This window comes from Streptomyces natalensis ATCC 27448 (assembly GCF_000935125.1).
Lineage (GTDB): Bacteria > Actinomycetota > Actinomycetes > Streptomycetales > Streptomycetaceae > Streptomyces > Streptomyces natalensis.
In genome coordinates, this window is the sequence record NZ_JRKI01000036.1 from 1 (window position 1) to 47672 (window position 47672).

Here is a 47672-nt window from a genome sequence, read left to right on the forward strand (position 1 = left end):
ACCAGGATCTCCGGGCGCTTCCCTTCGGTGTTTCACACTCTATCAGGGCTTTCCGGGGCCTTCGAACCATCGTTTTTCCGCAGGCATGCGGAAGCTCGCGATTCGAGAATCTCGATCAAGACTCTGAGGGAGTGCCGCCCACGGCCTACCGGGCCGCAGTTGATTGCGACCTGGCTGTCTGGGGCAGGTCTCTGACAGTACAGGCCTGCTGTGGGCGAGGCAAATCGATTCAGCGGGGCTCCGGGGCCGTTCAGCGGGTGTCGCTCATGCGGAATCGTCCGTTCTGATGACTTACGCTTCTCAGCGGTGCGCCGTCCAGGACAGGTAGCGATGGCGGCCTGATGAATCTTCACCCCTGGGAGGCCTCCCATGACCACCGTGACGTCCCCTCTCGCAGGACGCGCCATCGGACTCGCGGCTGTGCCCGATCCGGTGTTTTCCGGAGCGATGGTGGGTCCGGGTACCGCCATCGACCCCGTGCGTGAGCCGTCCGAGGCTGTTTCGCCCGTGGACGGTGTGGTTGTTTCGCTGCACCCGCACGCGTTCGTCGTCGTCGACACCGAAGGGCACGGGGTGCTGACGCACCTCGGTATCGACACCGTTCAGCTCAATGGCGAGGGCTTCGAGCTGCTCGTCAACAAGGGCGACACCGTTTCCCGCGGCCAGGCGGTCGTGCGCTGGAACCCGGCAGCGGTCGAAGAGGCCGGCAAGTCGGCGGTGTGCCCCGTTGTCGCGCTGGAGGCGACCCCCGACTCGCTCGGTGATGTGCGCGAGGACGGTGACGTCAAGGCGGGCGACACGCTCTTCTCCTGGCAGTAACAGCGCAATGCCGTCCCGGACGGCAGGTACGACATCCACGCGGCGGGAGCGATCCGCCGCATCAAGGGAGACGGGTGACATGGAGACAACGCTGCGGGGCGTCGGTGTGAGCCACGGGGTGGCCATAGGCGAGGTGCGGCACATGGGTACGGCGGTGCTGGAGCCGCCGGCCAAGCAGATCCCGGCGGAGGACGCGGAGCGCGAGCAGGGGCGGGCCCGCCAGGCCGTCGAGGCCGTTGCCGCCGATCTGGTCGCGCGGGGGAACCTGGCGGGCGGCGAAGCGCAGCATGTGCTCGAGGCGCAGGCCATGATGGCGCAGGACCCCGAGCTGATGGCGGATGTGGAGCGGCGGATCGCCGTGGGCAGCACTGCCGAGCGGGCCGTGTATGACGCGTTCGCGGCGTACCGGGCGCTGCTGGCGGGGGCCGGGGAGTATCTCGCTGGGCGGGTCGCCGATCTTGATGATGTCCGCAACCGGATCGTCGCGCGGCTGCTGGGTGTGCCGATGCCGGGTGTGCCGGACAGCGATGAGCCGTATGTGCTGATCGCCCGGGATCTGGCGCCGGCCGATACAGCGTTGCTGGACCCGACGCTGGTGCTCGGGTTCGTCACCGAGGAGGGCGGGCCCACCAGTCACAGCGCGATTCTTGCGCGGGCGCTGGGGGTGCCGGCCGTGGTGGCGCTGCCGGGTGCCGGGGAGATCGCCGAGGGCACCGTGATCGCGGTGGACGGCAGCACCGGTGAGGTGTTCATCGAGCCGGATGCGGACAAGCGGGCGTCGCTGGAGCAGGCCGCGGCGGAGCGGAAGGCCGCGCTGGCGGCGTCGTCCGGTCCGGGTGCCACGTCCGACGGGCACAAGGTGCCGTTGCTGGCGAATGTCGGCGGGCCCGGGGATGTGGCCGCTGCGGTGGAGGCCGGGGCGGAGGGTGTCGGTCTCTTCCGTACCGAGTTCCTGTTCCTGGACGACAGCAAGAAGGCGCCGTCGGAGGACAAGCAGGTAGAGGCGTACCGCAAGGTGCTGGAGGCCTTCCCCGAGGGGCGGGTGGTCGTGCGGGTGCTGGATGCCGGCGCGGACAAGCCGCTGGACTTTCTGACGCCGGCCGATGAGCCGAACCCGGCGCTGGGCGTGCGGGGGCTGCGGACGCTGCTGGACCACCCGGACGTGCTGCGCACCCAGCTGGCCGCGCTGGCCAGGGCGGCCGAGGGGCTGCCGGTGTATCTCGAGGTCATGGCCCCGATGGTGGCGGACCGGATCGACGCCAGGGCGTTCGCGGATGCGTGCCGGGAGGCCGGGCTTCAGGCGAAGTTCGGCGCGATGGTGGAGATTCCGTCCGCGGCTCTTCGGGCGCGGTCGATTCTGCAAGAGGTGGAGTTCCTTTCGCTGGGGACCAATGACCTGGCGCAGTACACCTTTGCCGCCGACCGTCAGGTGGGTGCGGTCTCGCGGCTTCAGGATCCGTGGCAGCCGGCGCTGCTGGATCTGGTGGCGGCTTCGGCCGAGGCCGCGAAGGCCGAGGGCAAGAGCTGCGGTGTCTGTGGTGAGGCGGCCTCCGATCCGCTGTTGGCGTGTGTGCTGACGGGGCTCGGTGTCACCAGCCTTTCGATGGGTGCGGCGTCGATTCCGTATGTGCGGGCGACGCTGGCGAAGCACACGTTGGCGCAGTGTGAGCGTGCGGCGGCCGCGGCGCGGGCCGCGGACACCGCCGATGATGCGCGGGCCGCTGCGCAGGCGGTGCTGTCCGGGGAGTAGCCCGGAAGCACTCCCGGAGTGACGCGATGGCCGTCCCGCCCCTGTGGCGGGGCGGCCATCTGTCGTCGGCCGGGTGCTGTGGGCCGTCAGCGGTGGCGGTGTTCGTCCGGTGGGGGTGTGAGGGTGAGGCCGGGGGCGTAGTCGACGCCGTGTTCGGGGGCGATGGGCTCGCCGGTGTCGGCATCGGTGCAGTAGGCGGTGAAGACCTCGGCTTCGGTGAGCGGGCTGGGCCAGCCGTCGCGCAGGGTCCAGCCGCGGACGGTGGAGCGGGTGGTGGGCTCGCTGCCGGTGGTGTGGGTCGTGTCGCCGGTGTGGGTGCGGGCGACGATGCCTCCGGGGGTGCGCAGGGCGATTCCCGCGGCGAGGACCGTACAGAAGATGAGGGTTTCGGTTTCGGCGAGCCGGGGGCGTTCCGTTGCGTCGGCGGTGGTGTGCAGGACCGCCAGGAGGGGTGGGTCCCCGGCGGGGATGCTGCAGACGAGGTGGTGGGAGCCGTTGCCGAGGGCTTCGAGGAGTTGCCGGACGGCATCGGTGGCGCGGGCGAAGGCGGTGTGGCCGAGGTCGGCGCCGCAGTCCTCGCAGTGGCCGGCGCGGGCCAGCAGGGTGGACGCCTGGTTCCAGGTCGCCCGGCGGTCGGCTTCCTCGATGAGCAGCGGGAGGAGCTGGGTGAGGGGCTCTCCCTCGTAGGGCAAGGTCGGTCCGGTGCAGGCGAGTTCGGCGGTGTAGCGGGTGCGGCTGTCGGAGCGGTCCGGGTCCAGGGCGTGGTCGGCGCAGTATTGCTCGTAGGCGACCGGGTCGAAGAGGCTCAGGGTCGTGAGCACTCCCTGGGCGGCCAGGGTGCGCAGCACGGTCTCCATCTGCCGGAGGTAGCTGCGGTGGTCGTCGAACGGGAAGGTGCGGTAGCGGCGCATGGCCGCGAAGTCCCGTTCGTCGGCCAGGACGGCGGCGGTGGTGGGGAGTTCGCGGCGCAGTGTGCGGCGGGCGGCGGCCTGGTCGGAGTAGCGGGTCGTGGATGTCATGGTTCCCCCTCAGTGAGGTGCGTTGGTCGAACGTCACTTGTCACTGAGAGTAAGCGGGGGGTCTGACAATGGCCGTCCGGCGCCCCGCGGCCGGGCGCCGGACACGGCCGGCCGGGCTACTTCGCGCGGTCGCGGGCCACCTTCTCGTAGAAGCGGAGGAGTTCGAGGTTGTCGACGGAGCCGGGGTTGACGGCCTTGTCGAGCGGGGTGCCCTGGAGGAGGCGTTTGACGGGGACCTCGATGCGCTTTCCGGTGAGGGTGTGGGGGACGCCGGGGGCCTCGATGATGTCGTCGGGCACGTGGCGCGGGGAGAGCTGTTCACGGATGGTGCGCTTGATGCGGTCGCGCAGGGCGTCGTCGAGGGTGGCGCCGGGGGCGAGGTGGACGAACAGGGGCATCCAGTACCCGCCGTCGGGGAGTTCGAGGCCGATGACGAGGGATTCGCGGATCTCGGGGAGGCGTTCGACGGCCTCGTAGATGTCGGCGGAGCCCATCCGGACGCCCTGGCGGTTGAGGGTGGAGTCGGAGCGGCCGTGGATGATGACGCTGCCGCGGGAGGTGACGGTGATCCAGTCGCCGTGGCGCCAGACGCCGGGGTACATGTCGAAGTAGCTGTCGTGGTAGCGGCTGCCGTCGGGGTCGTTCCAGAAGCGGATCGGCATGGACGGCATGGGCCTGGTGACGACGAGTTCGCCGACCTCTTCGGTGACGGGCCTGCCCTGGGGGTCCCATGCCTGGAGGTCGGTGCCCAGGCAGGGGGCCTGGAGTTCGCCGATGTGGACGGGGAGGGTGGGCACGGCGCCGGCGAAGCAGCTGCACACGTCGGTGCCGCCGCTGACGGAGGCGGTCCACAGGTCGGCGCCGCTCTCCGCGAAGGCGTCGTGCAGCCAGCGGAATCCGTCGGGCGGGAGCGGGGAGCCGGTGGTGGCGACGCAGGTGACGGCGGAGAGGTCGAGATCGCGGGCGGGGTGGATGCCGGCCTTGCGGCAGGCCATGACGTAGGCGGCGGAGGTGCCGAAGACGGTGGCGCGGGTGGTCTCGGCGACCCGCCACTGGGCGGCGATGTCGGGGTGGCCGGGGCTGCCGTCGTAGAGCACGATCGTGGAGCCCACGAGGAGGCCGGCGACGAGGAAGTTCCACATCATCCAGCCGGTGGAGGTGTACCAGAAGAAGCGGTCGTCGGGGCCGAGGTCGCAGTGCAGGCCGGTCTGCTTGAGGTGTTCGAGGAGGATGCCGCCCTGGGACTGGACGAGGGCCTTGGGCAGGCCGGTGGTGCCGGAGGAGTACAGGACCCAGAGGGGATGGTCGAAGGGGAGCTGTTCGTAGACGGGCGGTTCGGTGCTTCCGGTGGTCAGGTCCGACCAGTTCAGGGCGCCTTCGGGGGCGGCGGTGCCGAGCAGCGGGATGTGGACGACGGCGCGCAGGGTGGGCAGTTCGGCGCGGAGTTCGGCGACGGTGTCGCGGCGGTCGTGTTCCTTGCCGCCGTAGCGGTAGCCGTCGACGGTGAACAGGACGACCGGTTCGATCTGCTGGAAGCGGTCCAGGACGCTGCGGGCGCCGAAGTCGGGGGCGCAGGAGGTCCATACGGCGCCGACCGCGGCGCTGGCCAGGAAGGCGACGACGGCCTGGGGGATGTTGGGGACGTAGCCGCTGACGCGGTCGCCGGGGCGGACGCCGAGGCGGCGCAGTGCGGCGGCCAGCGCGGCGACCTGGGCGCGCAGATCGGCCCAGGTGACGGGGGTGGGTTCGTGGGTCTCGTCGACGTACAGGAGCGCCGGGGTGTCGGCACGGGCCGGGTCCTCGGCGGCGCGCAGGGCGTGTTCGGCGTAGTTGAGGGTGGCGCCGGGGAACCATCGGGCGCCGGGCATCGTTCGGTCGGCGAGGACGGTGTCGTAGGGGGTGGTGAAGCGGACGTCGAACCATTCGGCGGTGGCCCGCCAGAAGGCGGTGAGGTCGTCGACGGACCAGCGGTGCAGGTCGGCGTAGCTCGCGGCGGGGTCGCCGGGGGTGGGCGGGGGCGCGCCGTGGTGCCGGGCGGCCCAGGTGTGGAAGCGGGTGATCTGCGCGCCGGCGATGCGGTCCGGGCCGGGCTGCCAGAGGGGCTGTGGCTGCGGTTCCGGCTGGTCGTCGGACTGCGGTGCGGTGGTCATGATGCGGCTCCCGGGCGATACGCGTCGTGTGCGTCGGTCGCGCACGGCCCCGGCGGCCGGTGGGTGGGGCGTGCGGGACGCGGCTTGCCTGGACCTTGCCATGTGATCGACTTGTGCACCAGGGCGGGCCCCACATTCGGGAGTGGCGCCCGCTGCCGGGGCCGGTGAACGCCGTGGCAGCCGGTGGTATCAGGCCATCGGCGTCCGGTCCGTGGGCCTGAAGGTGGCCGAGCGTGACCCCGCGCAGGTGAACGGCAGTTGAACGGGGCCCGCACGGCGGGGCGTCGATGGCAGGCTGGCCAGCATGGACGGGCGGGAGCTGGTGCGGTCGGTACGGGTGGTCAGGGCGGTCGGGCCGGTACAGGGGCTGCGGTCGGTGCGAGCGGCGTGGCGGCGGCGCAGAGCGGATGCGCGGGCGTTCGGGCGGCAGGGGGCGGAGCGGGCCCGGGTGCCGGGGACGGCGACGGGCGCGGAGCCGCGGCCCGGCGGCGGGCTGATCCGCTTCGCGCGGTCGTCGCTGCGGGTGCGGGTGGCGGCCGGCGGCGCGGTGTTCTGCGGCTGGGACGGCGCCGGGCCGGAGCCGTCGTATGCGCTGGCTGGGGCGTGTCCGGAGGTGGATCCGAGGGCGGTGCTGGAGCCGGACACGGAAGGTGGCTGGCGGGTCGTCTCGGAGCGGGTGCAGGTGGCGGTGTCCCGGCACGGTGCGGTCGAGGTGCGGACGCCGGGGGGTGTGACGCTGCGGAGGGAGCTGCCGCCGCGCTGGTGGGACCGTACGGGCCCGGAGGACGCACCGCCGGAGGGCGGTGGCGCCTCCAGGTGGGTGCAGCGCTCGGAGGTCGCGGCCGATGCGCGGGTCTTCGGGCTGGGCGGCCGGGCGGGCGGGCCGCGGCTGCGGGACGGTACCTACCGGCTGTGGAACACCGATCCGGGCGGCGCCTTCGGGCCCGGTGACGATCCGCTGTCGCTGACCATGCCGGTGCAGCTGGTGGTGGCGGATGCGGGGACGCATCTGGTGTTCCACGACAACTCGTGGGACGGCCGGGTGACGCTGCGCGAGGGTGCGGAGGGGGCGGGCTCCGGGCACGACCGGCCGGGCACCTGTGAGGTGCGGATGGACGGCGGGCCGCTGCGCTACTGGGTGCTGCTCGGCGCACCGTCGCGGGTGGTGCAGGGGTGGTCGGCGCTGACCGGCGCGCCCGCGCTGCCGCCCCGGTGGGCGCTGAGGTATCAGCACGCCCGGTGGGGCTTCGGCAGCCAGGAGGAGGTGCGCCGGGTGGTGGCCGGCTACCGGGAACGCGAACTCCCGCTGTCTGCCGTCCACTTGGACATCGACCATTTCGACGGCCACCGGGTCTTCACCGTCGACCGGGAGCGGTTCCCGGATCTGCCGGGGCTGGCGCGGGAGCTGCGCGCGGACGGGGTGCGCCTGGTGTCGATCGTCGATCCGGCGGTCAAGGCGCAGCCGGGGGATGCGGTGTACGAAGGCGGGGCGGCGGCCGATGCCTTCGTACGGGACGCCTCGGGCCATACGGTGCGCGGGGTGGTGTGGCCGGGCGAGTCGGTGTATCCGGACTTCACCGATGCGCGGGTGCGCAAGTGGTGGGGCGGGCTGTACACGGAGCGTCTGGCGCAGGGCTTTTCCGGGTTCTGGCATGACATGAACGAGCCGGTGTCCTTCGCGGTGTTCGGGGATCCGACGCTGCCCCGTTCGGCGCGGCACGCCGTGGAGGGGCGCGGTGGCGACCACCGGGAGGCGCACAACGTCTACGCGCTGGCGATGGCGCGGGCCGGGTACGAGGGGCTGTGCGAACTGCGTCCCGAGGAGCGGCCGTTCCTGTTCTCCCGGTCGGGCTGGGCGGGGCTGCAACGCTACGGCGGCACCTGGTCGGGCGATGTGGCGACGGGCTGGCCAGGGCTGCGGGCCTCGCTGTCGCTGGTGCTGGGGCTTGGGCTGTGCGGGGTGCCCTACAGCGGCCCCGATATCGGCGGGTTCTCCGGGGAGCCGTCCCCGGAGCTGTATCTGCGGTGGTTCCAACTGGGCGCGTATCTGCCGCTGTTCCGTACCCATTCGGCGGTCTCGGCCGGGCGGCGGGAGCCGTGGGAGTTCGGGAACGAGGTGCTGGAGCACGCCCGGACGGCGCTGGGCGAGCGGGAGCGGCTGCTGCCGTACTTCCACACGCTGGGGCAGCTGGCGCGGCTGACGGGGGCGCCCTATGTCCGGCCGGTGTGGTGGAACGCGCCGCGGGACCGGGAACTGCGGGACTGTGAGGATGCGTTCCTCCTGGGGGACGGGCTGCTGGTGGCGCCGGTGCTGGAGGAGGGTGTGACGCGGCGGGCGGTGCGGCTGCCGCGCGGCCGGTGGTACGACACCGCCACCGGGCGCGCGTACTGCGGTCCCGGCGAGGTGGTGGTGGAGGCGCCGCTGTCGCGGATCCCGGTCCTGGCACGGGGCGGTGCGGTGCTCCCGGTGACGGGTGCGGACGGGGCGACGGAGCTGGAGGTGTGGGCACCGGCGGCCGGGCGGCGGGGCGGCGGCGTGGTGGTGCCGGATGCCGGGGACGGCTGGCGGCGCCCGGAGGTGGAGCGGTTCACCTCGGTTCTGGAGGACGGCGCGGTGGTCGTGGCGCGGCAGAACGGGGGTGCGGTGGGGTATCCGGTGCGGGTGCGCGGACTGGACGCCTGAATCCACAGGGCTTTTGCCGGGGGCTGCGCGGCTGGTAGATCAGGGGCATGTGGAGACTTCCTGCCGCGCTGCGCGGCCTCGCCGTCGCTGCCGCCGCCCTGCTGCCCCTGACCGTCTTACCGTCGAGCGCCTCGGCGGCGACCGCCCCGTCCCCGCCTCGGCACGTGTCCCCATCCCCACCCCCGCCCGCAAGACCCAAGGAGTTCGTCGCGCTTCGGGAGGTGGACCCCACCGTCCTCCAGGAGATGCGGTACTTCACCCCGCACAACTTCACGGGCGTGCCGGTGGACGGCTACCGCAGGCCGACGTGCCTGCTGACGCGGGACGCCGCGCGGGCGCTGCACCGTGCCCAGCGGTCCTTCCTGAAGCGCGGTTTCTCCCTCAAGGTCTACGACTGCTACCGGCCGCAGCGCGCCGTGGACCAGTTCGTCCGGTGGGCCAAGGACCTCGGCGACCAGCGGATGAAGGCGGAGTTCTATCCGCGGGTGGACAAGACGCGGCTGTTCGACGACGGCTATATCGCCGCCAAGTCCGGTCACAGCAGGGGTAGCACCCTCGATGTGACGCTGGTGCGGCTGCCGGCCGTGCCCACCCGCCCGTATGTGCCCGGTGAGCCTCTGACGCCGTGTTACGGGCCGAAGGCCGACCGCTTCCCGGACAATTCCCTTGATATGGGGACCGGTTTCGACTGCTTCGACACCCTGGCGCACACGCTCGATCCGCGGATACACGGGAAGCAGCGCACGAACCGGCTGCTGCTCAAGAAGGGGCTGGAGCGGGCCGGATTCGTCAATCTCCCGGAGGAGTGGTGGCACTTCACCTTCCAGCCGGAGACGTTTCCGGACACCTATTTCGACTTCCCGGTGGAGTGACCTCGTGGGCCGCGGAGGCTCCGCCGGTCCCGCCGGCCCCGTGGCCCCCGTGGCCCCCGTAGACCTTGTCCGCCGCCGTCGGCCCGTACGACTCCATGAGCACCGGGGCGGACAGGGCCTCGGCGAGGGCCTCGGTCCAGGCGTGCGGGTCGCGGCCCGGCGACTGCGGGAGGTCCGGACGGGACGTCAACAGGCGCTCGGCGAGACGCTGTTGGCGGTCGAGGTCACCGGGTGCCGCGGCGCCGGCCGGTATGCGGGACATCAGGCCGCCGTCGGGGGTGCGGTAGCCACGGACGATGCCCAGGCCACGTTGGCGGGCCGGGGCGTCGAGGTGGGTGACGGCCAGTCCGTCCACTCCCCCGCAGACCTCCACCGCGTACCGGTGCGCGGGCGCGTCGAAGTGCCCTGCCCGGAAGGCGCCCTGCCAGCGCCCGTGCCCGTTGTGCGGTTCGGGGAGGGCGGCGGTGAGGGCGGGGTCCTCGGTGACGAGGGGGCCGGGGCCGTGCCGGGTGGTGTAGGTCCGTACGACGCCGAGGCGGAGCGCGGCACCCCGCGGCCGGTCCGCTTCGACCAGAAGGGTCTCCGCGCCCTCGAAGGTGGTGGTCGACCAGGTGGTGTACGGGTGGAAGCCGTACCACTCGTCGAGCAGGACGCCCTGGGCGCCTTCGAAGACGACGGGGCCGCGGCGCAGCAGCCGGGGCAGATACCGCTCGTCCACCAGCGTGACCTGTCCGGCGAAGGCGGCGAAGGCGTCCAGGCAGGCGTCGACGGGCGGGGCACCGAGCGGGCCGAGCTCATCGGTCAGCCGGTCGCGGAGCAGGGTGAGTTTGCGGCGCAGTTCCGTACGGGAGGCGGCGTCGCCCGCCGTCGGGGCGTCGGCGGGGTGGGCCAGGGCGTAGCCGGCGGTTTCGCCGATGCCCATGCCACAGGAGCCGTGCCGGGCGGTGCCGCGGGCGCGTTCGCGGGCCTGGTTGGCGGCGGCGTGGTACGGGGTGGTGAGCAGGGCGCGGCGGTCGACGGTGAGCAGGGCGAGCGGGGCCGGGACACCGAGCCCGGCCAGATGGCGGGCCTCGGTGGCGAGCGCCAGCGGGTCGACCAGCATCAGCCGGGAGAGATGGGTAGGGACCCCGCTGAAGGTGCCGGAGCCGAACTGGGCGAACGTGTGATGACGGCCGTCGGTGGTGACGACGTTGTGCGCGGCCTGGGCACCGCCGTTGAAGCGGACCACCGCCGTGACCGGCTCTGCGCCCGGCGGGCGGGCGCAGAGCCGGTCGACGACGGTGCCCTTGCCGGCGTCGCCGTAGCCGAGATCGACCACGATGGTGTGCATGAACGGTCCCTACGGGCGGTTACGGTCCTGACAGGCTTTCGGTCCCTACCAACGATTACGGTCCGGACAGGCGCGTACGGTCCCTACAGGCGCGTACGGTCCTTACAGGCGGGTGGTGCCGCTCGCCCCGGGGGCGTCGTCGAGCAGGGGCGCGGAGGACCGGGCCACCGTGCCGTTCCCCTGGCCCAGGGTTGCCAGCGCCTTGCCGACGGCGGCGCCCGCGTCGGAGCCGATGTCGGCGAGGTCGTCCAGGCCGGAGGCGAGGTCGATGGCCTCCTCGCCGAGGCCGACGGTCAGTGCGATGGTCTCGCAGACGGCGCCGAGGTCGTCCAGTTCGATGACGTTCTGGCCGAGGAGCTTGCGCCAGGTGCCCAGGACGTCGGCGTTGCCGACGTGGGCGGCACCGGCCGGGACGATGAAGTAGACGTCGAACTTCCGTTGGACCTCGGCCAGGATGGCGGCGGTCGGAATGTCCTCGCCGATTTCGTCGCCGAAGACGTCGCGTACCTCACGGGCCTTGACCTTGCCGTAGGGCATCTCGTCGCCGATCAGGAAGAGATAGCCGCGGCGGCCGCGCCGTTCGTGGCAGTCGATGCTGGTGTGGCGGGCCATGGCGTAGAGCGCGAGTTCGTAGGACTCGGTGAGCTGACCGCCTCCGCCGCCCTCCAGGAGGATGTTGCCGAGGTCGTCGTCCATGCGGTTGTCGGATTCGAACTGGCCGAGCTGGAGCGGGACCCGGTCGCAGGTGGCGTCGCCGACCGCGCCGAAGAGGATCTGCGGATGCTCGGTGTATCCCTTGCGCAGCAGCAGGCCGAACAGCTCGGGCAGTTTGGTCTGGAGGACGCGCGGGACGGTGCGCATGGATCCGGTCACGTCGAAGAGGACGGAGAGGGCCAGGGAGGTGGGGTGTTCGTCGGAGTCGCGGCTCTCGCGGACGGTGAGGCCCTTGGGGTCGAGCGAGGGGTGCGCGGCCCAGGTGTGGCGCGGTGCCGAGGCGGTGAGGCGGTCGCTGTAGTCGAAGGCGCTGCTGCCGGAGGCGGCGCGGTAGCTTTCCGCGGCGCCGTAGACGGTGGTGGACCAGATTCCGCTGCCCATGGTGATTCCCCCGGGGTTGTCGTGGTGATGGCGCGTGGCAGGTAGGTGTGCTGAATGCCGGTGGGTTACGGCCTCGGGGCCGGTGCCGGCATGGTGAACGGGCGAAAGGTGCGCGGCCCATAGAGGCGGTCGAGGAGTTCGTCGAGCTCGGCCAGCAGCCGCCAGGCGTCGTGCGGGCGGCGGGCCTCGGCGGGGAGGGTGCAGCCGCGCAGGAAGGCGCGCATCGGCGGCGGGGTGTGCTCGCCCATCAGGGCGGCCAGGGTGCGGGACGCCAGATGGATGTCGGTGGCCTCGGTCGCCGGGCGGCGGCCGGTGACCTCGGGCGGATAGCTGTCGCGGTGGCGTTCGACGAGCGCGGGGACGGTTTCGCCGAGGGCGGTGCTGTAGCACCAGTCGACGAGGACCAGGCCGTGCCGTTCGGGGTGGATGAGGACGTGGTCGGGCAGGACGGCACCGTGCACCAGGCCGGTGCGGTGCGCCCAGCCGAGGGCGGCCAGCAGGCGGCGCCACATCCAGGCGGCGTCGCGCGGGTCGAGCCCGTCGGGGTGGGCGGCCCGTACCTCCGCGAGGCTGTGCCAACCCTCCAGTTCCGCAAGGGAGTTGACGCGGCGCTCGACGCCGGTGTCCGGGTCGCGGTGGCGGAAGGATTCGATGAGGCGGGGCGCATAGGCGCGATGGCGTGCCGCACCGCGCCGGGCCAGTCGGGTCAGGGCCCGCGCCTCACGTTCCATCAGGTCGTTGTCGGTGACCGCCCGCGGGATCTTCAGCAGGGCGCGGTGCCGGGTGCCGTCGTGCTCGTACGACGCCGCGCGGAGGACGGCGAGGTCTCCGGAGGCCACGGCCGGTCCGAGGGTGTAGGTGCGGTGGCGGGTGGTGAGGGTGGGGCGGGCGGCTGCGGTGCGGCGCCGCCAGAGGGCCTCAAGGCGGGCGAACTCCGCCTCGGCACCGGCGCGTTCGGACTCCGGGACGGTGTCCGGGTGCAGCAGGCGGGCGAGTCGGCGGTGGAGGCGGACGGCCGCGGCGTCGTCGACGGGAAAGAGGTCGGCGGGCGTACGGGCGGCGGCGAGGGCGGTACGGGCGGCGGGGCGGGTGACAGGAGTGGCACGCGTGGCGGCGCCCCGCGGCTCCCCGGCCCGCCGGTCCCCACCCCTCGGCATCCCGCCCCTCGGTATCCCACTCATCGGACGCTGTCCTCGCGGTCGGGCCGCAGCAGCGCCGGGTGCAGAAGCCGGGCGTCGCCCGCGCGGTAGAGGCGGGCACGGGGGCCGCCGCGGGCTCCCCCGCGGGCGGCGGTCGACCCGGTGGACTCCACGAACCCGGGGACCGAGAGCACCTTGCGGTGGAAGTTCCCGGCGTGCAGCGGGCTGCCCCAGATCGCCTCGTAGACGCCGCGCAGTTCGACGATGGTGAATTCCTCGCCGAGGAACGCCGTTGCCAGCGGGGTGTATTCGAGCTTGGCGCGGGCCCGGTCGAGGCCGTCGGCAACGATTCGCGCATGGTCGAAGGCGAGCGGGAGGGCCCCGCTGCCGGGCACCGCGTGTGCGTCGTCGGGCCGGGGCACGGAATCACCCCCGTCGATCCCGTGCCCCGGACCCTGTTCTGGGGGACGCGGGCCGGCCGCGTCCGGTTCGACGGAAGCGGGAGTATCGCCCACAGCGAAGCCCCGTGCGAAATCCTGTGCGACGCCCCTCGCGGGGTCCCCGTCGCGCCCCCCGCCCCCGAGCCGCAGCCCGTCGACCGGGATCCAGGCCGCCGCCGAGGCGTCGCTGCCGCCCCGCGCCTCGGGGAGGTCGGGCGCGAAGGCCAGGTAGGCGACGGTGACGACGGGCATCCGCGGATCGCGACCGGGATCGCCGTACGAGCCCAGCTGCTCCAGGTGCACCCGTTCGAGCTGGGTGGCGTCCAGCCCGGTCTCCTCGGCCAGTTCGCGGGCCGCCGCCTCGTCGAGCGACTCCTGACCGGCCCGGACGAAGCCGCCGGGCAGCGCCCAGGCGCCCTGGAACGGCCGGCCGCCGCGCTCCACGAGCAGGATGCGCAGCCGTCCCTGACGCAGCGTCAGCACGACGACGTCCACGGTTACGGCGATGGCCGGGAAGTCACGCGGGTCGTACGCCGCCAGGAACGCACCGTCGTCGTCGCCCTCCGCCCCACCTCTCCCCCGTTGCGCGTCCATGACCGCCTCGCCCTCCCGCGTTGTTCTCACTTCGAGTCTTTCTCGAAGTGAGAACAACATAGCACCGATTCGCTGCGCTTTGCCATGGCCCCACGTTTTTGTCTTTCCCGCCGTGGGGGTTTGTCGCCGTTGCTCCCCCAGCTAACGCTGGGAGGTACCCCCAGCGGCGGGCGTGGGTTGTACGGGTGCGGTGCCACGCCTCCGGACTTCGTCCTGCGGCGCGGCCCCTCCCGTGAGTGGGGGGGGGAAGAAGGCCGGTGGTCCACCCCCACCGTCTTTTTCCACCCCCAACGGGGAGGTGCCGGTCCGTAGCGGCGGAGCCGTGTAGGTCCGGTGCCGCTGCCGGACAGCCCCGCGCCAGCGGCAACGCCCGCCGCAGGCGTCACGGTGGGAAAGCCCGAACGTCGGCTCAGGCAAAGCGCAGCGAACGGGCCGCAGGAGCAACGGCGAGAAACCCCCACGGCGGGGAAGCCAAAAACGTGGGGCCCATGAACAGTCGGTGAACCAGGCGCCGTTGGGCCCCAGGGACGGCATGCTGGCGCCGTGCCTGCCTGGACGGACCAGCTTCGTTTCGCCTTTCAACCCGTCGTGAATCTCGCGACCGGCTCGGTCGCCGCGCTGGAGATACTCGCCCGCCCCGAGGACGGCGGGATGGATGTCCTGGGCGCCGCGCACCGCTGTCCGGATCTGGACGCCGAGCTGGCGGCGCTGGCCGTACGGGCCGCGGCGCGCCAGGAGACGATGCTGCCCTTGCATGTGAACGTCTTCGCCGCGACGGTCGCCGAACTGCCGTCGCTGACGTCGCTGGGCAAGGCCGTACGGGACGTGGGGCGTCGGCCCTGGGAGATCACGCTGGACGTCGGCGGGCCGTTCACCCATGTCCCGCACCGCTCGCTCCTGGAGGCGGTGCGGGGCCTGCGCGACGAGGGCTACCGGATCTGCGCGGACGGGGTCGGGGACGGCGATCTGCCGCTGCGGCTGCTCGGCGAGCTCGCGCCGGACCTCGTCAAACTCGACCGGTCGCTGTGCGCGGGGCTCGCCGCCGACCGGGGGCGGCGGGCCGCGGTGGCCGCGATGCGGCAGCTGTGCGAGCAGACGGGCGGGCTGCTGGCGATCGAGGGCGTGGAGACCGAGCGGCAGTATGCGGCGGCGCGGGAGGCGGGGGTGCAGCTGGCGCAGGGCCATCTCTTCGCGCCGCCCGCCCGGCGCACGTCCGCCGAGGTGTATCTGCCGCCCGAGCACCCGCCGGCGGCGCGCGGACCGGTGCCCGGCGGCCTGCCGTCCGGGCCGCCCGTCACCCAGTTCCTCCAGCCCGCCGCGCTGCTGCCGATATCCGCGTCCGCGGACGCGGTGCGCAGCCATCTCACCGGGTTTCCGGCGGTGTCGGGGGTGCTGCTGGTGGACACCGACGGGGTACCGGTGCGGGCGATCGACCGCGACCGGTTTCTGCTGTCGCTCTCCGGGCGCTACGGGCACGCGCTGTACGCCGACCGCCCGGCGCTGCGGCTGGCGGACCGGCCGCGGACGGTGGGTGCGGGCGCCACCGCCTGGGAGGTGCTGGATGTGATCGCCGACGGGGAGCGCGACCGGACCGGCGACGATGTGGCGGTGGTCGACGAGCGGGGCCGGTGCATGGGGGTGGTGCATCTCGCCGACATTCTGCGGGCGCTGGCCGAGAGCCGGGTGGAGGAGGCGGCGCGGCTCAATCCGCTGACCCGGCTGCCCGGTTCGGATGCGGTCAACGGCGAGGTGGACCGGCGGATCGCCGAGGGCCGGGCGTTCGCGCTGAGCTGGCTGGACGTGGACGGTTTCAAGCAGGTCAACGACGGTGCCGGGTTCGCCGCGGGCGATGAGCTGATCCGGTCGGTGGGGCGGGTGCTGGCGGAGGTGGCGGCGCGCGAGCCGACCGCCCGGGTGGGGCACATCGGCGGTGACGACTTCCTGGTGCTGGCCGGTTCCGAGGGTCCGGGGCCGTTCGCCGAGGCGGTGCTGGACGTGCCGTGGTCGGCGGGCGGGCGGGCGGTGACGCTGTCGCTGGCGACGGTGGACTGCCCGCCGGGCAGCGTCCGTGACCACGGCGAGGCGGCCGCCGCGCTCGCACCGTTGAAGAAGGCCGCCAAGGCGCTGCCCGGGGCGAGCTGGGTGGCCGGCAGGCCCGGCTCGGGGCGTACGGAGGTCCGGCGCGGGACCGTGGCACGGGTGCCGGCACCGGTCGCCCCCTCCGGCCCGACCAGCGCGGGCACGGCCGGGGCGGAGGGCGTACGCAGCCGCCTGTAACGCCGGTACAGTGCGCCGCCCGGCCCGTCCCCGCACCGCGCCGCACACCCGGTTCGTCCGCACAATTCCCGCTGCTGTAGGCGACCTTGACGCCCCCTCACCCCGGGTGAACACTTCCCGTGCCTGCACGGAGGACCGGACCGGGGGCCGCCCCGGGCGAGGGCCAAGGAGCCGCCATGTATTCCAATGGGGACATCTTCGTCGGTGAAGTGATCGGCACGGCGATCCTGATCCTGTTCGGTGCGGGGGTGTGTGCCGCCGTCACCCTGCACTATTCGAAGGCGAGATCCGCCGGCTGGGTGGTGATCGCATTCGGCTGGGGCCTGGGTGTACTGGCGGGGGCCTATACCGCCGCTCCGCTGTCCGGCGGACATCTCAACCCCGCGGTCACGGTCGGCTCGGCGGTGGCCGGCGGCACCGCGTGGTCGAAGGTGCCGCTGTACATCCTGGCGCAGCTGGTCGGCGCGCTGCTCGGTGCCGTACTGGCCTGGGCGCTGTACTACGCGCAGTTCGCCGCCAACTCCGAGCGGGACAAGGCCCAGCCGACGGTGGGGATCTTCGCCACCGGCCCGGAGATCCGCAGTCCGGCCGCCAACCTGGTGTCCGAGATCATCGCCACCGTCGGTCTGGTGCTGCCGCTGCTGTTCTTCGGACAGAACAAGGGCATCGGCGTCGGCCAGATACCCGGCGCCCGGGCGGGCGTCTATGGCTCCGGGATCAATGTGCTGCTGGTCGCGCTGCTGGTCGTCGGCATCGGGCTCTCGCTCGGCGGTCCCACCGGCTATGCCGTCAACCCCGCCCGCGACCTGGGCCCGCGGATCGCGCACGCGCTGCTGCCGATCCCCAACAAGGGCTCGTCCGACTGGAGTTACGCCTGGATTCCGGTGGCCGGTCCGCTGATCGGCGCGGTGCTCTCGGGCCTTGCGTACCAGGCCGCGTTCTGACCCCGACGGCCCCGACGGCCCGCCCACACCCAGACCAGTACCCCAGGAGGCGTGACGGCATGACGGCGCACAGCGAGAAGAGCGAGAAGTACGTCGCCGCGATCGACCAGGGCACCACATCGAGCCGCTGCATCATCTTCAACCACGACGGGGCGATCGTCGCCGTCGACCAGCGCGAACACCGGCAGATCTTTCCGCAGCCGGGCTGGGTGGAGCACGATGCCACCGAGATCTGGAACAAGGTGCAGGCCGTGGTGGCGGGCGCGCTGACCAAGGCGGGGCTGCGCGCGGACCAGCTGAGCGCGCTGGGCATCACCAACCAGCGCGAGACCACGGTCCTGTGGGACCGGACCACCGGCCGGCCGGTGCACCACGCCCTCGTCTGGCAGGACACCCGGACCGCCGCCCTGTGCACCGAACTGGGCGGCACGGACGGCCAGGACCGCTTCCGGGAGGCCACCGGACTGCCGCTGGCCAGCTACTTCTCCGGGCCCAAGGCGGCCTGGCTGCTGGACGGGATACCGGGGCTGCGCCGGCGCGCCGAACGCGGCGAGATCGCGTTCGGCACCATCGACTCCTGGCTGATCTGGAATCTGACCGGCGGCGTCGACGGCGGGGTGCACGTCACGGATGTCACCAACGCCGGCCGCACCCTGCTGATGAATCTGAGCACCCTCCAGTGGGACCCGGCGATCCTGTCGGCCATGGGGATCCCGGAGGCGATGCTGCCGCAGATCCGGTCGTCGGCCGAGGTGTACGGCACGGCCGTGGGACAGCTGCACGGCGTGCCGGTGGCGTCCGCACTGGGCGATCAGCAGGCGGCGGTCTTCGGGCAGACCTGTTACGGCGTCGGCGAGGCCAAGAACACCTATGGCACCGGCTCGTTCCTGCTGCTCAACACCGGTGACCGCCCGGTGGCGTCGAAGAACGGGCTGCTGACGACCATGGGCTATCAGCTCGGCGGCGAGCCGCCGGTCTACTGCCTGGAGGGCTCCATCGCGATCACCGGCGCGCTGGTGCAGTGGCTGCGCGACCAGCTCGGCATCATCGCGTCGGCGGCCGAGATCGAACCGCTGGCGGCGAGCGTCCCGGACAACGGCGGCGCCTATGTCGTCCCGGCGTTCTCGGGCCTGTTCGCGCCGTACTGGCGCTCCGACGCCCGCGGGGTGATCACCGGGCTCACCGGTTTCGTCACCAAGGCGCATCTGGCCCGCGCCGTTCTGGAGGCGACCAGCTGGCAGACCCGCGAGGTCGTGGACGCCATGTACCAGGACTCGGGCGTACGGATCACCCGGCTCAAGGTGGACGGCGGAATGACCGCCAACGGTCTGCTGATGCAGCATCAGGCGGACGTGCTGGGCGTGCCGGTGATCCGCCCGGTGGTCTCGGAGACCACGTGTCTGGGCGCGGCGTACGCGGCGGGGCTGGCGACCGGCGTATGGCAGGACCTGGACGAGCTGACGGCCCATTGGAAGCAGGACGCCGAGTGGTCCCCGCGGATGGACGGGCAGACCCGGGAGCGGGAGTACGGCAACTGGCGCAAGGCCGTGGAGCGCAGCTTCGGGTGGCTGCCCGACGGTACGCAGTCGTAGCCGGCTCGGGGCAGACGTGCGGCCCGTACCCCGGACGGCGGGGTACGGGCCGCACTTCCGCGCCCTGTCACGGAAGCGCGGGCTCCCGGCTCCGGGGGCCGAGCCGCATGGCGTGCTCGACGACGGAGATCAGTACATCCCGCGCCGATCCCTTCTGCCGTGCGTCGCACAGCACCACCGGGATCTCGGGGTCCAGGTCCAGGGCGTCGCGGACGGCCTCGGCGGGGTAGCACTCGGCGCCGTCGAAGCAGTTGACCGCGACCGTGAAGGGCAGCGAGCGCCGCTCGAAGTAGTCGATGGCGGCGAAGCAGTCCGTCAGCCGGCGGGTGTCGGCGAGCACCACCGCGCCCAGGGCGCCGCGTGCCAGCTCGTCCCACAGGAACCAGAACCGGTTCTGGCCGGGGGTGCCGAAGAGATAGAGGACCAGTTCCTCGTTGAGGGTGATCCGGCCGAAGTCCATGGCGACCGTGGTGGTGGTCTTGCCCTCCACCCCCGCCAGGTCGTCGATCGGCCGGCCCGCCTCGGTCAGCCGCTCCTCGGTGCGCAGCGGTTTGATCTCGCTGACGGCGCCCACCAGGGTGGTCTTGCCGACGCCGAAGCCGCCCGCGACCAGGATCTTGAGCGTCATCGGGTCGACGGCCGCGGACCGGCGGTGGCGCTCAGCACGCCCGAAGGCCATGGAATTCGTCTCCTGAATTGCCGTGTATGCGGGCCGGAATCGGTGCATGTCCGGCCTGCCCGGAAGCGGTACGGCACACCGGTGGCGGCCGCAGGGGAACGGTACAACGTAGGCCGCGCGGCGCCCACTTGAGATGCGTCACCTTCCGGACAGGGTGTCACCGGGAGGTCGTCGGCCGGGGTCAGCGCGGGGCGAGCGCCGCGGGCCGGTCGAGCATGTCCAGGAAACGGACGAAGCTGGATTCCACGAAGGCGCACAGCTCGTCACGGCTGTCGTGCGCGGCCTTGCCGCCGGCGCCCGCCTCCCCCGTCGGCCAGCTGAGGACGGCCTCCTCGACGAAGGCCATCCAGGCGCGGGTGGCCGGTTCCAGCCGGGGCGCGGGTGGCATGCCCAGCCGCCGACGGCCCTCGCACACCCGGCGGGCGAGCGTCTCGCGGGTCTCGTCCAGGATGTCGGTGACCGCGGGATGGCTGCCCGCGGCGCCCCGGACCAGGGCCAGATAGACCTGACGGTGCGTCATGACGTAGCTGACGAAGCCGGCGATGAACTCCCGCATCCAGGGGACGGGGTCCAGCGCGGGGTCCGGTGCGGTGGCGGCCGTGAAGCGGTCGCACGCGGCGCGGACGACGGCGCGGAAGAAGTCGCGTTTGGAGTCGAAGTAGTGGAAGAGCAGTCCGCGGGAGATACCGGCCCGGCGGGCGACCTCGTCGGTGGACAGCTCGTCCAGGGAGCGCTCGGCGAGCATCTCCAGACCGATGCCGACCAGCTGTTCCTTGCGCTGCTCGGGGGTGAGACGGGTGACCCGCTTGCCGGACATGCCCGCAGTGTACGGGGACCGGCCGGGCCTGGTGGGGCCTGGTGCGGCCCGGCCCGGCCGCCCGTCAGGCGTACGTCTTCAGGTGGTCGAGGATCTTCGGCGTGACCAGACCGGGGACCTCTTCGGGCAGCCAGTGGCTGGCGCCCGCCAGCTCCTCGAAGGTGTACGGGCCGTCCACCCACTCGCCGGTCGATTCGGCCGCGACGCGCCCCAGGGCGACGTCCTCGCTGCCCCAGAGGAAGAGAGTGGGGACGGTGATCCGGCCCGCGGGGACGGAGATCACCGAGGCGGGCGCCCGGTACCAGTTGAGGGTGGCGGTCAGCGCGCCCGGCTCGGCGAGCCGGCGGACGTTGCCCTCGACGAGGTGCGCCGGGACCTTGCCCCCGTACGCGGCACGCAGCCGGGCGGCGTCGTCGGCCAGCAGGGCCGCCTCCGCGGAGTGGTCGTCGCTGCGGAAGAAGCGGACGTAGTCGAGGCGGTGGTGCTGTTCGGAATCGCCGGCGGCGGCACGGTTGAGGGCCTCGGGGTGGGGGGTGGCCAGCACGGACAGCGACTTGAGCCGCTCGGGGTGGGCGCCGGCCAGCGCCCAGGCGACCATGCCGCCCCAGTCGTGCGAGACGAGGTGGAAGCGGTCCGCGCCCTGGGAGTCGGCGAAGGCGAGGGCGTCGGCGACGAGTTCGGGCACGGCGTAGTCGGCGATCTGCGCGGGGCGGGCGCCCGGGGAGTAGCCGCGCTGGTCGACGGCGACGGCGCGGTAGCCGGCCGCGCCCAGGGCGGGCAGCACCGCGCTCCAGGAGTCGGCGAACTCGGGCCAGCCGTGCAGCAGCAGGACGAGGTCACCGTCGGCCGGTCCGGCCGCCAGGGCGTCGTGGGTGTGCGGGCCGACCCGGAGCTCCAGGCGCTCGAAGGGGGCCGGTGTCGTTTCCGTGTCCATGGCGGCGCTCTCCTCGTGCTGCGGTCGGCGCTCATGGCGTGATCGGCGCAGCGCTCGTACTGACAGTTGCTCAACAGGTACCGTAGACCCGCGTTGAGCATTGCTCAACAAGCGCGCCCCGTGACCGCCGCCTCACAGCGCCCGCAGCCCGTCGATCACCTCGCGCAGCACCCGCTCGTCCGGCAGCTCGGCGGGCGGGACGGGGCGGCTGACGTACACCAGCTCCGCGTCCAGCAGATCGCCGATGAGGACCCGCACCACGCCCACCGGAAGATCGAGTCCGGCCGCCAGCTCGGCGACCGAGAGCGGCGCCCGGCGGCACAGCTCCACGATCTCGACATGCTCGGGGGACAGCAGCTGGTCGGCCACGGCCTGCTCGGCGCGGCTCTCGGCGATCACCTGCGCGATCAGGTCCAGCCGCCCGTCGGCGGTCGTCCGGGTGCGCCCACGGGTCATCGCGTACGGGCGGACGACCGGACCCGCTTCGTCGTCGAACCAACGGGCCGCGCCCCGCTCCGGTACGGCACGGCCGTCCTGATCACTCATGCCGAGACTCCCCCAGTCTCCGGCCGGGGGTACCCCCACGCTGCGCTCGCCCCGCATTCGCGTGGCGCACCCCTGCCTCTGATGAGCTCGCTGCGCTCGCTCATGGCGTCACCGTCGTTGTTCCGTCGTGTTTCCGTTGCCTTCCGTCGTCGCTTTGGCCGCTCAGCCGGCCGGACCCGACCGGCGCGCGGTGCCCAGATGCGTACCGACCCGCTTGACCAGCAGCGTCATCTCGTAGGCGATCAGCCCCACGTCGGAGTCGGCATCGGCCAGGACGGCCAGGCAGCTGCCGTCGCCGGCCGCGCTGACGAACAGGAACGCATCGTCCAGCTCGACCAGCGTCTGGCGCACCCGGCCCGCGTCGAAATGCCGGCCCACGCCCTTGGCCAGGCTGTGGAAGCCGGAGGCGACCGCGGCCAGATGCTCGCCGTCCTCGCGGGTGAGGTCCTTGGAAGCCCCCGTGGCCAGCCCGTCGCTGGAGAGGATCAATGCCTTGCGGATCGAGCCGACCCGCTCGACCAACTCGTCCAGGAGCCAGTTCAGTTCGCCGGCGCCGTTCCCCGCACCCCCCAACACCGACGCGATGGACGCTGCTGCCTTCGATACGGTCATGGACCGTCCCCTCCCGTTGTGTCTCCTGCTGCTGTGCCGCCACCGTCGTCGCCGTCCCGCGCCGCGGTGTCGCGGCCGGTCCGGGTGCGGTGGGCGTTCTCGTCGCCGGCCGGGGCACCGGCGCCCGGCCGGTCCGCGGGTGCGGCGCCGGCCGCGAGGTCCTCGGCGTCGCGGCGGCCGCGCTGCCAGCCGCGCTGGAGCGAGGCCATCCGGGCCCGTACGGCCTCGGCGTCGCGGTCGTCGTCGGGCTCCTCGGCCGGGTGCGGCGCGTCCTGCGGCTCGGGGGCCTGCTTGAGCTGGGGGGCGAGGCTGGCCTGGCGTACCCGGCGGGGCAGCCCGCCCGGCGCCGCCCTGGTGGGGGCGTCGGGCGCGCCGGGGGTGTCCCCTGCGGACGCCTCCCCGTCGGGGCCGGGACGAGCCTCGCTTGCCCGGGTCCGGCTCTCGTGGGCCTCGGCCCCGCGCGTGTCGCCGCTGTGGGCCGCGCCTGCGCGTGTGTCGTCCCCGCGCGTGTCGTCCCCGTGCGCCGACACGCCGTCCACCGTCCGGCCGTGGTCGGAGACCAGTACCGGCGGCTTGCGGCGGCGGGGCAGCGGGGCGAGGCCGCCGGGAGCCTGGTCGCGGGCCTGCTGGTGCTGCTCGCCGTCCGGGACCGCCGCGATACCTGGCGGTGCGGCCGGGGAGGCGGTGGGGCCGGACGGCCGGGCGGCCGGACCGCGGCGGTCCCGGTCGCGGTCGTGCTCGCGGTCCCTTCCCCCGTCGCGCTCCCGCCTGCGTTCCCGCCCCCGGAAGACGCTGTCCGGGTCGTCGTCCAGCGGGCCCAGCTCGTCCAGGCCGAGCGGCGCCTCCAGTTCGACCGGGCCGTCGATGACCCGCGGGGTACGGCCCTTCGGGAGCGCCTTCGCGCCCTGGGAGAGCGCGGCCAGCTTGCCCGCGGCGTGGTCCAGTTCGTTGCCGCCGCCGTCCGCCGGGCCCAGGGCTCCGGTGTCCTCGCGGCTGCCCTCGGAGGTCTCGGTCAGGATCGCGCCGGGGATGAAGACGACCGCGGTGGTGCCGCCGTACGGCGAGGTCTGGAGGCCGACGCGCACGCCGTGGCGCCGGGCGAGCCTGCTGACCACGAAGAGCCCGAGGCGGTCGGTGTCGGACAGCTCGAACTCGGCGGTCTCGGCGAGCCGCAGATTGCAGTCCAGCAGGATGTCGGGGGCCATGCCCAGGCCGCGGTCGTGGATTTCGAGGGTGAAGCCGTTGGAGACCCGTTCACCCAGGACCTGGACGGCGGTGTGCGGAGGGGAGAAGACGGTGGCGTTCTCCAGGAGTTCGGCGATCAGGTGGGTGAGGTCGGAGACGGCGGGGCCGTCGACCGCGAGCCGCGGCAGGCGGCGCACCTCGATCCGCTCGTAGTCCTCGACCTCGGCGACCGCCGCGCGGACCACGTCCATCAGCTGGATGGGTTTGCGCCACTGCCGGGAGGGGGCGGCTCCGGAGAGGATGACCAGGCCCTCGGCGTGCCGTCGCATGCGGGTGGTGAGGTGGTCGAGGCGGAAGAGGTCGGCGAGTTCGTCGGTGTCCTCGGTGCGCCGCTCCATCGCGTCCAGCAGGGTCAGCTGGCGGTGCAGCAGGACCTGGCTGCGGCGGGCGAGATTGACGAACACCTCGGAGACGCCGCGGCGCATATCGGCCTGTTTGACGGCCGCTTCGACGGCGGCCCGCTGGAGGGTGTTGAGCGCCTGGCCGACCTGGCCCGTCTCGTCCGGGCCGAATTCCAGCCGAGGTGCCTCGGTCTCCACATCGACCTGTTCCCCGGCCGCCAGCCGGCGCATCACGCTCGGCAGCCGCACCCCGGAGACCTCGTGGGCGGCCTTGCGCAGCCGGGTGAGGTCCTTGACGTGCCGGCTGCCGATGCGCAGCGAGACGATGACGGAGACCAGCAGCGCGACAAAGCCCAGGACCCCGGCGACGGCGGCCCTGAGGACGACCCGGGTCGCATACGGCTCGACCCGCCGCTGGTAACGGTCGCCGGCGTCCTTGCCCATCCGGTTGAGGTCGTCGAGCACCTTGCCCGCGGCGGCGTTCCAGCGCTCGGCGTTGACGGCCTGCGGAGCCCGCCGGGCGGCGGCCGCGAGGGCCGCGTCCTCGTACGAGGTCACCTCGCGGGCCCGGGCCGAGCGCCAGTAGTCCTCGTAGATACCGCGGTCCCTGGCGGGCAGGAGGGTGAGGTTGGTGGCGTAGAGGATGCGGCGCTCGGCGATGCGGTCGGCGAACATCCGCAGATCGTGGCGGGTCATGCTGCCGGAGGAGAGCGCCGCGGCCATCAGCGCGTCCTCCCGGGAGAACGCCTCGCGGGCGCGGGTGATCTGCACCAGCGCGCGGGCCTGTTCGTCCAGCTCCACGCTGTCCAGGGAGTTGAGGGAGGCGAGGAAGTCATAGGTGGGGTCGGCCATGGAGTCGTACGCCTCCAGGGCCTCGTCACTGCTGACGGTGTTGTCCTCGACCTGTTTGCGCAGGTCGGACAGGCCCGCCAGGCTTTTGACGACGGACCGCGCCCGGCCGGCGACCTCGCCGTGGAGTTCGTCGAGGATCTCGGGGTCGTGGGCGTTGCCCTTGAGGCGCACGACGGCCCGGTCGGTGGCCCGCTCCTCCTGCCGCAGGTGGGGCAGGGCGTCGGCGCCGCGCCGGTCCGCCAGATACAGCAGGCTCTGGCGGCGCTCGCGCTGGAGGGCCTGGACGACGCCCTCGGCCGGATAGCCGACCTGCTGCATGACGTTGGCGACATCGAGCAGCTGGTTGGCCTCGCGTCCGGTGAGATACGTGGCGAACGTCCACATGGCCGTCAGGGACACCAGCGGTACGAGCAGCAACGCCACGATCTTCCGGCGGATGGACTTCCCGCGAAAGCGCATGGCCTCCCCTACGTCAACCCCGGCGCGCGGGGGCGGTGTTCCGTCAACAAACGGCGTGAGCCTACTACTGACGAGTGACCAATCCGAAGGCCCGTCCGGGCGTTGGGGCGGCGGGGCACGGCCGGGTCCTTGCGAGCGGTCCGCCGAAACGCCGTCAACCGGCCCGTGACCAGGGGTCTTCGTCACCGTACGGGCAGTGACCGGCAGCGCGGGCGGATGGCCGGATTTCCCCTACCCCGGGGAACGGCTCGCCGGAACGGTGCGTGACGATAAGGAGGGACGGGGTGCGACCCTGGCGGCATGTACCCGGCGAAACCCGGGCAGCCACCGAAGAGTCGGACAGGCGGGGAGAGTACGGGGAGTGTGACGCTTTCGTGGACACCGGCAGACACCCCTTGTGGGAGCAGGAGCCCCGGCCCCGGCGCCGGATGCCCGATCCGGTGCGCACGGCCGCGGTGCGCTCCGTCATCATCGTCGCGATCACGCTGATTCAGGCCATGGTGGCGTTCCTGTGCACACTGGCGGGTTCCTGGCTTGCGTTTCCTGCGGTGCTCAGCACTGTCGCCAGCACCGTGGTAGCGACCTGGGGGGTGCTGGATGTGTGGGTGACCCGCCAGGTGTGGGTGCAGCGCCACGGGGTGCAGTCACAGCCGAGCAGTACGGCACGGGAGCTGCGCCGCGAGCGGCGGCGGGCGCGCCGGGCGGCGGCGCGGGAGCCGCGGGAGGACCCCGCACGGATCGACCGCGCCGCCGCCTGAGCGCGGGTCCTCAGGCCGGCGCCTCCTCCCGTACGGCGGGCCGCAGCTGGATCATTCCGTCCACGACGCCGACCTCGTGGGTGCGCACGGGCCGGCGGGCGGGCGGACAGGTCGGCGCTCCGGTGCGCAGGTCGAACAGCGCCGCATGCAGCGGGCATTCGACGAAGCAGCCCTCGGCCCAGCCCTCGGAGAGCGAGGCGTCCTGGTGGCTACAGGTGTCGTCGACGGCGTAGAGGCCGCTCTCGGTGTGGAAGACGGCGATGGCCGGTGTGGTGTCGTCGATCTCGATCCGTACGGACTCGCCCTCGGGCAGGTCCTCGATGCGGCAGACGGGAATCATCTGGCCCCCCTCGCGCTGATCGGTATCATGGCGTTGTGAATGACGCATCGCTGAGCGCGATGCGCAACAGAATCCAAGGCGGGGAGCGGGCCGTCAAGGGCCTTTCGGACATCTGGACGGCAGCCCTGGGAGGCGCCCCGCGCTGACCGGCGGGCGGAGACGCGCAGACCCATGGCGAACAGGGCACGGACGAACGGGACGGCGGGCGAGAACCCCGAGGAGCGGCGCGGCGGGGCGGGGTCGGTCCAGTCCGTGGACCGGGCGGTGAGCGTGCTGGAGACGCTGGCCCGGCTGGGCGAGGCCGGGGTGACGGAGATGTCCGAGGAGCTGGGCGTCCACAAGTCGACCGCGTTCCGGATCCTGGGGGTGCTGGAGAGCCGCGGGCTGGTGGGGCAGGAGAAGGAACGCGGGAAGTACTTCCTGGGCGCCGGAGTGCTGCGGCTGGCGGGCGCGGCGGCGATCCGGCTGGACATCTCGCAGGAGGGGCAGCCGGTGTGCCGGGCGCTGGCCCATGACACCGGCGAGACCGCCAATATCGCGGTGCTGGACGGCGATGCCGCGGTCAACATCATGCAGGCGCGGGGCGCCGCCGCGGTGACCGCCTACAACTGGCTGGGCCGCCGCACCCCGTTGCACGCCACCGCCAGCGGCAAGGTGCTGCTGGCCCATCTGCCGCGGGACCGCCGCGAGGCGCTGGCCGGCCGCAAGCCGGCCCGGTTCACCGAGCACACCCTGACCACCGCGGCCGGGCTGCGGGCGCAGCTGACGGCCGCGTTCGAGGACGGATTCGCCTGCTCCACCGAGGAGTTGGAGGTCGGGCTGAACGCGGTGGCGGCGCCGGTCCGGGCGTACGACGGCGGGGTGATCGGGGCGATCGGCGTCTCGGGGCCGGCGTACCGCATGGAGCGCGCCCGGCTGCCGGAGCTGGCGGAGCGGTGCGTGCAGGCGGCGGCCGAACTCTCCCGCCGGATGGGGTACGCACAGTGAGCGGCGGGCCCGGCCGGGCCGCGTCCCAAGGCCCGTGCGGGCAGCGGCGAACCGCCTCTTGACGGATCCCTGACGGACTTCCAGCATGTCTCTCATGGCGCAACCCAGCGCGCCATGGGCAACTTTGGAGCGACGCCGTGCCGACGCCGTGCCGCGCCGACGCCGTGCCGTCCGGCGCCGCGTGAGGAGTACGCCATGCCGCAGGAAGTCCGCGCCGCCGTCGCCGTCACCAAGGGCGCGCCCACCGAGATCCGCACGATCCTGGTGCCGGATCCGGGCCCGGGGGAAGCGCTGGTCGCCGTCCAGGCCTGCGGCGTGTGCCATACCGATCTGCACTACCGCGAGGGCGCGGTCGGCGCCGACTTCCCCTATCTGCTCGGGCATGAGGCCGCGGGCGTGGTGGAGGCCGTCGGCCCCGGCGTGACCGATCCCGCCCCCGGTGACTATGTCGTGCTCGCCTGGCGGGCGCCCTGCGGCCGGTGCCGGTCCTGCCGCCGCGGCCGGCCCTGGTACTGCTTCGACTCCCGCCATGCCGCCCAGGCGATGACCCTCCCGGACGGCACCGCACTCACCGCGGCCCTGGGCATCGGCGCCTTCGCCGAGAAGACGCTGGTCGCGGCCGGGCAGGCGGTGAGGGTGGACCCCGCGGCGCGGCCCGAGGCGGCCGGGCTCATCGGCTGCGGGGTGATGGCCGGCTACGGCGCCGCCGTGCACACCGGGGCCGTCGGCAGCGGGGACACCGTCGCCGTCATCGGCTGCGGCGGCGTCGGCAACGCCGCCATCGCGGGGGCCTCGCGGGCGGGCGCCCGCCGGATCATCGCCATCGATGTCGACGACGGCAAACTGGACGCCGCCGAGCGGTTCGGCGCCACCGACACCGTCAACTCCCGTGGTACGGACCCCATCGAGGCGGTCCGCACGCTGACCGGCGGCCATGGCGCCGATGTCGTCATCGATGCCGTGGGCCGCCCCGAGACCTACCGGCAGGGCTTCTACCTGCGCGATCTCGCCGGAACCCTCGTCCAGGTCGGCGTGCCCGACCCCGCGATGACGATCGAGCTGCCGCTGATCGACCTCTTCTCGCGCGGCGGCGCCCTGAAGTCCTCCTGGTACGGCGACTGCCTGCCCAGCCGGGACTTCCCGGTCCTGATCGACCTCTATCTGAGCGGCAAACTCGACCTGGACCGCTTCGTGACCGCCACCATGGGCCTCGACGACCTGGAGCGGGCCTTCGCCGCGATGCAGCGCGGCGAAGGGCTGCGCTCGGTGATCGTCCTCTGACGGCCCGTCAGTCCTCCGCGCCGTCCGCGGTGGTGTCCTCCGGTCCCGTCTCCTGCTGGGCCGGCACCTGCGGCGCCTCGTCCGGGCGGCGGTACATCCGCGTCGCCGTGATCTGCCCGTGCACCGCCTCGCCGCCCGGATCCTGCTGCGGCAGGCCCGGCCGCAGATGCTCCTCGACGCTGATGTACTTCAGCCCGGCCCGCAGGTCCGCGTCATTGCGCAACCTGATGACCAGCGGGAACTCCGCGAGCGCGGTGGTGTCGAACAGTCCGGTGGTGTAGAGCAGCTGGACGCCGAGCGCATCGGCGACGGCGCGCTGGAGCTCCAGCAGATACGTGGCGTTGGCGCGGCCGATGGGGTTGTCGAGGAACAGCGTGCCGGCGTGCCGCTGCTTGTCGCGTCCCCGGTCGTTGCTGCGCAGCGCGGCCATCGTGCAGTACAGGGCGATCGCGGCGGTCAGCAGCTGCCCGCCGGAGAACACATCGCCCATCTGCCCGACCGGCACCCGCTCGGCGCGCAGCACGGCATCCGGCTTGAGGATCTCCACGGCCACCCCGCGCGGCAGCAGCGCCGCGCCGACCCCGCGCAGCAGCAGGGACATCCCGTCCCGCCGCAGATCGCTGTTCTTCCTGACCGCCGAACGGGTCGCCTCGTCGATGACCTCGCCCAGCCGCTCGGTGAGCGTGGCCTGATCGGGGTCCTCGAAACGGATCCGCAGGAACTCCTGCCCCGACCACTCCCCCAGCCCCTCGGGCAGCCGGGACAGCCGCTGGGCGGAGCGCAGCGTGGTGAGCGAGGACTCCACCAGGCCGCGCAGCCGGTCCACGATGGAGTCGCGGTTGCGCTCCAGCTGGGCCAGTTCGTCGGTGAGCACCCGCAGCCGGGGCGCGAACGCCTGGGCCCACTTGGCGGCGTGGTCCGGCAGGGCCGCCGCGGGCAGTTCGCGGATCTGCTGGCGGGCGGGGGTGCGGACCTGCTCGTAGCGGGTGGAGTTGGCGTGCCGGACGAGGATGTCGGAGGCCTCGCGGACCGCGGACTCGGCGGCCGAGAGGTCGGCGGCGCAGCCGCGCAGCGAACGGCGGGACTCGGCGGCGGCCTGCCGGGCCTCGGCCAGGCTGCCGGCGTACGGCTCGGTCCGCTCCTCCGCGGCGTCCTCCGCGTCCTGGTGGTCGCGCAGCAGATCGCGCAGCAGGGCCGCGGCCTCGTCGAAGCCGCTCGCCGCGTCCTCGGCGGCGCGGTGGCCGCGCAGCAGCTCTTCGTGACGGGCGCGGGCGGCCTCCAGCGCCTCGGTGGCGGTGGCCAGTTCGGCATTGGCCTCGCGCAGCAGCTCCTTGGCGCGGTCGGCGTCCGCCGGGACCAGCTCCGCGGGCAGCTCGGTGTGCACCTCGCCGTCGGTGGGCGCCAGCCGCTCGGCCTCGCCGCGCAGCCGGCCGAGCTGCTCGCTGGCGGCCGAGGCGCGCGACTCCAGCATCTGCACCAACGATTCCGCGCGGGCCGCGGCGGCCTGCCGGGACGGGCCGTCGGCGGCGTCCGGGCTCTCCAGCAGGGCCTCGGCGCGGGTGCGGACCTTGTTGGTGAGGCGGTTCAGCTCGGCCAGCGCGGCGGATTCGTCGCCCTCCGCACGGGCCTGCTCGGCGCGCAGATCGGCGCCGACGCCGACCTTCTCGTAGAGCTGGGAGGCGGCGCGGTAGGACTCGCGCAGCGCGGGCAGCGACGCGCTCGGGGCCTCGCGGGCCTCGCCCAGGTCGTCCGGTACGCCGGCGATCTCGGACCGCTCGGCGCGCAGCGCGCGGGCGGTGCGGCGGGCGTCGTCGGCGGCGCGCTGGGCGGCGCGGCGGTCCTCGTCGGCGGACCGGGCGCGGTCCACGCACTCCTCGGCGCGGGCCTCGAACTCGGCCGCCTCATCGGCCAGTTCACGCAGCCGGGACTGCCAGGTGGCGCGCTCGCGCAGCCGGTGGGCGAGCCCGGCCAGCAGATCGGCGGCCCGGCGGGCGCGCTGGGCGGCCTCCTGCCGCTCGTCGCGCACCGCCGTGGCCTCGGCGGCGGCCTCGTCGGCCTCGGCGCGGACCGTACGGGCCTCGGTCAGCTCGGCGGCGGCCGCGTCGGCGGCGGTACGGGTCTGCTCCGCGGCGGCGGCCAGCTCGGTGAGGCGGCCCTGCGGGCAGCCGGTACGCCAGGAGCCGAGGCGGGCGGCGAGGGCGCGGTCGCCGGCGAGGCGGGCGGCGAGCGCGCGGATCTCCTCGTCGCGGGCGACGGCGCGGGCGCGCAGGGTCTGCCGTTCCTCGTCGGCCGCGGACTCGTCGTGCATCGCGGGGTTCGGCGGGACCAGGAAGACGCCGGTGTCCCGGCCGTCGGGGGCGGGGGCGGGCGCGAGCAGCGCGGCGGCGGTGCCGACGGCGACCGCGGAACGGGGCAGCAGGGCGGCCTGGGCGAGCGCCTCGCGGGCCCGGGCGTGGGTGTCCGGGTCGGTGATGATCACGCCGTCGACCAGCTCGGGCCGGGCGGCGAGCACCCGGGCGTGGTCGGCCGGGTCGACGGACTGGGCGAGATAGCGCCAGCCGGGCAGGGCGGGGATGCCGTGCTCGCCCAAGTACTCGACGGCGGCGAGCACATCGGGGCCCGGGGGCAGCAGCCCGCCGTCGCCCAGCGCGCCCAGGATCCGGGAGTCGTCGGCGGCGGCCGTGCGCAGATCGAACAGCTGCCGCTCGGCGGCGGCCACCCCGTCGTCGAGGAGCTCGCGCAGCGCCTCGGCACTGCGGTCCAGCTCCTCGGCGGTCAGCGGTTCCCCAGGAGCGGACTCGGCGGAACGGGGGCCGGGCAGCCCGGCGGACCGCGCCTCGGGCAGGCCGAGGAGTTCGGCGAGCCGCGACTCGGACCCGAGGACCTCGGCGGCGCGGCGCTCGGCGTCGTGGGCGCGCTCCGTGGCCTGCGCGGCGTCCTCGGCGCGGGCCGCCGCCAGCTCGGCGGCGGAGTGCCGGGCGGCCGCCTCCCGGGCGCGGTCGGTGGTCTGCCGGGCGGCCTCGCGGGCGGTGTCCCACGCCTGGACGGCGGTCTTCTCGGCATCGGAGGCGGCCAGCGCGGCGCGGGCCGGGTCGGCGTCGGGGGCGGAATCGTCCAGCCAGCCCGCCCGGACGGCCTCGGCGGTCTCCTCGGCGACCTCGGCCAGGCGCTGACGGAGGTGGTCGGCCTCGCTGCGGGCGCGCTGTGCGGTGGTGGCGGCGGCGGTGGCGTCGCGGTGCGCCGCTTCGCCGGCCTCCTGGAGGGCGGCGGAACGCTCCTCCTCCTCGTTGGCGATCCGCTCACCGGCCTCGGCGGCGGCGTGCAGGGCGCGGACGAGGTCGGTGGCGGCGGTGGCACGGGCGGCGAGCGCCGGAGCGGCGTCCCGTTCGGCCTCGCGGATGGCGGCGGCGACCCGGGCGGAGCGGTCGGCGGCGGCGCGGTGCCGCAGCGCGATCTCGGCGGCCTGCCAGGCGCTGTGCAGCGTACGGGCGTCGTTGAGCTCACGGCGCTGGGCGGCGGCGCCCTTCTCGGCGGCGGCCAGCGCCAGGGAGGCGTGGCGGTAGGCCAGTTCGGCGCAGACCAGGGAGCGGCGGTCGCGGGCGTGTCCGGCGTCGGTGACCCGGTGGGCCGCGGCGGCGAGCTGTTCGGCCAGCTCGGCGGCGCGGCCGCGCTCCTCGGTGCCGCGGGCGTGCAGCCGCTGGGCCAGGCCTCGGGTGCGGCGCTCGGCGCCCGTATGCACCTCGCGGGCGCGCTCGCGCTGTTCGGCGGCCTCGGCGATGCGCGACAGCAGATCCAGCGAGCCGGCGGTGAAGTCCCGCTCGGCGGTCAGCTCGGCGCGCCGGCCGAGCTTGTGCGCGAAGCCGTGGACGAGGTCGGCGAGGCCGTCGGTGTCACGGGTGTCGGTGACGGCGCGCAGCAGCAGATCGGTGAAGTCGGAGTCGTTCTTGACCGCGAACAGGCCGGCGGCCTCGCCCTCGTCGGCGTTCATCTCCCGCTGGTACCGGAACAGCTCGGGATCCAGGCCCAGCATGCCGAGGTGCTCGTTCCACCGCTCGTGCACCTCCTCCCAGACCACGTCCAGATTCGGGTAGTTCTTCCCGGCCTCGGTCAGAACGTCCCGGAAGCCCTTCATGGTGCGGCGGCGGCCCTGGGCCCCGGAGGTCCCCTCGCCGCCCTCCTGGCGGGGCCGGACGATGGTGGCCTCGGCCACCGGGAGCGAGTCCAGGCTCATCCCCGGGCCCGGCCGGAAGCTGTACCAGGCCTCGGCGAACTTACGGGGGTCGTTGGAGACCTGGCGGCCGCGCCATTCGCTGACCTTGCCGACGACGATGCTCTCGCCGGTCAGGACGTGCTGCCACTCCAGCGCGACATGCCCGCAGTCGTCGGCCAGCAGGAACTTGCGCAGCACGCCGGAGCTGGCGCCGCCCAGGGTGTTGCGGTGACCGGGCAGCATCACCGAGAAGATCAGCTTGAGCAGGACGGACTTGCCGCCGCCGTTCTCCAGGAAGAGCACTCCGGCCGGGGCCGGGCGGCGCGGCGGGCCGACCGGCTCGTCCTCGAAGAAGTCCGCCTGGGCCGGGGCCGGTTGGGGCACGGGCGCACCGACTCCGCGCAGGTCCAGCACGGTGTCGGCATAGCGCGCACCGGCGGGCCCGATGGAGTAGAGGCGGACCCGGGACAGCTCGTACATGGCGGACTCTCGTGGTGGTGGTGTCGGTCGGTGGTCTGGCAGCGGTCGTACGGGTGGGGCGGGCGGGTCAGTCCGAGTGGAAGGGCAGTCCCGCCTCGGAGACCAGGTCGAGGTCGTCGGTGTCCTCGCCGGGCAGCAGGGAGCCGGACCCGTCGGCGACGGGGACGATGCCCAGCTCCAGCAGCTCGGCCATGGCGGCGCTGCCGGCCATGTCGCGGACCTGGAGCTGATAGCGGGCGGTGGTGCGGTACGCGCCTCCGGCGTCGTCGCCGGTGCGCTGGAGGAAGCCGGAGTCGACGAGGAAGGTGACGGCCTTGGCGATGATGCCGGTGGTCGAACCGGCCAGTCGCCGGGCGTCCTTGGTGGCACCGGTCGCGCTGCGCCGCGCGTAGACCCGCCAGGCGGCCTCCAGGCCGGGCGCCTCGCTGACCGGGTCGGTGTTCTCGCCCTCCTGCTCGGCGCGCTCCTCCAGGCGGCGGCATGCCTGCCGCACGAAGGCGTCGACGCCGTTGACGGTGATCCGGCCGATATAGCCGTCGTCGGCGAGGTCCTCGGGGCGGGGGAAGGCCAGCGCGGCGACGGCCAGATGGGCCAGGCCGTGCAGGAAGCGGTCGGCGGAGTCGGCGGTGGCGCGGCGGGCGTAGTCGCCCATCCGGACGGCGAAGACGGAGTCCTCGGCGGCGGTGACGGCCATCCCGGCGCGGGTGGAGACCTCCAGGACGACCAGGCCCAGGCCGGTGGCGACGGCGTCGGCGAGGCGGGCGAAGGCGGGCTCGTCCCGGTAGCGGCGCAGCAGGTCGGCGTACTCGGCGTCGCGCGCGGGCAGCAGCTTGGGCTGGAGCCCGAAGGAGACCAGCCGGGCGGCGTCCGCGGCGTCGGCCGGGCTCAGCGGCGCGGGTGCGGCGGCCGGCGGCTCCTGCGCGGGAGCGGTCCAGGGCTCGGCGTCGCCCAGGGGCTCGGGGGCCACCGGGTCGGCGGCGGGGTACCCAAGGGACTCGGTCACGGGTGAAGCTCCTTGTACGGGGTCCGGACGGCCGGGCGGGCGAGCGGCCGGCGTATCCGGCGGCTCGGGGAGGGTGGGCGGCGCATCCTGGGAGAGGGGGTCGGGTGGGGCGTCCTGGGACGGGGGGTCGGCTGGGGCGTCCTGGGACGGGAGGTCGGGCCCGGGGGCATCAGGCCACCTCCGAGCGGCCGGCGGCCATACCGGCCGCGTCCAGCAGGGCCGTGCCGACGATGAGATCGGCACCGCCGAACTCGGGGTCGGCCAGCTCCGTGCCGTCGTCGACGGCGAACAGCAGCTGCGACTCCCCCTGGCGGTAGGCCGTACCGACCGGCGGGCTGGCCGCGTGCACCGCCAACAGGGCGACGAGATAGGGGAGTTCGGGATCCTGGCGGCGGGCCTCGGCCAGCAGGCCGGAGAGCCGGCGGGGCGCGTCGGCGGGCAGGTCGAGCAGCGCCATCGCGGCCTCCAGCTGCTCCTCGCTGAAGCGGCTGTCGTCGGGCGTGGCCACCAGATCGGGCTCGGGCATCTCCGCCCCGAGGTGCTCGCGCTCCAGGGGCGGGGTGAGCAGCACCTCGACCAGATCGCCGACGCGGACCGCCGAGGGGGTGCGCAGTCCCGTGCCGCGGGCGAAGAAGGCGTCGGTGACGCGGATGGCGTGCTCGGCGGGCAGCGGCAGCAGCGGGGCGACCAGCTGGCCGTAGAGGTCCAGGCCGGAGCGGGCGGCGGGGGCGGCGAAGGCCTGCCGGTCCTGTTCGGCGCGGAAGAGCGGACCGGCCTCCAGCAGCCGGGACTGGAGCTGGGTGTGCCGCCGGATGCAGTCCTTGACGATGTCGACCAGCTCGGCGGCGCGCCGCTTGTGCTCCCCGGTCTTGTGGTCGACGGCCTCGGCCTCGTCGCGGGCCTTGCGGATGTTGGTGAGGATGGCGTTCTCGTGGCGGTAGCGGTCCGCGACGTGGTCGAGCGCCTCGGCGATCATGTCGGGTACGGCCTGGAGCCAGTCGACGGCGCGGACGTTGCGCCGCGTCGCCTCCAGGGTCTTGCGCAGCGTCTCGGCGTACTGGACGGTGCGGTAGCGGGCCTGCTCGGCGGCGAGCTGGGCGTCCGCCAGCCGGCCGCGGTTGATCAGCACCTCCAGCTTGACCTCGGCGGCGATCTGGGCGCTGGTGACGTCCGTGTCGAGCGCGCCGACCAGGACGTTGACCGCCTCGTCGGTGGCCCGGAGGTAGACCGTGCCGCCGGGCCCGGGGACCTCCTCGATCAGCTTGAAGTCGTAATCGCGGCGGACATATTCACCATCAGTGGTGAAAGTGCCGTAAACGGCCCGGAAGCCGCGGTCCACGCTGCCGACGTTGATCAGGTTCTCCAGCACCCAGCGGGCCACCCGCTCGTGCTCGGCCTGGGAGCGCCGCGGGGCCTGGGCGGCGACCCGCGGGAGCACCTTCGCCACTATCTCCTCGTGATCGGCGCCGGTGTCGAAGTCCATGTTCAGCGTGACGAGGTCGATGACGGCGAGCGCCACCTCCGCCATCGCGTAGACGCCGTACTCCCCCGCGAGGTTGGCCTTGCGCGCATCGAGGTCGTGCAGCGGCGCGGTGCACGCCAGGGCGCGCAGCCGGCGGGCCAGGCCCTCGTCGGCGGCCGGGCCCGGGGCGGGCCGGTTCGGCCCGTTGAGCTGGGGCGCAGCGGCCCCCGAGGCGGGAAAAGTCACGTCGCACAGAGTAGGCGCTCCCACTGACAACGGACGAAACGGCGCGGTCTCGCGCGACGGGGGGCGTGCTGAGGAGGGCGCGTCGGCCTCAGCACTTCACCTTCAGTGCGTCGCCCCCTCCGCCACCCGCAGGTCCGTACGGATGCGGGCGGCCGTCACCGCGATCTCCCGCAGCGCCCGCGCCACCGACCCGACGGGCAGGGACGGCAGCGCGCGGTCGGTGACCTGTTCCGGTGCGTACGGGACGTGCACAAAGCCGCCCCGTACGCCGGGCAGTTCGGTGGCCAGCAGATGCGCGAGCCCGTAGAAGACGTGGTTGCAGACGAAGGTGCCCGCGGTGTTGGAGACCGAGGCGGGCAGCCCCGCGGCACGGACCGCCGCCACGCAAGCCTTGACCGGCAGGGTGGAGAAGTACGCGGCCGGGCCGCCGGGCACGATCGCCTCGTCCACGGGCTCCGCGCCGGAAACATCCGGAATACGCGCATCGTCCACGTTGATGGCGACGCGTTCGACGGTGACGTCCGGTCGCCCGCCCGCCTGGCCGACGCACACCACGATCTCCGGGCGGGTGTCCGCCACCGCGGCTCGCAGGGCGGTGAGCGAGCCCCCGTAGACGCAGGGCAGCTCCACGGCGAACATCTCGAACCCGGGCGGCGGTTCGGCCGCGGCGGCACGCACCGCGCGCCAGGAGGGGTTGGTCGGCTCGCCGCCGAAGGGCTCGAATCCGGTGAGCAGTACCCGGGGCATGGGCGGTTCCTCGGCAGGTCGGAGGGCAGTCGGTGGGCAGGCCCGGAGCGCGGGCCCGCCCCACGCGGACTCAGAAGGCGAACAGCGACATCAGGGCGATATTGCAGCCCAGCAGCACCCCCGCCGTGGGCAGCTGGGCCTTGATGGGCCCGTAGCGGTCCTTGAGCTCCAGCAGTGCCGCCGGGACGAGGTTGAAGTTGGCCGCCATCGGGGTCACCAGGGTGCCGCAGAATCCGGCGAGCATCCCGAGGGCCAGGACGGCGGCGGGGTTGCCGTGGAAGTGGCCGATCAGGACCGGCCAGCCGACGGCGGCGGTCATCACCGGGAAGGCGGCGAAGGCGTTGCCCATCACGGTGGTGAACAGGAACATGCCCACGCAGTAGACGACGACCGCGACGTAGACCGAGTCCTTGGGCAGCACGGACGTGGCGAGCCTGCCCACCTGGGCGCCGACGCCGGAAACCTGGAAGATGGTGCCCAGGGTGGCCAGCATCTGCGGGAGCAGCATCGCCCAGCCCATCGCCTCCAGCAGGGAGCGCCCGGACTGCACCGGTACCGATACCCGCTTCTCGCGCAGCATGATCATGCCGATGGCCAGGGCGGCGATCGCCCCCAGCCCCAGGCCCAGGATGGTCTCGCTGCCCTCCTGGAGGACGGGTTCGCCCCCGAAGGAGAGGTGTTTGACGCCGACCGCGCAGACCATCGCCACGACCGGGATGGTGAGCGCGGGGACGAAGAGCCGGTCACCGAGCCTGGCCGCGCCGGCGGCGCGCTGCTGGGGGGTGGTGGTGCGCGGGGTGCCGCGCCCGGTGCAGCCGAAACCGGCCAGAGCGGCCATCACGAGCACCGCGGCGCCCAGCGGTTCGGCGGGCGCCTGCCCGGTGACGACCCAGCTGCTGTAGATGAATCCGGCGCCGATCAGGCCCCAGAAGCCGGCGGTGCCGAAGCGCTTGGGGTTGCTGCGGTCGGTGACCATCTGCGCGGCCATCACCAGGAAGCTGAGGCCGACCAGCCAGTAGAACCACTCTGCCTTGATCACTGGGCGGCCTCCACTTCGGCGGTTGCGGCGTTGGCGGTCAGCAGCTCGCGCTCCAAGTGGCGGTCCAGGCGCAGCAGTCGCCAGCCATGGACGACGAAAGCGCACACCGCGGTCGGGATCGCCCACATCGCCAGGTCCAGCGGTTCGAGGTGGGTCCCGTAGGTGGTGTTGACGAAGCCGGTGATCAGCAGGATCGAGCCGACGGCCAGGAAGACGTCCTCGCCGAAGAACAGGCCGACGTTGTCCGCGCTGGCGGCGAAGGACCGGACCTTCTCCCGGGTCCGCTCCGGGAGGCCGCCGTAGGTGCGCTCGGCGGCGCCCTCGGCCATCGGCACGGCGAGCGGGCGGACGGTCTGGGCGGGGCCGAAGACATTGGTCAGGCCGACCGCCGCGCCGATCTGCCGCAGGCCCAGATAGAGCGTCAGAAACCGTCCGGTGGTCAGCTTGGAGAACCGGGCGATGACGTTACGGGCCTGCTCCTGGAGGCCGTAGCGCTCCAGGAGGCCGATGACCGGGAGGGTGATGGCGAAGATCGTCACGGCCCGGCTGCCGGCGAAACCCGTGCCGAAGGCGGCCAGCACCTTGCCGGGCGACAGGCCGCCGAGGAAGCCGGTGGCGATGCCGGCCACCGCGACGACCAGGAGGGGATTGCGTCTGGTGGCGAAGCCGAGCACGACCACGAGCACACCGAGGAGGACAATCATGGGTCCGCCTTCCCGCGTACAGGGACCCCACGGACGGTGAGGAGAATGCCGAGGACGTTAGGCGATTGTTCAACGATCCGACAAGGGTCGGGAGGGCGGAACTCCGGGCGCGCCTCAGCCTTCCTTGATGCGCTGGGCGTACGCCCCCGACAACTGGCCGCGCGAGTCCTCCAGGTAGGCCAGCAGCAGCCGCTCGGCCGCGGCGGCGTCGCCCGCCAGCAGGGTGTCCGCGATCTGCCGGTTGCGGACCAGGTAGGGGGCGTAGAAGCGCTGCGGATCGTCCATGACGTGGAAGACCAGCCGGAGTTCGGCCAGCACCCCGCGCATCAGCTCATCGGTGCGCGGACTGCCCACCAGGGCGACGATCGCCTGGTGGAAGCGGAGGTTGGCGGTCGACAGGTCCGCCCAGGCACGCGCCGCGGCGGCCTCCTCGCCCGCCTGCACCGCCGCATCGATGGCCTCGATCCCCTCGCCGGCCTCGGGGGCGTAGGGCCCCTGCCCCAGGCCCCGCAGCGCCGCGCTCTCCACGATCATGCGCACCCGGAAGATGTCGTCCAGGTCCTCGACGGTCACGACCCGCACGAACACCCCGCGGTTGAGCCGGTGCTCCAGCAGCCGCTCGTGGGTGAGCAGCCGGAACGCCTCGCGCAGGGTGTTGCGCGAGACCCCCAGCGCGCCGCCGATGCTCTCCTCCGACAGCCGCGCCCCGGGCGGGAAGAAGCCCTCGGTGATCCGGTCGCGCAGGATGTCGGCGACCCGCTCGGCGGTGCTGGCGCGCCCGAGCAGGGCGCGGTCCGACGCCAGGCCGCTGACCTCGGCCAGCCGCCGCCGGTCGTTCTTCGCCACTCCGCCGGCCATCGCCGTCTCCGCTCTCGCCCGCACTGCGCCGTCACGTCAGCCGCAGTCAATCCCAGCAGTCAATCCCAGAAGGAAGAACGAGACAACATCCCCTTGTGGGATTGTTCAACGATCCCTTAGCGTGACCCCGCAGTGTGACCTCGCCCCTGTACGTGCGCCTCACGGAACGGACGCCCATGACCGACCCGGCCATGACAGACCCGGCGGCCCCTCCCGTCATCGACCTCAACGCCGACCTCGCAGAAGGCTTCGGCCGCTGGCAGCTCACCGACGACGACGCCCTGCTGTCCGTCGTCACCAGCGCCAATGTCGCCTGCGGCTTCCACGCGGGCGATCCCTCGACGATGCGCCGGGTGTGCGAGCGGGCCGCCGAGCGCGGTGTGGTGATCGGCGCCCAGGTCTCCTACCGGGACCTGGCCGGGTTCGGCCGCCGCGCGATGGAGGTGCCGCCGGACGAGCTGGCCGATGAAATCACGTACCAGATCGGCGCGTTGGAGGTCTTCGCCCGCGCCGCCGGGGCCCGCGTCGGCTATGTCAAACCGCATGGCGCGCTCTACAACCGCTGTGTGCACGACGAGGAACAGGCCGCCGCGGTCATCGCCGGCATCCGCGCCGCGGGCGACGCGCTGCCCGTCCTCGGCCTCCCCGGCTCCCAGCTGCACCGGGCCGCCCGGGACGCCCGCCTCCCGGTCGTCCCCGAGGCGTTCGCCGACCGCGCCTACACCGCCCGGGGCACCCTCGTCCCGCGCCGCGAGCCGGGCGCCGTGATCCACGACGGGGACGAGGTCGTCAAGCGCGCCCTCGGGATGGCCCGCGACCGTACGGTCACCACGATCGACGGGCAGCAGCACGCGATCACGGCCCGCTCCCTGTGTCTGCACGGGGACACGCCGGGCGCCGCCGTCCTCGCCCGGCGGGTACGGGCCGAGCTCACCGCGGCCGGGGTGCATGTCCGCAGCTTCACGCCGGGCGCCGCCGGGGGCGCGGCATGAGACCGCTGCCCGTAGGCGAGCACGGGCTGCTCATCGAACTGGACAGCGCCGAGCAGGTCGAGGCGCTGCACGCCGAGCTGCTGCGGCGCGCCGCCGACGGCACGCTGCCACCGGTGGGCGAGATGGTGCCGGCCGCCCGTACGGTCCTCCTCGACGGCCTCGCCGATCCGCGCGGCCTCGCCGCCGCACTGGCCACGTGGGACGTCCCCCCGCTCGCCGCCGCCGACCGCCCCACCGTCACGATTCCGGTCCGTTACGACGGCCCCGATCTCGCCGATGTGGCCGCCCTGTGGGACGTCACCCCCGACGAGGTCGTCCGTCTGCACTCCGGCACCGCCTTCCACGTCGCCTTCTGCGGCTTCGCGCCCGGCTTCGGCTATCTGACCGGCCTGCCCCGGCAGCTGCACGTCCCTCGCCGGGCCACCCCCCGCACCAGGGTCCCGGTCGGCGCGGTTGCGCTCGCGGGCCCGTACACCGGCGTCTATCCGCGCTCCTCCCCCGGTGGCTGGCAGCTCATCGGCACCACCGACACCGTCCTGTGGGACCCCGCCCGCGAACCGGCGGCCCTGCTCGCCCCGGGCACCCGCGTCCGCTTCGTCCCCCAGGAGCACGCAGGCCCCCACGTACCCCAGGAGCCCGCCGCATGACCGACCGCGCCGTGTCGGTCGTACGGGCCGGAGCGCTCACCACCGTGCAGGACCTGGGCCGTCCCGGCCACGCCCACCTCGGGGTCCCCCGGGCCGGCGCCCTCGACGCGCCCGCGCACCGCTTCGCCAACCGCCTGGTCGGCAACGCCGAAACGGCCGCCACCCTGGAGACCACGCTGACGGGCTGCGCCCTGCGGGTGCGTACGGCCACCACCGTGGCGGTCACCGGCGCGCCCTGCCCGGTGACGGTCGACGGCCGTCCCGCCCCCTGGGGCGCACCGGTCCGCGTCCCGGCCGGCGCCGTCCTGGAGGCGGGAGCGGCCACCCACGGCCTGCGCGCCTACCTCGCCTTCGCCGGCGGCATCGACGCCGAAACGGTCCTCGGCAGCCGCGCCACCGACCTGCTCTCGGGCCTGGGCCCCGCCCCGCTGGCCGACGGTACGGTCCTCCCTCTGGGCCGCCCGCAGGGCCCGCCCGCCGCCGTGGACGCCGTCCCGCACCCCGGCCCGGCGGCGGAGCTCGTCCTGCCCTTCCTGCCCGGCCCGCGCGACACCTGGTTCACCGACACCGGCCTGCGCACCCTGATCACCGGCCGCTTCCGCGTCTCCGCGGCTTCCAACCGCATCGGCCTGCGCACCGAGGGCCCGCCCCTGGAACGCGCCCGCACCGGCGAACTCCCCAGCGAGGGCATGCCGTTGGGCGCCCTCCAGGTCCCACCCAACGGCCTGCCGGTGCTCTTCCTCCACGACCACCCCACCACCGGCGGCTATCCGGTCATCGGCGTGGTCCCCGAACGCCACCTGGCACCCGCCGCCCAGGCCGCGCCGGGGACGCCGGTGCGATTCGTGCGAATGCACCGACCACCCGGAGGAGCTGACCGGGCGGACGCGCCGACCAGCTAGCCGGTGCCCTCCGCCGGCCCGTACCCGCCCCCGCCCGGTGTACGGATCACCAGCACATCGTCCTCCCCCACCTCCGCCGCATCGCAGCCCCCCAGCACCTCGTGCGAACCGTCCGCCCGTTCCACCACGTTGACGCCCAGTGCGCCCGGGGAGCCGCCCGCCATCCCGTAGGGCGGGACCCTGCGGTGGTTGCTCAGCAGGGCCACCGTCATCGGCTCCAGGAAGCGCAGCCGGCGTTCGGCGCCGCAGCCGCCGTGCCAGCGTCCGGCGCCGCCGCTGCCGTTGCGGACGGTGAAGCCGTCGACGCGGACGGGGTAGCGCCACTCCAGGACCTCGGGGTCGGTGAGCCGGGAGTTGGTCATATGGGTCTGCACGGCGTCCGCGCCGTCGAAGCCGTCGCCCGCCCCGGAGCCGCTGGCCACGGTCTCGTAGTACTGCACCCGGTCGTTGCCGAAGGTGAGGTTGTTCATGGTGCCCGAGCCCTCGGCCTGGATGCCCAGCGCCGCGTACAGGGCGCCGGTGACCGCCTGGGAGGTCTCCACGTTGCCCGCCACCGTGGCCGCCGGGAACCGGGGCGCGAGCATCGAGCCGGGCGGGATACGGACCTCGACGGGTTTGAGGCAGCCGCTGTTGAGCGGGATGTCCTCGGCGACCAGGGTGCGGAAGACGTACAGGACCGCCGCCATCACCACCGAGGTGGGGGCGTTGGCGTTACCGGGCTGCTGGGGGGAGGTGCCGGCGAAGTCCAGGACGGCGCTGCGGGCGGCGCGGTCGACGGTCAGCGCGACATGGATCTGCGCGCCGCTGTCGGTCTCGTAGCGGCAGCTCCCGTCGGACAGCCGCGCGATGATCCGGCGCACCGAGTCCTCGGCGTTGTCCTGGACGTGCCGCATGTAGGCCCGTACGACCTCCAGGCCGAACTGCTCGGTCATCCTGCGCAGTTCCTCGATGCCCTTCTCGTTGGCGGCGATCTGGGCGCGCAGATCGGCGATGTTGGCGTCCGGGGCGCGGGAGGGATACGGGCCGGAGGCGAGCAGTTCGCGGGTCTCGCGCTCGCGCAGCTCTCCGTCGCGCACCAGGAGCCAGTTGTCGAAGAGGACGCCCTCCTCCTGGATCGTGCCGCTGAAGGCGGGCATCGAGCCCGGGGTGATGCCGCCGATCTCGGCGTGGTGGCCGCGGGAGGCGACCAGGAACAACAGCTCGTCACCGTCCGTTGAGAAGACGGGTGTCACGACGGTGACGTCGGGGAGGTGGGTGCCGCCGTGGTAAGGGTCGTTGATCGCGTAGACGTCGCCGGGCCGCAGGTCGTCGGCGCGCCGCCGCAGCACCTCCTTGATCGACTCCCCCATCGAACCCAGATGCACGGGAATGTGCGGGGCGTTGGCGATCAGGTTGCCCTCGGCGTCGAAGAGCGCGCAGGAGAAGTCGAGACGCTCCTTGATGTTGACGGAGTGTGCGGTGTTCTCCAGGCGGACGCCCATCTGCTCGGCGATGGCCATGAAGAGGCTGTTGAAGACCTCCAGCATGACGGGGTCGGCCTCGGTGCCCACAGCGGCCGGGCCGCCGCGCTCCCGTACGCGGCTCAGCAGCAGATGACCGCGCTCGGCCACGGCGGCCTGCCAGCCCGGGTCGAGGACGGTGGTGGCGTCCTCCTCGGCGATGATCGCCGGGCCGGTGAGGGTGTCGCCGGGCCGCAGACCGGTGCGCCCGTGGAGCGGGGTGTCCCGCCAGCGCCCCTGCGCATACATCCGCACGGTGGCCAGGGGCGTGAGCCCGCCCGCCCGCTCGGTGAACGGGACCTCGTGCCCGGCCGCGCCGCCCGCCGCGCCCAGGGCCTCGACGGACACCGCCTCGGCCACCAGCGGCTTGTCCATGGTGAAGGCGTAGCGGGCGCGGTGGGCCCGGAGGAAGTCGCCGGCCATGGTGTCGGCGTCGGCCAGGGGGACGCCGATGGTGGAGTCGGTCCCGGCGTAGCGGATCAGCACCCTGGCGCGCGTGGTGACCGAGGAGTCCGGCACCCCGTCGTCGAGCAGCTCGCGCCGCGTCTGCCGGGCGAGCGCTTCGCACACCTCGTGCACCCGCTCAAGGGCCCCGGGCCGCCCGAATTCCGCCTCGACGGCCTGTTCGCGCATCGCGGTGGCGTCGGCGACCCCGATGCCGTACGCGGACAGGACGCCGGCCAGCGGGGGCACGAGGACGGTGGTGATGCCCAGCGCATCGGCGACCGCGCAGGCGTGCTGGCCGCCCGCGCCGCCGAAGCTGGTCAGGGTGTAGCGGGTGATGTCGTGCCCGCGCTGGACGGAGATCTTCTTGACCGCGTTGGCCATGTTGAGCACGGCGATGTCCAGGAAGCCGGCGGCGACGTCCTCGGGGCCCCGGTCGTCCCCGGTGGCGGCGGCGATCTCGGAGGACAGCGCCGCGAACCGGGTCCGGACGGTCCCGGCGTCCAGCGGCCGGTCGCCGTCGGGGCCGAACACCGCCGGGAAGTGGTCCGGCTGGATGCGGCCGAGCATCACATTGGCGTCGGTGACGGTCAGCGGGCCGCCGCGCCGGTAGCAGGCCGGTCCCGGGACGGCGCCGGCCGAATCGGGGCCGACGCGGTAGCGGCGCCCGTCGAAGTGCAGGACGGAGCCGCCGCCGGCCGCGACGGTGTGGATGTTCATCATCGGGGCGCGCACCCGTACGCCCGCGACCTCGTTGCCGAAGACCCGCTCGAACTCCCCGGCGTAGTGCGACACATCGGTGGACGTCCCGCCCATGTCGAAGCCGATGATCCGGTCATGGCCGGGCCCTGCCTCGTGGGCGCTGCGCACCATCCCGACGACGCCGCCCGCGGGCCCGGACAGCACCGCGTCCTTGCCCCGGAAGTGCTCGGCCTCCCGCAGCCCTCCGTTGGACTGGAGGAACATCAGCCGGATGCCCGGCAGTTGGGCCGCGATCTCGTCCACGTACCGCCCCAGGATCGGCGACAGATAGGCGTCGACGACGGTGGTGTCCCCGCGCGGCACCAGCTTCATCAGCGGGCTGACCTCGTGCGAGCAGCTGACCTGCGCAAACCCCGCCCGCCGGGCCAGCTCGGCGACGGCCTTCTCATGGTCGGCGTGGCGGTAGCCGTGCAGCAGGACGACCGCCGCGCTGCGCAGCCCGTCCGCCCGGGCGCGGATCAGCGCCGCCCGGACGGTGTCGGTGTCCAGCGGCCGCACGGTCTCCCCGTGCGCACCGATGCGCTCGGGGACCTCGATCACCCGCTCGTAGAGCGCCTCGGGCAGCACGATCCGCCGGTCGAAGATCCGCGGCCGGTTCTGGTACGCGATCCGCAGCGCGTCCCGGAAGCCCTCGGTGATCAGCAGCACGGTCGGCTCACCGGTGCGCTCCAGCAGCGCGTTGGTGGCGACGGTGGTGCCCATCTTGACGACGGACACCCGCTCGGCGGGCACCGGTTCGTCCGGCCCCAGGCCCAGCATCATCCGGATCCCGGCCACCGCGGCGTCCCGGTAGCGCTCGGGGTGGTGCGAGAGCAGTTTGGCCGTGACCAGGCGGCCGTCCGGCCGTCTGCCGATGACATCCGTGAACGTGCCGCCGCGGTCGATCCAGAACTCCCAGCGTCCGGTCATCCGGCCATTGTCGCAGCGGCTTTCGGATCCGGAAGGGCTGCCGGAGGGTGCGCGTGGCGTGGCCCGGAGCCGTCCCGCCCACGGCCCGGACGCCGCTCACCCGGCCGGTGCCGTCGCCCCCTTGGGGTCCGCGAGGGCGGCCAGTGCGGCGCGCGTGGCGTGGTCGGCGGCCGCGTCCAGGAGGCGGCCGGAACCGGCCAGGCCGTGGCGGCATTCCTGGGCGGCGAGGGCGAGCAGCCCCGGCAGCAGGTCCGTGCACCGGGCGAGGACCCATCGGGTGCCGCGGGTGGCCATCCACCAGGCGGAGCCGCTACGGGTCGGGGGCCGGCCGTCGAGGGCGAGCGGGGGCGGCGGCCCCACCGGGTGGCCGGCGGCGGCCAGCCCGGCGTGGAAGCCTCGGGCCAGCAGGCGGTGGCCGCGTTCGCTGGGGTGCAGCCGGTCCACGCTCCAGCTGGTGCGGTCGGTGACCCAGGGGTGGCCGGCCAGATGCAGATGCAGACCGCCGTAGCGGCGGGAGACCTCGTGGACGACGGTGTTCACCGCGCGCATCCGCCGGGCCAGGGGGCGGGCCAGCGGCGCGGGCAGTCCCAGCATCCGCCCCGGGTCGGGCAGACAGGCCGTCAGGACCACGGCCCCGTCGGCGCTGAGCGTGCGATGCGTCAGATCGAGTGCGGCGGCCACCCGCTCTATGGCGAAGGCGGCCCGCAGGGTGTCGTTCGCGCCGACGACCACCGACGCATAGCGGGGTGCGAGCCGCCGCGCGGCGGGCAGCTGCCGCGCGGCCACATCGGCCGCCAGCGCGCCGCTGCACGCCAGATTGACCAGCGGCACGCCGTCCGGCCGCTCCCCCAGCGAGTCGGCGAGCAGCGCCGCCCACCCGCGCCAGCCGCCCGCGGGCAGGGGGTCTCCCAGCCCCTCGGTGAGCGAATCGCCCAGCGCCACGAATCCGGACCGTTCCCCGGTCCCCCTCGGTATTCCGCTCACCGCCCGCTCCGTGGGCGCACCGGCGGCTCGGGTACGGCGACCGGCATGCCCGGGAGCACCGGCGCCTCGTGCGCGGCCAGGAAGGCCGCGACGGCGGGCCGCCAGCCGTATCCCTCGGCGCGCTGCCGGGCGGCGCCGCGGCGGGCGGCTTCCGGGCGGGCCAGCACCCGCTGGACGGCGTCGGCGAAGGAAGGGCCGTCGTCCAGAGCCGTATCGCCGCCGCTGTCGACCAGGTGGGCCAGGGCGGAGGCGGCGCTGGCGACGACCGGGGTGCCGCAGGCGAGCGCCTCCAGGGCGGCGAGGCCGAAGGTTTCGGCCGGGCCCGGGGCCAGGACGACGTCGGCGCTCGCCTGGAGCGCGGCGAGATGGGCGCGGTCGGCGAGGTGCCCGAGGAAGGCGGCGGGCAGCCGCTCCGCCCGTGCGCGCGCCTCCAGCCGCGCCCGTAGCGGACCGTCACCGGCGACCACCAGGGCCGCATCGACGCCGCGGCGGCGCAGGTCCGCCAGCGCGTCCAGCGCCCGCCCCGGCCGCTTCTCCGGGGACAGCCGCGAGCACATCAGCATCAGGACGGCGGCCCGTCCCGCACAGCGCCGCCGGAGTTCCGCGCTGCGGCAGTCCGGGTGCCAGGCCGCGAGATCGACGCCGAGCGGCGCCCGCACCACATTGCGCGCCCCGACCCGGGTGAACTCCGCCGCCGCCCACTCCGTGGTGCACACGATGCGGCTGTAGGAGTGCGCCGTACGGGAGTTGAGCCGGTCCGCGGCGGCGCGGGCGACCGCCTTGGGCACACCGCAGGTCTTGAGCACCCCGTCGACGCTCTCGTGCGAGACCATCACCGCGGGGACCCGGGCGCGCCGCGCCCACTCCCCCGTCCAGCGCAGCGTCGTACGGTCGGAGACCTCCAGCCGGTCGGGGTCCAGCGCGTCCAGTACCCGCCGCAGCCGATGCCGGTCGGCCAGGACGCGATACCCCCCGGTGGCGGGCACCGCGGGCCCCGGCAGGGTGATCACCCGCCCCTGTTCGGTGCGTTCGTCGGACGTCCCCCGCCCGGCCCCCGGCACTATCAGCACCGGCTCGTGCCCGGCAGCCGCATACCCGGCGCCGAGTTCGCGCAGCGCGGTCCGCAGCCCGCCCGACGCCGGCGCGACGAAATTGGCCACCCGTACTATGCGCAGCCCCGCCCCGCGCTCCTGGTGCCTCCTCATGCCGAAACCTCGCTCCGCTCGGCC

General features: G+C 73.7%; 36 protein-coding genes. 13 read left to right on the plus strand and 23 right to left on the minus strand.

Annotated features, from left to right (window positions below; genetic code table 11):
* The first annotated feature begins 369 nt into the window (after positions 1 to 369).
* Together SNA_RS28195 and ptsP are read left to right on the plus strand one after the other, a co-directional pair.
* Positions 370 to 819, plus strand: coding sequence for a PTS sugar transporter subunit IIA (locus SNA_RS28195; protein ID WP_030072243.1), 450 nt, complete (start codon positions 370 to 372; stop codon positions 817 to 819).
* A 79-nt stretch (positions 820 to 898) separates the two neighbouring features.
* The gene (gene ptsP, locus SNA_RS28200) at positions 899 to 2569 is read left to right on the plus strand and encodes a phosphoenolpyruvate--protein phosphotransferase (RefSeq protein WP_044367375.1); all 1671 of its coding nucleotides are present in this window, start codon (positions 899 to 901) and stop codon (positions 2567 to 2569) included.
* Between the two features lie 86 nt (positions 2570 to 2655).
* On the opposite strand, the gene SNA_RS28205 is transcribed toward ptsP, so the two are convergent.
* Both SNA_RS28205 and SNA_RS28210 read right to left on the minus strand, forming a co-directional pair.
* Positions 2656 to 3588, minus strand: a complete 933-nt coding sequence (locus tag SNA_RS28205) for a hypothetical protein (RefSeq protein ID WP_030072247.1) — start codon at positions 3586 to 3588, stop codon at positions 2656 to 2658.
* A gap of 116 nt (positions 3589 to 3704) precedes the next feature.
* Positions 3705 to 5738: an acetoacetate--CoA ligase gene (locus tag SNA_RS28210; RefSeq protein WP_044367378.1), complete on the minus strand. Its 2034-nt coding sequence runs from the start codon at positions 5736 to 5738 to the stop codon at positions 3705 to 3707.
* A 304-nt stretch (positions 5739 to 6042) separates the two neighbouring features.
* On the opposite strand from SNA_RS28210, the gene SNA_RS28215 reads away from it, so the two are divergent.
* Positions 6043 to 8421 carry a glycoside hydrolase family 31 protein gene (locus tag SNA_RS28215; protein WP_044367381.1) on the plus strand — a complete coding sequence of 793 codons (2379 nt, stop codon included), beginning with the start codon at positions 6043 to 6045 and terminating at the stop codon, positions 8419 to 8421.
* 47 nt (positions 8422 to 8468) lie between these two features.
* Positions 8469 to 9293: a M15 family metallopeptidase gene (locus SNA_RS28220; protein ID WP_044367383.1), complete on the plus strand. Its 825-nt coding sequence runs from the start codon at positions 8469 to 8471 to the stop codon at positions 9291 to 9293.
* On the opposite strand, the gene SNA_RS28225 is transcribed toward SNA_RS28220, so the two are convergent.
* From SNA_RS28225 to SNA_RS45360, 4 genes are all read right to left on the minus strand, one after another.
* Entirely contained in the window at positions 9238 to 10623 is a 1386-nt protein-coding gene (locus SNA_RS28225; protein ID WP_078970266.1) for an adenylosuccinate synthetase, read from the minus strand. The genes SNA_RS28220 and SNA_RS28225 overlap by 56 nt on opposite strands.
* Before the next feature lie 102 nt (positions 10624 to 10725).
* Positions 10726 to 11718, minus strand: a complete 993-nt coding sequence (locus SNA_RS28230; protein ID WP_030072257.1) for a hypothetical protein — start codon at positions 11716 to 11718, stop codon at positions 10726 to 10728.
* 65 nt (positions 11719 to 11783) lie between these two features.
* Positions 11784 to 12899 (minus strand): protein kinase family protein, encoded by a 1116-nt coding sequence (locus tag SNA_RS28235; protein WP_198535153.1) that lies wholly within the window; start codon positions 12897 to 12899, stop codon positions 11784 to 11786.
* Positions 12896 to 13921 carry an NUDIX hydrolase gene (locus SNA_RS45360; RefSeq protein WP_420823518.1) on the minus strand — a complete coding sequence of 342 codons (1026 nt, stop codon included), beginning with the start codon at positions 13919 to 13921 and terminating at the stop codon, positions 12896 to 12898. The genes SNA_RS28235 and SNA_RS45360 overlap by 4 nt, the downstream gene beginning before the upstream one ends.
* Positions 13922 to 14434: 513 nt before the next feature.
* Here SNA_RS45360 and SNA_RS28245 point away from each other — a divergent pair.
* The 3 genes from SNA_RS28245 to glpK all read left to right on the plus strand — a co-directional run bounded on the left by SNA_RS28245 (position 14435) and on the right by glpK (position 18704).
* A complete protein-coding gene (locus SNA_RS28245) occupies positions 14435 to 16168 on the plus strand; it encodes a GGDEF domain-containing protein (protein ID WP_037794183.1) in 1734 nt (577 codons plus the stop codon).
* A gap of 176 nt (positions 16169 to 16344) precedes the next feature.
* Complete coding sequence (locus SNA_RS28250) at positions 16345 to 17112, plus strand: MIP/aquaporin family protein (protein ID WP_030072702.1); 768 nt, start codon at positions 16345 to 16347, stop codon at positions 17110 to 17112.
* Positions 17113 to 17171: 59 nt separating this feature from the next.
* Complete coding sequence (gene glpK / locus SNA_RS28255; protein ID WP_030072704.1) at positions 17172 to 18704, plus strand: glycerol kinase GlpK; 1533 nt, start codon at positions 17172 to 17174, stop codon at positions 18702 to 18704.
* A gap of 67 nt (positions 18705 to 18771) precedes the next feature.
* Here glpK and SNA_RS28260 read toward each other — a convergent pair whose 3' ends face one another.
* The 6 genes from SNA_RS28260 to SNA_RS28285 all read right to left on the minus strand — a co-directional run bounded on the left by SNA_RS28260 (position 18772) and on the right by SNA_RS28285 (position 25189).
* Positions 18772 to 19383 carry a GTP-binding protein gene (locus tag SNA_RS28260; protein ID WP_030072706.1) on the minus strand — a complete coding sequence of 204 codons (612 nt, stop codon included), beginning with the start codon at positions 19381 to 19383 and terminating at the stop codon, positions 18772 to 18774.
* 181 nt (positions 19384 to 19564) lie between these two features.
* Complete coding sequence (locus SNA_RS28265; RefSeq protein WP_044367386.1) at positions 19565 to 20200, minus strand: TetR/AcrR family transcriptional regulator; 636 nt, start codon at positions 20198 to 20200, stop codon at positions 19565 to 19567.
* Positions 20201 to 20264: 64 nt separating this feature from the next.
* The gene (locus tag SNA_RS28270; protein ID WP_044367388.1) at positions 20265 to 21134 is read right to left on the minus strand and encodes an alpha/beta fold hydrolase; all 870 of its coding nucleotides are present in this window, start codon (positions 21132 to 21134) and stop codon (positions 20265 to 20267) included.
* A gap of 132 nt (positions 21135 to 21266) precedes the next feature.
* On the minus strand, positions 21267 to 21680 hold the full coding sequence (locus SNA_RS28275; RefSeq protein WP_030072710.1) for a DUF742 domain-containing protein: 414 nt from the start codon (positions 21678 to 21680) through the stop codon (positions 21267 to 21269).
* Positions 21681 to 21842: 162 nt separating this feature from the next.
* A complete protein-coding gene (locus SNA_RS28280; RefSeq protein WP_030072712.1) occupies positions 21843 to 22292 on the minus strand; it encodes a roadblock/LC7 domain-containing protein in 450 nt (149 codons plus the stop codon).
* Positions 22289 to 25189, minus strand: coding sequence for a sensor histidine kinase (locus SNA_RS28285; protein WP_044367391.1), 2901 nt, complete (start codon positions 25187 to 25189; stop codon positions 22289 to 22291). Before SNA_RS28285 ends, SNA_RS28280 begins: the two co-directional genes overlap by 4 nt.
* Positions 25190 to 25452: 263 nt before the next feature.
* Here SNA_RS28285 and SNA_RS28290 point away from each other — a divergent pair, with 263 nt between their 5' ends.
* A complete protein-coding gene (locus tag SNA_RS28290; protein WP_420823519.1) occupies positions 25453 to 25947 on the plus strand; it encodes a hypothetical protein in 495 nt (164 codons plus the stop codon).
* Between the two features lie 10 nt (positions 25948 to 25957).
* On the opposite strand, the gene SNA_RS28295 is transcribed toward SNA_RS28290, so the two are convergent.
* A complete protein-coding gene (locus tag SNA_RS28295) occupies positions 25958 to 26287 on the minus strand; it encodes a bifunctional 3-phenylpropionate/cinnamic acid dioxygenase ferredoxin subunit (protein ID WP_030072719.1) in 330 nt (109 codons plus the stop codon).
* Between the two features lie 171 nt (positions 26288 to 26458).
* On the opposite strand from SNA_RS28295, the gene SNA_RS28300 reads away from it, so the two are divergent.
* Positions 26459 to 27274: an IclR family transcriptional regulator gene (locus SNA_RS28300; RefSeq protein WP_030072721.1), complete on the plus strand. Its 816-nt coding sequence runs from the start codon at positions 26459 to 26461 to the stop codon at positions 27272 to 27274.
* 195 nt (positions 27275 to 27469) lie between these two features.
* On the plus strand, positions 27470 to 28555 hold the full coding sequence (locus tag SNA_RS28305) for an S-(hydroxymethyl)mycothiol dehydrogenase (RefSeq protein ID WP_044367393.1): 1086 nt from the start codon (positions 27470 to 27472) through the stop codon (positions 28553 to 28555).
* A 7-nt stretch (positions 28556 to 28562) separates the two neighbouring features.
* On the opposite strand, the gene SNA_RS28310 is transcribed toward SNA_RS28305, so the two are convergent.
* The 7 genes from SNA_RS28310 to SNA_RS28340 form a co-directional block, all read right to left on the minus strand.
* On the minus strand, positions 28563 to 33245 hold the full coding sequence (locus tag SNA_RS28310; RefSeq protein WP_044367395.1) for a coiled-coil domain-containing protein: 4683 nt from the start codon (positions 33243 to 33245) through the stop codon (positions 28563 to 28565).
* A 67-nt stretch (positions 33246 to 33312) separates the two neighbouring features.
* Complete coding sequence (locus tag SNA_RS28315) at positions 33313 to 34197, minus strand: hypothetical protein (protein WP_044367406.1); 885 nt, start codon at positions 34195 to 34197, stop codon at positions 33313 to 33315.
* 220 nt (positions 34198 to 34417) lie between these two features.
* Positions 34418 to 35956 carry a hypothetical protein gene (locus SNA_RS28320; RefSeq protein ID WP_030066462.1) on the minus strand — a complete coding sequence of 513 codons (1539 nt, stop codon included), beginning with the start codon at positions 35954 to 35956 and terminating at the stop codon, positions 34418 to 34420.
* Between the two features lie 102 nt (positions 35957 to 36058).
* Positions 36059 to 36703, minus strand: coding sequence for a pyroglutamyl-peptidase I (gene pcp / locus SNA_RS28325; RefSeq protein WP_030066461.1), 645 nt, complete (start codon positions 36701 to 36703; stop codon positions 36059 to 36061).
* Positions 36704 to 36773: 70 nt separating this feature from the next.
* The gene (locus tag SNA_RS28330; protein ID WP_030066460.1) at positions 36774 to 37742 is read right to left on the minus strand and encodes a DUF979 domain-containing protein; all 969 of its coding nucleotides are present in this window, start codon (positions 37740 to 37742) and stop codon (positions 36774 to 36776) included.
* Entirely contained in the window at positions 37739 to 38446 is a 708-nt protein-coding gene (locus tag SNA_RS28335) for a DUF969 domain-containing protein (RefSeq protein WP_030066459.1), read from the minus strand. The genes SNA_RS28330 and SNA_RS28335 overlap by 4 nt, the downstream gene beginning before the upstream one ends.
* A 114-nt stretch (positions 38447 to 38560) precedes the next feature.
* Entirely contained in the window at positions 38561 to 39304 is a 744-nt protein-coding gene (locus SNA_RS28340) for a GntR family transcriptional regulator (RefSeq protein ID WP_030066458.1), read from the minus strand.
* A 191-nt stretch (positions 39305 to 39495) separates the two neighbouring features.
* On the opposite strand from SNA_RS28340, the gene SNA_RS28345 reads away from it, so the two are divergent.
* The 3 genes from SNA_RS28345 to SNA_RS28355 are packed head-to-tail and all read left to right on the plus strand — an operon-like array spanning position 39496 to position 41845.
* Positions 39496 to 40296, plus strand: coding sequence for a LamB/YcsF family protein (locus SNA_RS28345; protein WP_030066457.1), 801 nt, complete (start codon positions 39496 to 39498; stop codon positions 40294 to 40296).
* Complete coding sequence (gene pxpB / locus SNA_RS28350) at positions 40293 to 40943, plus strand: 5-oxoprolinase subunit PxpB (protein ID WP_037790278.1); 651 nt, start codon at positions 40293 to 40295, stop codon at positions 40941 to 40943. The genes SNA_RS28345 and pxpB overlap by 4 nt, the downstream gene beginning before the upstream one ends.
* A complete protein-coding gene (locus SNA_RS28355; RefSeq protein ID WP_030066455.1) occupies positions 40940 to 41845 on the plus strand; it encodes a 5-oxoprolinase subunit C family protein in 906 nt (301 codons plus the stop codon). The genes pxpB and SNA_RS28355 overlap by 4 nt, the downstream gene beginning before the upstream one ends.
* Here the strand turns inward: SNA_RS28355 and SNA_RS28360 are convergent.
* The 3 genes from SNA_RS28360 to SNA_RS28370 all read right to left on the minus strand — a co-directional run bounded on the left by SNA_RS28360 (position 41842) and on the right by SNA_RS28370 (position 47648).
* On the minus strand, positions 41842 to 45459 hold the full coding sequence (locus SNA_RS28360; protein WP_044367400.1) for a hydantoinase B/oxoprolinase family protein: 3618 nt from the start codon (positions 45457 to 45459) through the stop codon (positions 41842 to 41844). The two genes, SNA_RS28355 and SNA_RS28360, sit on opposite strands and share 4 nt — an antisense overlap.
* 96 nt (positions 45460 to 45555) lie before the next feature.
* Positions 45556 to 46443 (minus strand): SGNH/GDSL hydrolase family protein, encoded by an 888-nt coding sequence (locus SNA_RS28365; protein WP_241779871.1) that lies wholly within the window; start codon positions 46441 to 46443, stop codon positions 45556 to 45558.
* On the minus strand, positions 46440 to 47648 hold the full coding sequence (locus tag SNA_RS28370; protein ID WP_044367403.1) for a glycosyltransferase: 1209 nt from the start codon (positions 47646 to 47648) through the stop codon (positions 46440 to 46442). The genes SNA_RS28365 and SNA_RS28370 overlap by 4 nt, the downstream gene beginning before the upstream one ends.
* Positions 47649 to 47672 lie beyond the last annotated feature (24 nt).

Bases quoted from the DNA above. Each gene is read 5' to 3' on its own strand.
- SNA_RS28195 (WP_030072243.1), top strand. From the start codon at position 370: ATGACCACCGTGACGTCCCCTCTCGCAGGACGCGCCATCGGACTCGCG.
- ptsP (WP_044367375.1), top strand. From the start codon at position 899: ATGGAGACAACGCTGCGGGGCGTCGGTGTGAGCCACGGGGTGGCCATA.
- SNA_RS28205 (WP_030072247.1), bottom strand. From the start codon at position 3,588: ATGACATCCACGACCCGCTACTCCGACCAGGCCGCCGCCCGCCGCACA.
- SNA_RS28210 (WP_044367378.1), bottom strand. From the start codon at position 5,738: ATGACCACCGCACCGCAGTCCGACGACCAGCCGGAACCGCAGCCACAG.
- SNA_RS28215 (WP_044367381.1), top strand. From the start codon at position 6,043: ATGGACGGGCGGGAGCTGGTGCGGTCGGTACGGGTGGTCAGGGCGGTC.
- SNA_RS28220 (WP_044367383.1), top strand. From the start codon at position 8,469: ATGTGGAGACTTCCTGCCGCGCTGCGCGGCCTCGCCGTCGCTGCCGCC.
- SNA_RS28225 (WP_078970266.1), bottom strand. From the start codon at position 10,623: ATGCACACCATCGTGGTCGATCTCGGCTACGGCGACGCCGGCAAGGGC.
- SNA_RS28230 (WP_030072257.1), bottom strand. From the start codon at position 11,718: ATGGGCAGCGGAATCTGGTCCACCACCGTCTACGGCGCCGCGGAAAGC.
- SNA_RS28235 (WP_198535153.1), bottom strand. From the start codon at position 12,899: ATGAGTGGGATACCGAGGGGCGGGATGCCGAGGGGTGGGGACCGGCGG.
- SNA_RS28250 (WP_030072702.1), top strand. From the start codon at position 16,345: ATGTATTCCAATGGGGACATCTTCGTCGGTGAAGTGATCGGCACGGCG.
- glpK (WP_030072704.1), top strand. From the start codon at position 17,172: ATGACGGCGCACAGCGAGAAGAGCGAGAAGTACGTCGCCGCGATCGAC.
- SNA_RS28260 (WP_030072706.1), bottom strand. From the start codon at position 19,383: ATGGCCTTCGGGCGTGCTGAGCGCCACCGCCGGTCCGCGGCCGTCGAC.
- SNA_RS28265 (WP_044367386.1), bottom strand. From the start codon at position 20,200: ATGTCCGGCAAGCGGGTCACCCGTCTCACCCCCGAGCAGCGCAAGGAA.
- SNA_RS28270 (WP_044367388.1), bottom strand. From the start codon at position 21,134: ATGGACACGGAAACGACACCGGCCCCCTTCGAGCGCCTGGAGCTCCGG.
- SNA_RS28275 (WP_030072710.1), bottom strand. From the start codon at position 21,680: ATGAGTGATCAGGACGGCCGTGCCGTACCGGAGCGGGGCGCGGCCCGT.
- SNA_RS28280 (WP_030072712.1), bottom strand. From the start codon at position 22,292: ATGACCGTATCGAAGGCAGCAGCGTCCATCGCGTCGGTGTTGGGGGGT.
- SNA_RS28285 (WP_044367391.1), bottom strand. From the start codon at position 25,189: ATGCGCTTTCGCGGGAAGTCCATCCGCCGGAAGATCGTGGCGTTGCTG.
- SNA_RS28295 (WP_030072719.1), bottom strand. From the start codon at position 26,287: ATGATTCCCGTCTGCCGCATCGAGGACCTGCCCGAGGGCGAGTCCGTA.
- SNA_RS28300 (WP_030072721.1), top strand. From the start codon at position 26,459: ATGGCGAACAGGGCACGGACGAACGGGACGGCGGGCGAGAACCCCGAG.
- SNA_RS28305 (WP_044367393.1), top strand. From the start codon at position 27,470: ATGCCGCAGGAAGTCCGCGCCGCCGTCGCCGTCACCAAGGGCGCGCCC.
- SNA_RS28310 (WP_044367395.1), bottom strand. From the start codon at position 33,245: ATGTACGAGCTGTCCCGGGTCCGCCTCTACTCCATCGGGCCCGCCGGT.
- pcp (WP_030066461.1), bottom strand. From the start codon at position 36,703: ATGCCCCGGGTACTGCTCACCGGATTCGAGCCCTTCGGCGGCGAGCCG.
- SNA_RS28335 (WP_030066459.1), bottom strand. From the start codon at position 38,446: ATGATTGTCCTCCTCGGTGTGCTCGTGGTCGTGCTCGGCTTCGCCACC.
- SNA_RS28340 (WP_030066458.1), bottom strand. From the start codon at position 39,304: ATGGCCGGCGGAGTGGCGAAGAACGACCGGCGGCGGCTGGCCGAGGTC.
- SNA_RS28345 (WP_030066457.1), top strand. From the start codon at position 39,496: ATGACAGACCCGGCGGCCCCTCCCGTCATCGACCTCAACGCCGACCTC.
- pxpB (WP_037790278.1), top strand. From the start codon at position 40,293: ATGAGACCGCTGCCCGTAGGCGAGCACGGGCTGCTCATCGAACTGGAC.
- SNA_RS28355 (WP_030066455.1), top strand. From the start codon at position 40,940: ATGACCGACCGCGCCGTGTCGGTCGTACGGGCCGGAGCGCTCACCACC.
- SNA_RS28360 (WP_044367400.1), bottom strand. From the start codon at position 45,459: ATGACCGGACGCTGGGAGTTCTGGATCGACCGCGGCGGCACGTTCACG.
- SNA_RS28370 (WP_044367403.1), bottom strand. From the start codon at position 47,648: ATGAGGAGGCACCAGGAGCGCGGGGCGGGGCTGCGCATAGTACGGGTG.